Below are 43,395 nucleotides of genomic sequence, written 5' to 3' on the forward strand. Positions count from 1 at the left end.
CGAAACCCCAATTGCGAAAGCAGTTGGGGTTTTGTTTTGCCTGCGAGAAAGTTTTCGGCCTGCCATCGGGGAAATTCATCCTGAAGTGGATGGCGAGTTTTGGTATGGTGCAGCTCGTTTTTTAACGGACTGATGTCCTGCCCACGGATCGGCACTCATTTATGTCAAAGAGTTGCTGTAGAAATGCCTGAACCAATCCCGATCAAGGATCATGAAAAAGAGACGCGGCTGGTCAACAAACGATTGATCGCCTGCGCTCTGTTTGTCTTCGCCATCAGCTGCGCTCTGGTGGTGCGCCTGTACATCCTCCAGGTCGTGGAATTCGACTATCATTCGACCATCTCCGAAAACAATCGCGTCCATGTCCTCCCGATACCGCCGACGCGTGGATTGATCTACGACCGCAACGGTGTGTTGCTCGCCGACAATCGCCCCAGCTACAACCTGACCATCACCCGTGAGCGTGCCACCGACGTCAATCAAGAATTGGACGAAGTCATCAACTTGCTGCACTTGCCTGCTGAAGACCGCACGGTGTTCGAGAAGGCGATGAAGCAATCCCGGCATCCGTTCACACCGGTCACCCTGTTTTATGAGCTGACGGAAGAGCAGATTGCCGTCCTGGCGGTTAACGAGTTTCGCTTGCCGGGCATTGATGTCGAGCCGCAGTTTGTCCGGCACTATCCCCTGGGCGCACATTTCGCCCATTCGATCGGTTATGTCGGTCGGATCAACGAAAAAGAATCGAAAACTCTCGACTCCGTGGAATACCGAGGTACGCAGTCCATTGGTAAAACCGGTATCGAGCGTTTTTATGAAGCGCAGTTGCACGGCCATGTCGGTTACGAAGAAGTCGAAACCAATGCTCAAGGCCGTGTGCTACGGGTACTCAAGCACACCGATCCGGTGCCAGGCAAGAACATCGTCCTGAGCCTCGATGTCAAGCTGCAAGAAGCTGCCGAAGCCGCTTTGGGCGACCGTCGTGGTTCAGTGGTAGCTCTCGACCCGTCCACTGGAGAAGTGCTGGCGATGGTCAGCAATCCGAGTTTCGATCCGAATCTGTTCGTCACCGGGATCAGTTCGAAGGAATATTCAGCGCTGCGAGATTCCATCGATCGGCCATTGTTCAACCGCGTATTGCGTGGCCTGTACGCCCCAGGCTCGACGATCAAACCGGAAGTCGCCATCGCCGGTCTGGACGCCGGCGTCGTGACCCCGCAGACCCGCGTATACGATCCCGGCTACTACCAATTACCGGACTTCGATCACAAGTATCGCAACTGGAACCACAGTGGTGATGGTTGGGTGGACATGGACGCGGCGATCATGCGTTCCAACGACACCTACTTCTATGATCTGGCGCACAAGCTTGGCATTGATCGTCTGCACGACTACATGGCGATGTTCGGCCTTGGTGAAAAAGTCTCGCTGGACATGTTTGAAGAGTCGCCTGGTCTGATGCCATCGCAAGCGTGGAAACGCGCTACTCGGCGACAGGCCTGGTATCCCGGCGAGACAGTTATTCTCGGCATCGGCCAGGGCTACATGCAGGTCACACCACTGCAATTGGCCCAAGCCACGGCACTGATTGCCAACAAAGGGATATGGAATCGGCCGCACCTGGCCAAGTCGGTCGACGGTGTAGCGCCGGTTGACGAGCACCCGATGCCGAACATTCTGCTCAAGGATCCGCGGGATTGGGAGCAGGTCAACCACGGTATGCAGATGGTCATGCACGATGCTCGAGGCATCGCACGAGCGGCGGCTGCGGGGGCGCAATACCGCATCGCTGGCAAGAGTGGTACGGCGCAAGTGGTGGCGATCAAGCAGGGTGAGCGCTACAACCGTGAGAAAACCCTCGAGCGCCACCGTGACAACGCCCTGTTTGTAGGATTTGCACCGGCCGAGCATCCGAAGATCGCCATCTCGGTAATGATCGAAAACGGCGAGGCGGGTGGTCGTGTTGCCGGTCCAGTAGTGCGGCAGATCATGGACGCCTGGTTACTCGATCAGGATGGCCACCTCAAGCCGCAATACGCAGCGCCGAGCAAAGCGCCGGGCGATCCTCACGTCTGAGGCGTAACGGTTCACAGCACAGGCTCCGTAAGCGGAGCCTGTGATTACGCACCGGGTACCGGGCAACTCATATCACCTTCCTCACATTTCAAATACTGCTTGAGGGTTTCTACTCTGGCCTTGGTTACGGCTGTGAGACAACTACTGTAAACCAATGGATAAACACTGCCGCCGTCCACCCCAGAAGCCGAAAACTTGCACTCGGCATCCCGGAAGCTGACCCACGCCCGCTGCGCGTTGACCAACAGCTTCTTTCCGTCCGGGTTGTCCTTCAGGCGTCCGGTGATCTGCTGATAGAGCGTATTCAGTTCCTTGTCTGCCGCTTTGAACGCTTGCCCCGCGCATTGATTCATCGTCGCCTGATCGCTGGCGTTGGTGCAATCAACGGCGGCATGGGCGAAAGGGGCAAACAAAAAAGGCACAGAGGCCAGAAGCAAACGCACTGACATAAGGTTCTCGCTATCTCGAGTGGAAAGGGTGTATCGATTGTTATGTACGTAGCCGGGACGCCTCAAGCAAGCGATCCGCAGTGGCCGTGATTTCCTCGCCTTCATGCAACTGCTCCAGCCAGTGTTCGGGGATCGCCCGAGCGCTGTAGTAAGCACCTGCCAACTGACCCACGATAGCAGCCGTTGTATCCGCATCATCACCGAGATTGGCTGCTTTCAACACCGCTTCGGCGAATGTCTGCGTATGGTGAAAGCACCACAAAGCGGCTTCCAGCGATTGGACGCTATAGCCACTGCCTTTTATTTCAGTTTCCGCTTTGTGAAGGTACTCACCCTGAGCAATCGCAACCACCTTGGGCTGGGAAAGCTTGAGCAGTGGCGCCCGGCGAAGCTGTGTTTTTTCCGCACCCTCAAGCGCTCGTGCAATCAGATCAGCCAGCAATTGGCAGCACTCGATTGCCTCCGGCGCCGCATGGGTTGTGCGCGAACTGCCGGCAGCGTGGATCTGGATCTGTCCAGCGTCCGGAAAATAAAACAGCACGACTGGTGCCAACCGCATCAGCGACCCGTTACCAGCAGTCAACGGGTCAGTCGACCCTGCGAAAGGCTCCCCGGTTCGCTGATACTGTTCCAGCGCCTGGCTGACGGTCATGCCAATGTCGAAACATTCGCCGGTGGAGCTCAGGTATCCCCACTTCCACCAATTGAGATAGCGGCCCATCTGATCAGCCGCGTCGAAGCCGTTTTTGCGCAGCAGGCTCTCGGCCAAGCACAGTGCCATTGAAGTGTCATCGGTCCATTGCCCTGGCTTGAGCTGGAACGGGCCACCGCCGACCATGTCGCTCAGCGGCTGGAATGATCCTCGCGGCTGGAACTCAACTGTTGTGCCGACCGCATCGCCGCAAGCCAGGCCGAGGAGGGCGCCGCGATACCGATCGGCGAGAGAAGGCTGCATGATTCGTCCTTGTTTCTGCGGATTCGCTGGCAAGATAACAGGTCATGCGGCGCCGATCACAGAGCGCAAACTACCGCAGAATGTGTCCGCTCGAATCGGTGGCTGCAGCGCTTCGATACAACTTCGCATTGGACATGTGGTCATACAAGCCTAGTGTTCAGAACAGGAGGTGACGTATGAAACCAGTACCTAACAGTTTCGAACGCAAGATCACGCTCAAGGCGTCGCGTTCCCATGTCTGGCGTGCATTGGTCGATGCGGAGGCGTTTGGCCAGTGGTTTGGCGTGGCGCTCGAGGGCCGGCGTTTCATTGCCGGCGAGTGGACGCAGGGTCAGGTCACTTACCCCGGTTATGAACACGTATTGTGGAATGTGCTGATCGAGCGGGTCGAGCCGCAGCAGTTGTTTTCTTTCCGCTGGCACCCGTATGCGGTCAACCCGAAGATCGACTACTCACAAGAGCCGACCACGCTGGTCAAGTTCGAATTGCAGGACTTCGAAGACGGCACTCTACTCAAGGTCTCGGAATCCGGCTTCGCGCACATCCCTGATACCCGTCAGAAAGAGGCGTATTACATGGACAGTCGCGGCTGGGAGGAGCAGTTGAGCAGGCTTGAACAGTTTCTCGCCGAAAGCGCCAGGGCTCGTGAAAGCGGCGGTGCCTGACGGGTCTAAGGGTTTTCGGAAGTGTTTGTATGGCGAATGTCTTACACGTGTTGGTAGCTTTTACGACTATTGCTGATTGGATCCACTGGGTAATCTACACACATCAACTGAGACACAGGGAGTGTTTCAGGATCATGGACGATCGACCATCGCAAGGATCGCTGCCGACAGGGAGTCGATAATGGTCTTGGGAAAAACCCGCTTCGGCGGGTTTTTTTTCGCCTGAATGCAGGAGCCGCCGAAGGCTGCGATCTTTTGATCCTGCTTTTGAAAGCCAAGTCAAAAAGATCACAGCCTGGGCGAATGTCACCCCGTCACGAAGCAATCAACTGCCGCAACACATAATGCAGAATCCCGCCGGATTTGAAGTACTCGACCTCATTCAGCGTATCAATCCGGCACAAGACTTCGATTCTCTCCTGACGCCCATCCTCGCGAGTGATAACCAGCGGCAGGTTCATCCGCGGCCTTAGCTCGACGCCGGTCAATCCCAGAATCTCGAACGTCTCTTTGCCGGTCAGATTGAGGCTCTTACGGTTCTGATCAAGCTTGAACTGCAACGGCAGCACACCCATCCCGACCAGATTCGAGCGGTGAATACGTTCGAAACTCTCCGCAATCACCGCTTTGACGCCCAGCAGATTGGTGCCTTTCGCCGCCCAGTCACGGCTCGACCCGGTGCCGTACTCCTGACCGGCAATCACCACCAGCGGCGTACCCGAAGCCTGATATTGCATCGCCGCATCATAGATCGCCATTTTTTCCCCGGTGGGAATGTAAATGGTGTTCCCGCCTTCCTCGCCCCCAAGCATCTCGTTGCGAATACGGATGTTGGCAAACGTGCCCCGCATCATCACTTCATGATTGCCGCGACGGGAACCGTAGGAGTTGAAGTCGCGCGGCTCGACGCCTTTTTCCTGCAGATACCGCCCGGCCGGGCTGTCGATCTTGATGTTGCCGGCGGGGGAGATATGGTCGGTGGTCACTGAATCGCCGAGCAAAGCCAAGACCCGCGCACCTTTGACGTCTTTCACTTCCGGCAGAGGTCCGGAAATGTCGTCGAAGAAAGGTGGATGCTGAATGTAGGTCGAATCGTCCTGCCAGACGTAAGTGGCCGCTTGCGGCACCTCGATGGCCTGCCATTGCTCATCACCGGCAAACACTTCGGCGTATTCCTTGTGGAACATCGCCGTATTGACCTGATTCACCGCCTCGGCGATTTCCCGGCTGCTCGGCCAGATATCACGCAGGTACACCGGATTGCCCTGCTGATCCTCGCCCAACGGTTCGCTGCTGATATCGGTGCGCACGCTGCCCGCCAATGCGTAAGCGACGACCAGCGGAGGCGAGGCCAGCCAGTTGGTTTTCACCAGTGGGTGCACACGGCCTTCGAAATTGCGGTTGCCGGACAAGACCGACGCGACGGTCAGATCGGCTTTCTGAATGGCTTTCTCGATCGGCTCCGGCAGTGGCCCGGAGTTGCCGATGCAGGTGGTGCAACCGTAACCGACCAACGAAAACCCGAGCTGATCGAGGTACTGAGTCAGCCCGGCAGCCTTGTAGTAGTCGGTGACGACTTTCGAACCGGGGGCCAGTGAGCTTTTGACCCAGGGCTTGCGCGTCAGACCTTTCTCGACGGCTTTCTTCGCCAGCAACCCGGCCGCCATCATCACGCTCGGGTTGGAAGTGTTGGTGCAGGAAGTGATCGCGGCGATGACCACTGCACCGTTTTTCAGGCGATAGGTCTTGCCCTCGTATTCGTAGTCCGCTTCACCGACCAGATCGGCGTTGCCCACCGCCACGCCGCCACCGCCCTCGCTTTCCAGGCGTCCTTCTTCCTTGCTGGTGGGTTTGAATTGCAGGTCGATGAAATCACTGAAGGCCTGCGCGACGTTGGGCAGCGAGACCCGATCCTGCGGGCGTTTCGGCCCGGCCAGGCTGGCCTCGACGCTGCCCATGTCCAAGGCCAGGCTGTCGGTGAACACCGGCTCCTGGCCCGGCAAACGCCACAGGCCTTGAGCCTTGGTGTAGGCCTCGACCAGCTTCACCACTTCCGGCGGCCGGCCGGACAAGCGCAGGTATTCCAGCGTGACATCGTCGACCGGGAAGAAGCCGCATGTCGCACCGTATTCCGGGGCCATGTTGGCGATGGTCGCGCGGTCGGCCAATGGCAGGTCGGCGAGACCGTCGCCATAGAATTCGACGAATTTGCCGACCACCCCTTTCTTGCGCAGCATCTGCGTCACGGTCAGCACCAGGTCGGTGGCGGTGATGCCTTCCTTGAGTTTGCCGGTGAGCTTGAAGCCGATCACCTCCGGAATCAGCATCGACACCGGTTGCCCAAGCATCGCCGCTTCCGCCTCGATCCCGCCAACGCCCCAGCCGAGCACGCCGAGACCGTTGATCATGGTGGTGTGGGAGTCGGTGCCGACCAGGGTGTCGGGGAAGGCGTAGGTGCGGCCATCCTCGTCTTTGGTCCAGACGGTGCGGCCGAGGTACTCAAGGTTGACCTGGTGGCAGATGCCGGTGCCCGGCGGGACCACGCTGAAGTTATCGAACGCACTCTGGCCCCAGCGCAGGAAGGCATAGCGCTCGCCGTTGCGTTGCATTTCGATGTCGACGTTCTGTTCAAACGCACTGGCGCTGGCAAACTTGTCGACCATCACCGAGTGGTCGATCACCAGATCCACCGGCGACAACGGATTGATCCGCTGCGGATCGCCGCCGGCCTTGGCCATTGCCGCACGCATGGCGGCGAGATCGACCACGGCGGGGACGCCGGTAAAATCCTGCATCAATACACGGGCAGGGCGGTACTGGATTTCGCGATCGGAGCGGCGCTCCTTGAGCCAGGCGGCGATGGCTTTGAGGTCAGCGCCGGTGACGGTTTTTTCGTCTTCCCAGCGCAGAAGATTTTCCAGCAGGACCTTCAGTGACATCGGCAGCTTGTCGAGATCGCCCAGGCTTTTGGCGGCTTCCGGCAGGCTGAAATAGTGGTAGGTCGTGGCGTCGATTTGTAGGGTTTTCAGTGACTTCAGACTATCGAGGGACGGCATTACGATCACTCCTTTGAGTCCGCACGGCTACGGACTGAGGGGACGGGCAGAGCATTAAACCTAGCCCTGTTTTGAGTAGCTGGCTAATAACTGGACTCTATCGGCGCAACCATGGTTCCGACTTCAGCTATCATGCGCCGGTTTTCGTGACAGGCATTGCGGCAACGCAAGGCTTGAGCATCGCGCAGCGGCCGAATGATCGACCGCTGCCCAGGAGTAAGAATGAACACCCTATTCATGCATTGCCGGCCCGGCTTCGAAGGCGAAGTCTGTTCGGAGATTTCCGATCTCGCCGCCCGTCTCAATGTCGCCGGTTACGCCAAAGCCAAAACCGCCACGGCCTGCGCCGAGTTTGTCTGCACCGAAGCCGACGGCGCCGAACGCCTGATGCGCGGTCAGCGTTTCGCCGAATTGATCTTCCCTCGGCAGTGGGCGCGCGGCTTTTTCATCGATCTGCCGGAAAACGATCGGATCAGCGTAATCCTCGCGCACATGGCCGATTTTCCGGTGTTTGGCAGTCTGTGGCTGGAAGTGGTCGATACCAATGACGGCAAGGAACTGTCGAATTTCTGCAAAAAGTTCGAAGGCCCGCTGCGCAAGGCGCTGACCGCCGCTGGCAAACTGGTGGAAGACGCCAGCAAGCCGCGTTTGTTGCTGACCTTCAAAAGTGGTCGCGAAGTGTTTCTCGGCATGGCCGATGCCGGCAATTCGGCGATGTGGCCGATGGGCATCCCGCGCCTGAAGTTTCCTCGCGAGGCACCCAGCCGTTCGACCTTGAAGCTGGAGGAGGCGTGGCATCACTTCATTCCACGTGATCAGTGGGAAGACCGCCTGCACAGCGACATGACCGGCGTTGACCTCGGCGCCGCGCCGGGCGGCTGGACCTGGCAACTGGTCAACCGTGGCATGCTGGTGACGGCTATCGACAACGGCCCGATGGCTGAAAGCCTGATGGAAACCGGGCTGGTCCAGCATCTGATGGCAGACGGTTTCACCTTCAAGCCGAAGCAGCCGGTGGACTGGATGGTTTGCGACATTGTCGAGAAACCTGCGCGCAACGCGGCGATGCTGGAAGAGTGGATCGGCGAAGGACATTGCCGCGAAGCAGTGGTCAACCTGAAGCTGCCGATGAAGCAGCGTTATGCCGAAGTGAAACGTCTGCTCGAGCGCATTGCCGACGGTTTCAAGGCGCGTGGGATCAAGGTTGATATCGGCTGCAAGCAGCTGTATCACGACCGCGAGGAAGTGACTTGCCATCTGCGCCGGCACGACACCAGAAAACCCAAATCGCGCTGACACAACACTGAACCTGTGGGAGCGAGGCTGCTCGCGGAAGCGGTGGGGCTGACGGATTGCCTTCGCGAGCAGGCTCGCTCCCACATGGGTTGGACGATATCCCAAGCAATGCGCGACAATGCCGGCCAGTTTTGGAGTAAACCATGAGCGAAATGATCAACACCCCAGTCGACGGCACCCTCGACGCCACCGGTCTGAATTGCCCGGAACCGGTAATGATGTTGCATCAGCACATCCGCGATCTGGTGCCCGGCGGCCTGCTCAAGGTGATCGCCACCGATCCCTCGACCAAGCGCGATATCCCCAAGTTCTGCGTGTTTCTTGACCATGAGCTAGTCAGCCAGCACGAACAGGCCGGCACCTATCTGTACTGGATTCGCAAGAAGTCCTGACTCAGGGCAAAAAAAGACCTGCAAATGCAGGTCTTTTTTTTGGGCGATCAACCCGCCGAACGACTGATTCGAATTCGCTTGCGCGCACTGCGTGTCAGACGAATCGACAGCATCAACGCTGCGCAGCTCAAACCGACGATCAAACCCTGCCACAAACCGCTCGGACCGCGTGGCTCGCCGAGCCAATCGGTCAGGCCCAGCGCATAACCGACCGGTAAACCAATCCCCCAGTAGGCGAAGAGAGTCAGGATCATCGTCACCCGAGTATCCTGATAGCCACGCAGTGCGCCTGCTGCGGTCACTTGGATTGCATCGGAAAACTGGAATAGCGCCGAATAGACAATCAGCATCGCCGCAATGTGAATCACTGTTGGATCAGCGGTATAGATCGCCGCAATCGGCTCGCGCAGCGCCAGCATCAGGCTCGCTGACAGGCAGGCGTAGGCCAGCGCCGTGCCCATGCCGACTCCAGCGGCAAAACGTGCCTCTCGCGGTTCCTCGCGGCCCAGCGCCTGGCCGACACGCACGGTGACCGCCATGCCCAGCGAATAGGGAATCATGAACACCAGCGAGCTGACGTTCAGCGCGATCTGATGCCCGGCCACCACCGTCGCGCCGAGGCTGCCGATCAGCAGGGCGATCACAGCGAAGATGCTCGACTCGGCAAACACCGCGATGCCGATCGGCAAACCAATCGACAGCAGACGTTTGATCACCGCCCACTGCGGCCAGTCGAAGCGGCTGAACAGTTCGCTTGAGCGATAGGCTGGTGCCCAGCGTTCATACCCGGCCAGGCCCAGCGCCATCACCCACATCACGATTGCCGTGGCCCAGCCGCAGCCAACGCCGCCCATGGCCGGAACGCCAAAGTGGCCATAGATGAAGATGTAGTTCAGCGGGATGTTCAGCGCCAGACCACAGAGGCCCAACACCATGGCCGGGCGGGTGCGGCCGATGCCGTCGCTGGTGCAGCGCAGCACGTGATAGAAGGCCACCGCCGGCAAGCCGCTGGCGATGCCGTGCAGATATTGCATGCACGGGCTGATCAGCTCCGGATCGACTTTCATCAGATGTAGCACCGGCTCGGCAGCGATCAGCATCGAGGTGGCGATCAATCCGACTACCAATGCCAGCCACAACGCCTGACGCACGATCGGGCCGATCTCGCTGTGCTTGCCCGCGCCGAAACGCTGCGCGACCTTTGGCGTGGTGGCCAGCAGGGTGCCGGTCATCAATAGAAACACCGGGACCCAGATCGAGTTGCCCAATGCCACTGCCGCCAGGTCCTTGGGCCCGACGCGCCCGGCCATCACCGCATCGACGAAGCCCATCGCCGTGGTCGCCAGTTGCGCGATGATGATCGGCAGGGCGAGGGCGAGCAGGTTTTTCAACTCCAGGCGAATCCGCGCAGGGCGGCTCAGCGAGACGGCGACAGGTTGGTCAGTTACAGGGTTCACAGGCAAAGCGTCCAGAAAGTATTGATGCGCAGAGCGGCGCATTCTACGCCGCTGACGCCTCGGTCAGGAAAAATCCTCTGTTGCGTATTTGTAAGCGCAAACCCTGCTGGCTGATCGACGCGTCAGCACCTAAACTGCCGATCCGCCCAAGGAGCCCGCCATGCTGATTGTTGCCGACGAAAATATCCCGCTGCTCGATGCCTTTTTTGCCGGTTTCGGTGACATCCGCCGAGTGCCGGGCCGCTCCATTGACCGCGCGACGGTCGAGCACGCCGATGTGTTGCTGGTGCGTTCGGTGACCAACGTCAATCGCGCGCTGCTTGAAGGCAGCAAGGTGCGCTTTGTCGGCACCTGCACCATCGGCACCGATCATCTGGATCTCGATTACTTCAACGAGGCCGGGATCTGCTGGTCGAGCGCGCCGGGGTGTAATGCCCGTGGCGTGGTCGATTACGTACTGGGCAGTCTGATGACACTGGCCGAAATCGAAGGGGTTGATCTGACGCAGCGTACTTACGGCGTCGTCGGCGCCGGTGAAGTGGGGGGGCGCTTGATCAAGGTCCTGAAAGGCCTGGGCTGGAACGTCAAGGTTTGCGACCCGCCGCGTCAGGCTGCCGAGGGCGGCGATTATGTCAGCCTTGAGCAGATCATCGAGCAGTGCGACGTGATCAGTCTGCATACGCCATTGACCCGCAGCGGCGACTCTGCAACCTGGCACCTGTTCGATCAACAGCGTTTGCAGCAACTCAAGCAGGGTGCATGGCTGATCAACGCGGCGCGTGGCCCTGTAGTGGACAATGCAGCGCTGCGTGAGGTGCTGCTGGAGCGCGAGGACCTGCAAGCGGTGCTCGACGTCTGGGAAAAAGAGCCGGAAGTCGACCCTGCGCTGGCCGAACTCTGCGTATTGGCCACGCCACATATTGCCGGTTACAGCCTCGATGGCAAGCAACGCGGGACCGCGCAGATTTATCAGGCCTACTGCGCTTTCAGCGGCCAACCTGCAGCTATCCAGCTCAGCGATCTGCTGCCAGCAACCTGGTTGTCGGAAGTTTCCCTGCACGGTGACAGCGATCCGGCATGGGCGCTGGCGATGTTGTGCCGGGGCGTGTACGACCCGCGCCGCGATGATGCGGATTTCCGCCGCAGTCTCGTGGGAAATGTCGCCGAGCAGCGAGCGGCGTTTGACGTGTTGCGCAAGCAGTATCCGGTGCGCCGCGAGATCGAAGGGCTGAAGGTGCGAATCGAAGGTGATGCGCCGGGGTTGCGGCAGATTGTGGCGGCGCTGGGGGCGGTGGCTGTCTGAATCAGCGCTGGCCTTTTCGCGAGCAGGCTCGCTCCCACAGGGGATCTACAGTGCAGCAAAGTTAAAGGTGGGAGCGAGCCTGCTCGCGAAAGCCACACCACCAATCCCGAATTGCAGATATAAAAAACCCGGCCAGTCAGGGCCGGGTCAGGAAGACGGTGGCTACATCACTCTTGTTCGGCAGGCTTGATCAATCGCTTCTCCAGTTCGCGGCAAGCGTCCTGGATCATGTCTTCAGTGATCGGTACTTCGCGGCCCTGCTCATCGATAATCGAGCAACCCAGAGACTGGTCGGGTTTGGTGCGGATCACTTCAATCTTGTCTTCGCTGCTGTGTTGCAAGGACATGGCCTGTCTCCTCATCAGGTTGTGTGCCTAAGTTAAAACCGCCACGTGACCAGGCTGTGACAAATCCCTGCGGTCTGTCGGCGGGCGGCATCTCTACTCAAACAGAAATGACCGCTCGTCTCAACCGCAACCTTAGACCAATCGTTTCTAGCATCCGGACATCCCGGGCATATTTAACCTGACTCATTGTGATTTACAGAGTTCCACCCCATCTGAGTCTCTAGGCTGGCCCGATCCATCTGCGCAGACGTGAACTCCATGATCTCCATGCTCTCTTCCCGACACCGGCGCGCCCTGCGCTTGACCAGTCATTTTCTCCTGCCGTACCGCTGGCATGCCTTCGGCGCTCTACTCGCGCTGATCGTCACCGCCGGCATTACCCTGTCGATGGGGCAGGGCATCAAGTTGTTGGTAGACCAGGGTTTCATGACCCGTTCGCCGCATCTGCTCAATCAGTCCATCGGCATTTTCATGTTGCTGGTGCTCGGGCTGGCGCTGGGCACCTTTGCCCGTTTCTATCTGGTGTCGTGGATAGGCGAGCGCGTGGTCGCCGACATTCGCCGTCAGGTGTTCAATCACCTGGTGTATTTGCATCCGGGCTTTTATGAGGACAACCGCAGCTCGGAAATCCAGTCGCGCCTGACCGCTGACACCACGCTGCTGCAATCGGTGATCGGCTCGTCGCTCTCGCTGTTCCTGCGCAATCTGCTGATGGTGATCGGCGGTGTAGTGCTGCTGTTCATCACCAATCCGAAGTTGACCAGCATTGTCGTGATTGCACTGCCGCTGGTGATCGCGCCAATCCTGATTTTCGGCCGCCGTGTGCGCAATCTGTCGCGCCAGAGCCAGGACCGTATCGCCGACATTGGCAGCTATGTGTCGGAAACCCTCGGCCAGATCAAAACCGTGCAAGCCTACAACCACCAGGTTCAGGACGAGCAGCGTTTCGCTTCGACCGTCGAGCAGGCGTTCGAAACCGCGCGCAAACGGATCTTCCAGCGAGCGTGGCTGATCACTTTGGTGATCGTGCTGGTGCTTGGCGCGGTGGCGGTGATGTTGTGGGTCGGCGGCATGGACGTAATGGCCGGGCGTATCTCGGCCGGCGAGCTGGCGGCATTCGTTTTCTACAGCCTGATTGTCGGCAGCGCGTTCGGCACGCTGAGCGAAGTGATCGGCGAACTGCAACGCGCTGCGGGTGCCGCTGAACGCATCGCGGAATTGCTGCGCTCGGAAAACATCATCCAGCCACCGTCGACCGGACTGGTCGCTTTGCCAGCGCGAGTCAAAGGAGAACTTGAACTGCGCGACGTGCGTTTTTCCTACCCGTCGCGTCCGCAAAGCTACGCCGTCGATGGCTTGAATCTGACGGTGAGGGCAGGCGAAACCCTAGCATTGGTGGGGCCGTCCGGCGCCGGTAAGTCCACGGTTTACGACTTGTTGCTGCGCTTCTACGATCCACGCGAGGGGCAGATTCTCCTCGATGGCGTGCCCCTGACCAGCCTTGACCCGCTGGATCTGCGCCGCTGTTTCGCCCTGGTCTCGCAAACCCCTGCATTGTTCTTCGGCAGTGTGGAGGACAACATCCGCTACGGCTGCCCGACGGCCACGCTTGAACAGGTCAAGGAAGCTGCGCGAATTGCCCACGCCCACGACTTCATCGAACAAATGCCGGACGGCTATCAGACTCATCTCGGCGACGGCGGCCTCGGGTTGTCCGGCGGTCAGCGCCAACGTCTGGCCATTGCCCGCGCCTTGCTGGTAGACGCGCCGATCCTGCTCTTGGACGAAGCTACCAGCGCCCTCGACGCACAGAGCGAGCATCTGATCCAGCAGGCCCTGCCAACGCTGATGGAAAACCGCACCACGTTGGTCATCGCGCACCGACTGGCCACGGTGAAGAACGCTGACCGCATTGCAGTGATGGATCAAGGCAAGCTGGTAGCGGTGGGGACACATCAGCAATTGATCGCCAGCAATCCGCTGTACGCACGGCTGGCGGCGTTGCAGTTTAATGATGGTTATGAGGCGACTAAACAGAACTGATGCATGGCGCCAACATCGGGCATCATTACGAACTGCATGATTTCAGGATGAGGATATGAGTCGTTATCAGCCGCCGCTGACCTTGACTGCACGAATGATTACGCTGATCGCCGAAATCAGCGAACAGATAGGTCAGCTCTTGGCTGTGGACGATAGTCGGCAGACGCCTCAGCTGCGTCGAAGCAATCGAATCCGTACGATTCAGGCTTCGCTGGCTATCGAAAACAATACATTGAGTGTTGAACAGGTCACTGCGGTCATTGCCGGGCGTCGAGTCCTGGGGTTGCCCAAGGATATACAGGAAGTTCACAACGCTTTTGCGGCGTATGAGTCGATGCCGACCTGGAATCCGGGCAGCAAGCCTGATCTGTTGCGAGCCCATGAGTTATTGATGCACGGTTTGATAAAAGATAGTGGGCAATTACGCCGTACGGGCGTTGGCATCTATCGAGGCGATCAGTTGGTGCATATGGCGCCCCCCCCGGGCCGGATTACGCATCTGGTCGATGACCTCTTGGCATGGCTTGGCTCATCTGATTGGCATCCGTTGATCATCAGTTGTGTCTTCCATTACGAATTCGAGTTTATTCATCCTTTCGCGGATGGAAATGGGAGGATGGGGCGTCTCTGGCAAACTCTGATTCTCAGTCAGTGGCGACCGGTACTTGCCTACTTGCCAGTTGAGGCGGTTATCCGGGATCAACAGGACGCCTATTACGCTGCGCTCTCGACGGCGGACCGGATGGCAGAATCGACGCCGTTTGTTGAATTCATGCTCCACGCGTTGAGTCTTGCACTGCGCGAAGCCGTCGAAAGCGAGTCTTTGACCGACCCAGTAACCGACCCAGTTACCGACCCAGTAAAGAGGCTTTTGCTAACGTTGCAAAACCGGGCGCTGAAAACCAGTGAGCTAATGGGCGAATTGGGTCTTACACATAAGGCGACATTTAGATCCAACTACCTTAAACCGGCACTGGCAGCGGGATTGGTCGAAATGACGGATCCTCAAAGTCCGAACAGTCCCGTTCAGAAATACCTGCTCACAGAGGAGGGCAAGCTCAAGGTCGTGCAGGCGAAAAGATAGATCTGCTGCGCTAAAAAAATGCCCGCATTGCAGTGCGGGCATTTTTGTTGAGCCAGATCAAAAGATCGCTGTCTTCGGTGGCTTCTACGTAACCGGCATTACCCGTTACTGATCATCAAAATACCGCTCATGCCAATCCACCAGCGGTTGCGGCGAGTTGAGCTTTTGCCCGTAGATCACCGAGTAGGACAACACGTTCTGCACGTATTGACGGGTTTCGTCGAACGGGATGCTTTCCACCCAGACGTCGAAACTCAGGTGATCAGCGCCGCGCAGCCACTGACGCACGCGGCCCGGCCCGGCGTTGTAAGCGGCGGAGGCGAGTACGCGGTTGCCGTTGAACTGGCTGTGAACCTGGCTGAGATAAGCGGCGCCGAGCTGGATGTTCTTGTCTGGATTGAGCACTTGCTGGGGCGAGGCCAGTGGAATGCTGAACTTGCGCGCGGTTTCCTTGGCCGTGCCGGGCATCAATTGCATCAGGCCGCTGGCGCCGACGCTGGAGCGCGCGTCGTCCATGAAGGCGCTTTCCTGGCGGGTGATGGCGAACACCCAGCTCGAATGCAGGCCGCGCACCTTGGCCTCACGCACGAGGGTATCGCGGTGCGCCATCGGGAAGCGGATGTCCAGATCGTCCCAGTACTGCGCCTGACTGATGGTGCGGATCGCCGGGAAGTACCATTTCAGGTCGTAGGCCAGTTTGGCCTGGGCGACCATTTCATCGCGGTTGAAATGACGGCTGACGTGATACCACTCGCGACGCCCATCGACGATCTGCCCGCGTGCATGAAACTCCAGCGCGCGACGTACGCCGGGGGTGTTGCGAACCTTGTTGATCAGCGCCTGGCTGAGCACCAGCGGTTTGTTGTTCAGCGAGTAAGGCGATTGTGAACGGTCTGCGGCGAGGAAGCCGTAGAAGTCTCGTTCCCGCGCCAGATTCTTGTACAGGGTCAGCGCTTGCGGGTTTTGTGGCTCGGCCAGTTCCAGGCTGCGCGCCTGCCAGTAGCGCCAACGGTTGGTGGTGGCCAGGTCTTGCGGCAGACGTTTGGTCAATTCGTAGGCATCGTTCCAGCGTGCCAGACGCAGCAGCAGGCGCAGGCGCCATTCCGAGACGGTGTTGTCGCGCAGCTCCGGATCGTATTTGCTCATGACATCCAGCGCGCGGCTGTCGAAGCGGCGCGCAAGGGTCAGGCCGATCTCGCGAGCAATCGCGACTTTTTCATCACGAGAGAAATGCATGCTGCTGGCGTAACCGTCGAGCAAAGCCATGGCCTTGTCCGGATCCTGCCGAGCGAGGCGGCGCAGGCCGAGGCTGACGACGTCTGACATCGGCTCGTCGGCCGGGGTGAAGCGCGACGGCTGGTTGAGCAGTTCGGGTTTCTGCGCCACGTCGACCAGCAAGCGACCGCGCGGGGCGAGGGTGGTCAGGCCGTTGATCAGGCTGTTGGCCAGCGGATAGTTGCGTGCCTGCGCGGCAAGTTTGGTGCGCTCCCAGCGTTTCTGCTCGGTGAGTTGGCCATCGGCGGCCCAGATGCCGAACAACGCGTCACACGCAGCCGGTTGCGATTTGCCGGTCAGCCAGAGTTTTTCCGCACTGGCATACCCTTCGGCTTTCTTGTCGTGGCTGATCTGGTACTGCGCGTTGAGGCAGTCCAGTTCGGTGAAATTCAGCTTCGGATCGTAATACTTGACGAACGTCGCCCAGTCGCCACGGTCGGCGAGCCAGCGCAACCAGCGCAGTTTCATCCAATTGGCCTGCGGCAAATCACCGTGTTCGGCGAGGAATTTTTCGATCTCGGCGTTGCTCGCCGTCTTCAGGCGCGCGGTCAGTTCGTCGTAGGCCAGATACGGTTCCAGCGGATAATCGGCCAGAGCCTGGCTGTAACGGAAATACGGGCCGGTATCACCCTTGGCCAAGGCGCGCTTGGCTTCATCGTAAAACTGGCGTTGGGTGGACAGGTCCACCGCCTGGACGGATTGAGCGGCAGTGGCGGTAAGAAACAAGCAGGACAAAACACTGAAAAGGCGACTGCGCATGAGACATCCGGGCAGAGAAATCATGACAAGTGCCGATCGAAATCCGCACTGAATTGCCTGTAGCTTAGCCTTTTGCCAGCAAGCGGCGAAAGCTTTGCGAGCCTCGCTGCACAAGTTCGCAACAAATGTTGTGCAGAGTGCTTCGACAGACAAATTGCCGGCCTGCTCAAGCCTCAAGTCAGGTAGAATGCGCGCCCGGTTTTTGGAGAAGCTCATGACCCTGCTCAAATTCAGCGATGTGTCCCTTGCGTTCGGCGCTATGCCGTTGTTGGACAAGGTGTCCTGGCAGATCGCCCGTGGTGAGCGGGTGTGCATCATCGGTCGCAACGGCACTGGCAAGTCCAGCATGATGAAGCTGGTCAAGGGCGACCAGAAGCCCGATGACGGCTCGGTGTGGCGTGCCCCCGGTCTGAAAATCGGCGAACTGCCGCAAGAATTGCCAGTTGCCGACGACCGGACGGTATTCGACGTGGTGGCTGAAGGCCTCGACGGTGTTGGCGCCTTGCTCGCCGAATACCATCACCTGAGCCAGAACATCGTCACCGACGCTGATCTGGACAAGCTGATGCATGTTCAGCACGACCTCGAAGCCCGTGATGGCTGGCGCCTGCAGACGCTGGTCGACAGCACCCTGAGCCGCCTGCAACTGCCGGCCGACAAGACCCTCGCCGAGTTGTCCGGCGGCTGGCGTCGTCGCGTGCTGCTGGCGCAGGCGCTCGTGTCCGAACCGGACCTGCTGCTGCTCGACGAACCGACCAACCACCTGGACATCGGTGCGATTGCCTGGCTCGAAGAAGCGCTGAAAGATTTCCAGGGCGCCGTGCTGTTCATCACGCACGACCGTTCCTTCCTGCAAAACCTCGCCACGCGCATCCTCGAACTGGATCGCGGCGGCCTGATCGACTGGAACGGCGACTACGCCAGTTTCCTCGTGCACAAAGAAGCCGCGCTGGCCGCTGAAGAAACTGCCAACGCGCTGTTCGACAAGCGTCTGGCTCAGGAAGAGGTGTGGATCCGTCAGGGCATCAAGGCCCGCCGCACTCGTAACGAAGGTCGCGTGCGCGCTCTGAAAGCCCTGCGCGTTGAGCGCAGTGAGCGTCGCGAGCGTACCGGCAAGGCCAACATCCAGCTGGAAACCGCGGACAAATCGGGCAAGCAGGTGATGGTCCTCGAGAACGTGAGCTTCGCGCATCCGGGCGGGCCGTTCCTGATCAAGGATTTCTCCATGGTCCTGCAGCGCGGCGACCGTATCGGTCTGCTCGGCGCCAACGGTACCGGCAAGACCACACTGTTGAAACTGATGCTCAGCGGTCTGCAACCGACCAGCGGCAAAGTGGAAGAGGGCACGCGTATCGACGTCGCCTACTTCGACCAGTTGCGCCATCAGCTGGATCTGGAAAAAACCGTGATCGACAACGTCGCCGAAGGTCGCGACTTCATCGACATCGACGGGCAGAGCCGCCATGTGCTGAGCTATCTCGGCGACTTCCTGTTCAGCCCGCAGCGTGCACGCACGCCGGTCAAGGCGTTGTCCGGTGGCGAGCGTGCGCGTCTGTTGCTGGCGAAGCTGTTCAGCAAGCCGGCGAACCTGCTGGTACTCGACGAACCGACCAACGACCTCGATGTGGAAACCCTCGAGCTGCTCGAAGAAGTGCTGCTGACCTTCAACGGCACCGTGCTGATGGTCAGCCACGACCGGGCATTCCTCGATAACGTGGTGACCAGCACCCTGGTCTTCGAAGGTGAAGGCAAGGTTCGTGAATATGTCGGCGGCTATCAGGACTGGATCCGTCAGGGCGGCTCGCCGCGTCTGTTGGGCGTGACTGAAAGCAAGTCGGGCAAGGCTGACCTGAACTCGGCGGTGGTTACCGCTGAGCCGGCTCCGGTGGCTGCGCCTGCCGCTGCTGCTCCGGTTGCCAAGAAGAAACTGAGCTACAAGTTGCAGCGCGAGCTGGAAGCCTTGCCGGGCGACATCGACGCCAAGGAGCAGCAGATCGCCGCGGTTGAAGCGGAAATGGCTGAAGCCGGTTTCTACCAGCGTCCGCCGGCGGAAACGGCCAAAGTGATTGCTTCGCTGGAGCAATTGCAGGCCGAGCTGGATGCGTTGGTGGAGCGTTGGGCCGAGCTGGATGCCTGATTGCTGCTGATGTGAAAAAGCCCGGCGCTCAGTGATGAGCGCCGGGCTTTTCATATGTAACGCGATCTGCAGGCTGGAACAGGTCACCTGTGGGAGCGAGCCAGATCAGCGTTTGACCAGGTGCACCGCCAGTACATCGCATGGCGCACCGTGCAGCACATCATTCGCGGTCGAGCCGAGCAGCAGTGCCAGGCCATGACGGCCGTGACTGCCGACCACGATCAGATCGCACGCTTGTTCCTTGGCAAAATGATGGATTTCCTGGCGGGGCTGGCCGTAGGTCAGATGGCAATTGGCGCCTTCAAGCTCTGGATATTTCGATTTGAGTTTTTCAAGACGCTCCTTGGCCTGATCGAACTGCTGTTGTTGCAGTTGTGACAGGTCCATCGGCACGTCGCCACCGAAGGCCATGGCCATTGGTTCAACGATATGCACCAGCGACAACTTGGCAGCGTTGCTCACCGACAGCTCGCGGGCGCGGTGGATCACAGGGTCGCACTCTTCGGTCAGATCTACGGCGACCAGTATGTGGTGGTAGGGCATGAGGTGCTCCTCCTGAGGGTTCGATATTGGTAAGTATGGCTGGTTTCAAGCGCATTGGTTCGCAAGTGACACAATGGGCTCATCAAAAATCGGGAGTACAGATATGACGGTCTGGCTGGTGGTGTCAATCCTGCTGGTAGTTTTAAGTCCACTGGCATGGTTGCGCCCATCGCGCACGCAGAGCGGGCGCATGGCCTTGCGCATGGAGGCGCGACGCATCGGCCTGGCGATGCAGCTGGCGCCGCAGGAGTGGCCGCACTGGCTGCTGCCGGAGCCGCCGAATCCCTGCGCCCAGTACCACCGACCCCGACGTGGCAGTCAACCGGCGTGCTGGACCTATTGGCAGAAAACCCCGGGCGTGTGGGTCAATCAATGGCAGGAAGTCTGCGATGACCGGACCCTGCTCGATTATTTCGAAAAATTGCCGGGGAATGTTTTCAAGATCGAAGCGGACAAGCAGATGATCGCCTTGTACTGGGGCGAGAAGGGCGAGGCGACGGTTCTGCAGGATATCGACGCGACGCTGAAAGCGCTGGCGTGAAACGGCGACTTTTCTCACTGCAACGGTGTGGAAGGTCTGGCAGACGAGCAATAAAAAGCCCGACATGATTCGTCGGGCGGGTTGGCCAGGCAGGCCGGTAATCTTTTTTTGCGGCAGGCGCTTCGATCGCCCCGGCAAATTTCCTCGCAGTCCCCCCAGCGTAGCCTTCTGAACAGGGCTCGGCGGAAATTAGGGCGACTTTTCTAACTATTGATTCTATGAATGGCTCAACATCGAGACGGGTGTTGCTGCTCATCATGGTGCAGAAATGACTGCAAAGTCGCATTTCAGCCCGAATTTAGGGCGATTGACAATTGTCAGAAATTCCGTGAAGGTGACGTACCCGAATCAAACGGGCGTATGAATTGAGCGTTTGTCTTACAGACTGCTCCTACAGAATCCCGACTATCGCGTTGGCGGGTGTGCCAGGCGGACGGTGTCAGTATCGACGAGCAAAGCGTCCTTCTGAGCCATAAGCCTGCGTCCGACGTGTACTGTTCAGCTTCCATATCGTGGAGATCAGTTGATGATTTACGAAGGTAAAGCCATCACGGTTAAAGCTCTTGAAAGTGGCATCGTCGAATTGAAATTCGACCTCAAGGGTGAGTCCGTCAACAAGTTCAACCGTCTAACCCTGAACGAACTGCGTCAGGCCGTAGACACCATCAAGGCAGATGCTTCGATCAAGGGCGTGATCGTCAGCAGCGGCAAGGACGTATTCATCGTCGGCGCCGACATCACCGAATTTGTCGACAACTTCAAGCTGCCGGATGCCGAGCTGGTTGCTGGCAATCTCGAAGCCAACAAGATCTTCAGCGATTTCGAAGACCTCAACGTGCCAACCGTCGCGGCCATCAACGGCATCGCCCTCGGTGGCGGTCTGGAAATGTGCTTGGCGGCTGACTATCGCGTCATGTCCACCAAGGCCAAGATTGGTCTGCCGGAAGTCAAACTGGGCATCTACCCGGGCTTCGGCGGTACCGTACGTCTGCCGCGTCTGATCGGTGTCGACAATGCCATCGAGTGGATTGCCGCCGGCAAGGAAAACCGTCCTGAAGACGCCCTGAAAGTCAGCGCCGTCGACGCCGTGGTTGCTCCAGAGAAGCTGCAGGAAGCTGCCCTTGAGCTTATCAAGCGCGCCATCTCCGGCGAGTTCGATCACAAGGCCAAGCGTCAGCCGAAACTTGAAAAACTCAAGTTGAACGCCATTGAACAAATGATGGCTTTCGAAACCGCCAAAGGTTTCGTGGCTGGCCAGGCCGGCCCGAACTACCCGGCGCCGGTTGAAGCGATCAAGACCATCCAGAAAGCCGCGAACTTCGGTCGCGACAAGGCACTGGAAGTGGAAGCTGCAGGCTTCGTCAAACTGGCCAAGACCTCTGCTGCGCAGAGCCTGATCGGCCTGTTCCTGAACGATCAGGCACTGAAGAAGAAGGCCAAGGCCTACGACGAAATCGCCAAAGACGTGAAGCAGGCTGCCGTACTGGGCGCCGGCATCATGGGTGGCGGTATCGCTTATCAGTCGGCCTCCAAAGGCACGCCGATCCTGATGAAGGACATCAACGAGCACGGTATCGAGCAGGGTCTGGCCGAAGCCGCCAAGCTGCTGGTCGGCCGCGTTGACAAGGGTCGCATGACCGCGGCGAAGATGGCTGAAGTGCTCAACGGCATTCGTCCGACGCTGTCGTACGGCGACTTCGGTCACGTCGATCTGGTCGTCGAAGCTGTGGTCGAGAATCCGAAGGTCAAGCAAGCGGTGCTGGCTGAAGTCGAAGACAAGGTCAAAGAGGACACCATCCTCGCGTCCAACACCTCGACCATTTCCATCAGCCTGCTGGCCAAAGCCCTCAAGCGTCCGGAAAACTTCGTCGGCATGCACTTCTTCAACCCGGTGCACATGATGCCGCTGGTGGAAGTGATCCGTGGCGAGAAGTCCAGTGAACTGGCCATCGCCACTACCGTTGCCTACGCGAAGAAAATGGGCAAGAACCCGATTGTCGTCAATGACTGCCCGGGCTTTTTGGTCAACCGCGTGCTGTTCCCTTACTTCGGCGGTTTCGCCAAGCTGGTCAGTGCCGGTGTCGACTTCGTCCGTATCGACAAGGTTATGGAAAAATTCGGCTGGCCAATGGGCCCTGCGTACCTGATGGACGTGGTCGGCATTGACACCGGTCACCACGGTCGCGACGTTATGGCTGAAGGTTTCCCGGATCGCATGAAGGATGACCGTCGTTCGGCCATCGACGTGCTGTACGAAGCCAAGCGCCTGGGCCAGAAGAACGGCAAGGGCTTCTACGCCTACGAGGCCGACAAGAAAGGCAAGCAGAAGAAAGTCGCCGATCCGTCGGTACTCGAAGTGCTCAAGCCGATCGTTTACGAGCAGCGCGAAGTCACTGACGAAGACATCATCAACTGGATGATGATCCCGCTGTGCCTGGAAACCGTGCGTTGCCTGGAAGACGGCATCGTTGAAACCGCCGCCGAAGCCGACATGGGTCTGGTCTACGGTATCGGTTTCCCTCCATTCCGTGGCGGTGCGCTGCGCTACATCGATTCGATCGGTGTTGCCGAGTTCGTTGCCCTGGCTGACCAGTACGCTGATTTGGGCGCGCTGTACCACCCGACCGCGAAGCTGCGCGAAATGGCCAAGAACGGCCAGAGCTTCTTCGGTTAAGCGCCCCCAACTAGAGTGAGAGTGAACTTATGAGCTTGAATCCTAGAGACGTCGTGATTGTCGACTTCGGTCGTACTCCGATGGGCCGCTCCAAGGGCGGCATGCACCGCAACACCCGCGCCGAAGATATGTCGGCGCACCTGATCAGCAAACTGCTGGAACGCAACAGCAAGGTCGACCCGGCGGAAGTCGAGGACGTGATCTGGGGCTGCGTCAACCAGACCCTGGAGCAGGGCTGGAACATCGCGCGCATGGCGTCGCTGATGACCCAGATCCCGCACACTTCTGCTGGCCAGACCGTCAGTCGCCTGTGCGGTTCGTCGATGAGCGCGCTGCACACCGCTGCGCAAGCGATCATGACCGGCAACGGTGACGTGTTCGTGGTCGGCGGCGTCGAGCACATGGGGCACGTGAGCATGATGCACGGTGTCGATCCGAACCCGCACATGTCGCTGTACGCGGCGAAAGCCTCGGGCATGATGGGCCTGACCGCTGAAATGCTTGGCAAGATGCACGGCATCACTCGTGAGCAGCAGGATGCCTTTGGCGTGCGTTCCCACCAGTTGGCCCACAAGGCGACCGTGGAAGGCAAGTTCAAAGACGAAATCATCCCGATGCAGGGTTACGACGAAAACGGTTTCCTGAAACTGTACGACTACGACGAAACCATTCGTCCGGAAACCACCCTGGAAAGTCTGGCGGCGCTCAAGCCGGCATTTAATCCGAAGGGCGGCACCGTGACTGCCGGTACTTCGTCGCAGATCACTGACGGTGCTTCGTGCATGATCGTGATGTCGGCGCAGCGTGCCCAGGACCTGGGTATCCAGCCTATGGCGGTGATCCGTTCGATGGCAGTGGCAGGTGTGGATCCGGCAATCATGGGATATGGTCCAGTGCCTGCGACACAAAAAGCCCTGAAGCGTGCGGGCCTTGGCATCAATGATATCGACTTCTTCGAGCTCAACGAAGCTTTCGCCGCACAGGCCTTGCCAGTGCTGAAAGATCTGAAAGTGCTCGACAAGATGAACGAGAAGGTTAACCTGCACGGCGGCGCGATCGCCCTGGGTCACCCGTTCGGTTGCTCCGGTGCACGTATTTCCGGCACCCTGTTGAACGTGATGAAGCAGAATAGCGGCACCTTCGGGGTTGCCACTATGTGCATTGGTCTCGGCCAAGGCATCTCCACCGTCTTCGAACGCGTTTAAGCGTCTCGTCGATGGAAGCCGGGGCCCAGTGCCCCGGTTTTTGTTTTTGGGTTTTTTATTTATTTTTGAAAAGATTTCAGTGAGGGCCGAAGCATGCCGATACAACCTGGGCTCTACCAACATTACAAGGGTCCGCAATACCGTGTATTCAGTATTGCGCGCCATTCCGAAACCGAAGAAGAAGTGGTCTTTTACCAAGCCCTGTATGGCGATTACGGCTTTTGGGTGCGCCCGTTGAGCATGTTCGTCGAGTCGGTCGAGGTTGACGGCGAGCAGGTGCCGCGCTTTGCTTTGGTGCAAGCCGAACCGAGCCTTTTTGACAAGGTTTGAGGCGACTGCGCAGACAACCCTGCGCTTGACCTCACCTTGTATCAACTATATATAGCGGTGCCGCGTCAGGCGCCAACCGCCTTTCACTTCTAGAATTCAGGAATTTTCTGATCCATGGGCAAATCGCTGGTCATTGTGGAATCCCCGGCTAAGGCCAAGACCATCAACAAGTATCTGGGTAACCAATACGTGGTGAAGTCGAGTATCGGCCATATCCGAGACCTGCCCACCAGCGGTTCGGCTAGCGCCAGCAAAGAGCCAGCCGCCAAGCGCGGCAAGGCTGCTGCGGGCGAAGGTCCGGTGCTCTCGCCGAAAGAGAAAGCGCGCAAGCAGCTGGTCTCGCGCATGGGCGTCGATCCCGAACACGGCTGGAAAGCCCAGTACGAGATCCTCCCGGGCAAAGAAAAGGTCATCGAAGAGCTGCGCCGGCTCGCCAAGGATGCTGACACCATCTATCTCGCAACCGACTTGGATCGCGAGGGGGAAGCCATTGCCTGGCACCTGCGCGAAGCCATCGGTGGTGATGACAGCCGTTACAAGCGCGTGGTGTTCAACGAGATCACCAAGAAGGCGATTCAGGAAGCCTTCTCCGAGCCGGGCGAGCTGGACATTGATCGTGTCAACGCTCAGCAGGCGCGTCGTTTCCTCGACCGCGTCGTCGGCTACATGGTCTCGCCGCTGCTGTGGGCCAAGATCGCCCGTGGTCTGTCCGCCGGTCGCGTGCAATCGGTTGCCGTGAAACTGGTGGTCGAGCGTGAGCGCGAAATCCGTGCGTTCAATCCCGAAGAATACTGGGAAGTGCATGCCGATCTCGGCACTGCCAAAGGCTCGACCGTGCGTTTCGAAGTGGCTCGCGAAAAAGGCGAAGCCTTCAAGCCGCTGAACGAAGCCCAGGCCATGGCTGCGTTGGAAAAGCTCAAGTCCTCCAGCTACAGCATCGTCAAGCGCGAAGACAAACCGACCAGCAGCAAGCCGTCGGCGCCGTTCATCACGTCGACCTTGCAGCAGGCTGCGAGCAACCGCCTTGGTTTCGGCGTGAAGAAAACCATGATGATGGCCCAGCGTCTTTACGAAGCCGGCTACATCACTTACATGCGTACCGACTCGACCAATCTCTCGGCCGACGCCGTGGCGATGGCGCGCACTTACATCGAGGACGAATTCGGCAAGAAGTACCTGCCGGAAACGCCGAACGTCTACAGCAGCAAGGAAGGCGCGCAAGAGGCTCACGAAGCGATTCGTCCGTCCGACGCTAACACCACGCCGAGCAAGCTGGCGGGTATGGAGCGTGATGCCGAGCGTCTGTACGAGCTGATCTGGCGCCAGTTCCTCGCCTGCCAGATGCTGCCGGCGCAGTACCTGTCGACCACCGTCAGCGTCGGCGCTGGCGACTTCGAACTGCGCGCCAAGGGCCGTATCCTCAAGTTCGACGGTTACACCCGGGTGATGCCGCAGATTGCCAAGCCTGGCGATGATGACGTGCTGCCGGACATGGCCCAGGGCGATGTGATGAAGCTGATCAAGCTCGATCCGTCGCAGCATTTCACCAAGCCACCGGCGCGTTACTCCGAGGCCAGTCTGGTCAAGGAAATGGAAAAGCGCGGCATCGGTCGTCCTTCGACCTACGCTGCGATCATTTCGACCATTCAGGATCGCGGTTATGTGACCCTGCACAACCGTCGTTTCTACTCGGAAAAGATGGGCGACATCGTCACCGAACGTCTGTCCGAGAGCTTCTCCAATCTCATGGACTACGGCTTCACCGCGGGCATGGAAGAGAACCTCGATGACGTGGCGCAGGGCGAACGCGACTGGAAAAACGTGCTCGACGAGTTCTACGGCGACTTCAAGAAGAAACTCGAAGTTGCGGAAAACCCGGACAGCGGCATGCGCGCCAACCAGCCGGTCATGACTGACATTCCGTGCACCACCTGCGGTCGTCCGATGCAGATTCGTACCGCATCGACTGGCGTGTTCCTCGGCTGCTCGGGCTACAGCCTGCCGCCGAAGGAGCGCTGCAAGGCCACTGTCAACCTGGTGCCGGGCGATGAAATCGCAGCGGACGACGAGGGCGAATCGGAATCGCTGGTACTGCGCGGCAAGCATCGCTGCCCGATCTGCAGCACGGCGATGGACGCCTACCTGCTGGACGAAAAGCGCAAGCTGCACATCTGCGGCAACAACCCGGATTGCGCCGGTTACGAAATTGAAGAAGGCAGCTATCGCATCAAGGGCTATGAAGGTCCGAGTCTGGAATGCGATAAGTGCGGCAGTGAGATGCAGCTCAAGACGGGCCGTTTCGGCAAGTTCTTCGGTTGCACCAACCCGGAGTGCAAGAACACCCGCAAACTGCTGAAAAGCGGTGATGCAGCGCCGCCGAAGATGGATCCGGTGAAGATGCCTGAGCTGAAATGCGAAAAGGTCAACGACACCTACATCCTGCGCGATGGTGCGTCCGGTCTGTTCCTGGCCGCCAGTCAGTTCCCGAAAAACCGCGAGACCCGCGCTCCGTTGGTGATCGAGATTCTGCCGCACAAGGACGAGATCGATCCGAAGTACCACTTCCTGTGCGAGGCTCCGCAAAAGGATCCTGACGGTCTGCCAGCGGTCATCCGCTACAGCCGCAAGACCAAGGAGCAATACGTACAGACAGAAGTCGATGGCAAACCGACAGGCTGGAAGGCGTATTACGACGGTGGCAAGTGGACTGTTGAAGACAAGCGCAGCGCAAAGGCCAAGGCTGAGTAAGCGCTAGTCTGAACAGCGAAAAGGCCGCATGAAACCTTGGGGGTTTCATGCGGCCTTTTTGTTTTGTGCTTGCGCTGGCATTGGTTGATCCATGACACTGCCGGGCCTGTGTGAAGCAATTATTTCGTTGTGGAGGCTGCCGTCATGGCCCACGAACTCTATACCCGCACCAACCAGAAGATCTATTTCGCTGGGCTGTCACTCGAAGCTCTGGCTCGTGCTGAAGAAGGGCGGGCGATGAATTCTCTGGCGCTGATCCAGGCCGGGCGTGAGTCGGCGTTGTTCCACCTATACGGCGCGCTGCTGGGCTTGTGTCATGAGATCGCTGGCTTTTATCGTCTGCCGCAGGCCAATTCGCCGAGGGCGGAGGAGTTGCTGAGGCGCGAAGTGCTGGAATCGATAGCGATCCCGGAGCTGGCGGAAATGGTCGAGCTGGCCGGTAATCCGGAAACCTGGCTGGCGAAACTGCTGGCGGCGCACGCAGCACTGTTTCAGCCACCGAGGGCGCCACGCAAGCCGAAAGGCGACGTGACGCAGCCGCTGATCCAAGCGATTAATCTTGATGAAGAAGAGTCGCCACAAGAGCTCAGTCGAGATGAGCTGGAGAGCTGGCGGCAGAACCTCAAGGGCCTGGCCCTGCGTTTCCGGGAAGGCTTGAACGAGTGCTGAGGTAGTTTGGCGCAGTGGCAATCTGAAACATGCTGCTGGTCAAGATCCTGAGCGAAGCTCGAATGATGTCTATATAATCGCTGCCTTTCGTGGAGAACAGACCTATATGCCAACGTCCTTTCTAGAAATTGTCGAGTTACCAGACGGCCGAATCGAACTGCGCAGGGCTGAGGACGAAGGTTCTCTGGTGACGCTGGATTTCTCCGAGGATGCCAAAGCGTTCCTGCAGGGCCAGCACGTTGAAATCGCCAAAGCGATGTTGAGCGTTGGCGTGCAGATGGCGGGTCGTATGGTTGAAGGCGAGTTTGATAAGGAAGAGGGGCCGCGGGTTCTTCATTGATTCACGCTTTGGCCTTTTCTCGGTCGCTTGCGCTTCAGATCGGCTTCTCTGTCCCTGGAGAAGCCCTGCGCTTCACACAGCGCGCATTACCATCAATCAACCCAAACGAATGTTCAGGCTCTGCGCTTCGCCCGTACGCGCGGCGCTGATCAGTTGTTGCCGCGAATTGGCATTCAACGGGTTTAGCCATGTCACCACGGTGTGGCTGCGACCCAGTCGCAACGCTTCGCACGCCAGTTGCTGAGCACTTTGAGTGCCGCGCGGTTGCAGCAGAAGAATGCGTTCGCGATTCAGGCCGGCATCGCGCAGCCAGGTTTGCGTCAGACTGGCGGGTGGGGCGATCAGCGTCAGCCAGCGAGCATCCTGATCCTCGCTGAGCTCACGCAGGATCGGGGCGAGCAGGTTCAGGCAGTTCCCGGCCGCACCGCGCAGTGATAGCTCACTGAAGGCGTCAGGTTTGGCGTTCCAGTCACGCTCGACCACGTCTTTGAGGATCGGCGCTAGCGGCTGCGCCAGAAACGCTTCAAACAAAGGCAGTTGTGTTTGCTGAGGTGTGTGTGGGAACTGCATGGAGCCTCCTTTAGCGGCGAATGACGCCGACACTCAAGCCTTCGATCACCAGTTCCTGATCTTTCAGGTCGACTTCGATAGGGGCGAACTCGGGGTTTTCAGCGATCAGCCAGACCTTGCTGCCTTCACGCTTGAAGCGTTTGACCGTCACTTCGTCGCCGATACGCGCAACCACAACCTGGCCGTTACGCGCTTCGCGGGTGGTATGTACTGCCAGCAGGTCGCCGTCGAAGATGCCGATATCCTTCATGCTCATGCCGTGCACACGCAACAGGTAGTCGGCGCGAGGATGGAAGAAGGTCGGGTTGATGTTGCAGGATTCTTCGATGTGCTGCTGGGCGAGGATCGGCGCGCCGGCAGCCACTCGGCCAATGATCGGCAGGGTGGAATCATCGGCCTTGGCTTCGAAGCCGGGAATACGGATGCCGCGAGAAGCACCTGGGGTCATCTCGATCGCGCCCTTGCGGGCGAGGGCCTTGAGATGTTCTTCCGCCGCATTTGGCGATTTGAAACCCAGTTCCTGAGCGATTTCCGCACGGGTGGGCGGATAGCCGTTGTCTTCGAGGCAACGTTTGATGAAGGCCAGAATCTCGGCTTGGCGTGGCGTCAGCTTTAGCATATTGATCGCTCTGTCTTTTTATACAGTGACTGGGATTATATACAGTGAAGCAGTCTTGGCAATGGGCGTTTTTTTGCCGCCCGCCGAGCGGTCGCGAAGGGCGCTTATTAATGCTGGCGCCTTGTGTGGTTAAATAGCTGACCGACCATTCCCAAAACGAACCGGCAGGCTTGACAAGGCACAGGCTGAAACGTATGTTTCAAACAAGTGTTTGTCAGGCGGAGTAGCCATGGCCCAGTCGGAAACCGTTGAACGCATTCTTGATGCTGCCGAGCAGTTGTTCGCGGAGAAAGGATTCGCTGAAACTTCATTGCGTTTGATCACCAGCAAGGCTGGCGTCAATCTGGCTGCGGTGAATTATCACTTCGGCTCGAAAAAGGCGTTGATTCAAGCTGTGTTCTCGCGCTTCCTCGGTCCGTTCTGCGTGAGCCTCGATAAAGAGCTGGAGCGCCGTCAGGCCAAGCCTGAGAACAAGCCGACCCTCGAAGAGTTGCTGGAAATTCTCGTCGAGCAGGCGCTCGTCGTGCAGCCCCGCAGCGGTAACGATCTGTCGATCTTCATGCGTTTGCTCGGCCTCGCGTTCAGCCAGAGCCAGGGCCACTTGCGGCGTTATCTGGAAGACATGTACGGCAAGGTGTTTCGCCGCTACATGCTGCTGGTCAATGAAGCGGCGCCACGCATTCCGCCGATCGAACTGTTCTGGCGCGTGCACTTCATGCTTGGCGCCGCTGCGTTCAGCATGTCCGGGATCAAGGCCTTGCGCGCGATTGCCGAGACCGATTTCGGCGTCAATACCTCCATCGAACAAGTGATGCGCCTGATGGTGCCGTTCCTCGCTGCCGGCATGCGCGCCGAAACCGGCGTCACCGATACAGCCATGGCCAGCGCGCAATTGCGTCCGCGCAGCAAATCCATGCCGGTCGCCGCCAAGGTTTGACCGCGCACGGGTGGGCGCGGCAGCTGGTATCCGCTAAGCTAGCCGGCCATGCCGACTCTCGTACTGAACCCGATCTGCATGAATTCTGCTGACCGTCCGGGCATTGCCCACGGTAGCGATTGCGCGCAGATCGGGTTTTTCGTTTTCAAGGAATCTCTATGACTGCTGGCCTGCAAGGCTCGTTGATGGTGGACGTCGCCGGTACCTGGCTGACGGCCGAAGATCGCCAATTGTTGCGTCAGCCCGAAGTGGGCGGCCTGATCATTTTCGCCCGCAACATCGAGCATCCACGCCAGGTACGCGAACTGAGCGCCGCGATCCGCGCGATTCGCCCGGATCTGCTGCTGGCGGTGGATCAAGAGGGCGGGCGCGTGCAGCGTCTGCGTCAGGGTTTCGTCCGTCTGCCAGCGATGCGCGCCATCGCCGATAACCCGAATGCAGAGTATCTCGCCGAGCAATGCGGCTGGATTATGGCCACCGAAGTGCTGGCGGTCGGGCTCGATCTGAGTTTCGCCCCTGTATTGGACCTGGACTATCAGCGCAGCGCTGTGGTCGGTACCCGTTCCTTCGAAGGCGATCCCGAGCGCGCAGCCTTGCTCGCTGGTGCATTCATTCGCGGCATGAACAGCGCCGGCATGGCCGCCACTGGCAAACATTTCCCGGGCCACGGCTGGGCCGAAGCAGACTCCCACGTGGCGATTCCGAACGACGAGCGCAGTCTCGACGAAATCCGCGCCAATGATCTGGTGCCCTTCGCCCGTTTGAGCAAGCAGCTGGCCGCCGTCATGCCGGCCCACGTCATCTATCCGCAAGTCGACTCGCAGCCCGCCGGTTTCTCCCGACGCTGGCTGCAGGAGATCCTGCGCGGCGAGTTGCAGTTCGACGGCGTGATCTTCAGCGATGATCTGTCGATGGCCGGCGCCCACGTGGTCGGCGACGCTGCCAGCCGCATCGAAGCCGCGCTGAGTGCCGGTTGCGACATGGGTCTGGTGTGCAACGACCGCGCGGCAGCCGAGCTGGCGTTGAGTGCCGCCCAGCGTATGAAGGTCAAGCCTTCCGCGCGCATCGCGAAGATGCGCGGGCAGGCCTTCGCCAGCACCGATTATCGTCAGGACCCGCGTTGGCTCACCGCCCTCGGCGCGCTCAAAGACGCTCAACTGATCGATTAAGGATTTCTCGTTATGACCGTTTACGCAATCATCGGTGGCACTGGCCTGACTCAGCTCGAAGGTCTGAGCATTCGCCAGTCGCTGGCAGTCGACACCCCGTACGGCGCGCCTTCGGCCGAGGTGCAGATTGGTGAGTACGCCGGCAAGGAAGTGTTGTTCCTCGCCCGTCACGGTCACCCGCATCGTTTCCCGCCGCACAAGGTCAACTACCGCGCCAACCTGTGGGCGCTGAAGCAGGCGGGTGCCGAAGCGATCATCGCCGTGAATGCAGTGGGCGGGATTCATCCGGCCATGGGCACCGGGCATTTCTGCGTGCCGCACCAGATCGTCGACTACACCAGTGGGCGCGAGCACACCTATTTCGCCGATGATCTGGAACACGTCACCCACATCGATTTCAGCTTTCCCTACAGCGAGCCGTTGCGTCAGCAACTGATTGCCGCGGTCGCCGCCGAAGGCTGCGAATACAGCGATCAAGGCGTGTACGCCTGCACCCAGGGTCCGCGTCTGGAAACGGTCGCCGAGATCGTGCGACTGGAGCGTGACGGCTGCGACATCGTCGGCATGACCGGCATGCCGGAAGCGGCGCTTGCCCGTGAGCTGGAACTGGATTACGCCTGTCTGGCGCTGGTGGTGAATCCTGCAGCCGGCAAGACCACCGAAGTCATCACCATGGCTGAAATCGAGCAGGCCCTGCACGATGGCATGGGCAAGGTGAAATCAACGTTGGCCCGAGTGCTGGCCAGCTAAGGACTGTCCATGAGCATTTTCATCGAGCGGCTCAAAGGGCTGACATGGACCCACGCATTCAGTAGCAAGGCGTTGGCCAAGGCCCGCGCTTATGCCGCCGATGACCGGGTCGAGATCCTCGAGATCGATGACAGGAAGATAGAGGCGTTCTGCGTCGGATCGCAACTTCAGGCGTATGAGCAAACCATTTACCTGTCAGAAGATCGGTTGGGATCGGTTAGCTTGCGATGCCTGTGCAGCTGTCCGGTTGCACTGGACTGCAAGCACAGCGCGGCGGTGATCTATCACCTGCTGGGCACGGGTGAGGATGCGTCTGGAAGTGACGCGCAGACCCCGTTGGGACGAGCGCTGGAGCATTGGCTTTCAACAATTCCCGTGCCGGCCAAGCCCGCTGAAGAAAGTGCGCAAACCGCAGGTACGCGTCTGTTTTACAAGCTCAAGCCGACGTCTGCGAACGGCAAGTGGCTGCTGGATATTTTCAAGGTCTACCAGCTCAAGAGCGGCGAGTTACGCGAAGTCAAACCGATGTACTCGCTCGCGGAAATGCTCATGCGCCAGCCCGGCTACCTGTCCGAGCTGGATCTGCGCATCGCCCGGCTGTTGGTCGCCATGCATTCCCATCACGCCTATTACAGCGGCTATCCGCTGGAAGGCAGCAGTGGCGCCGAATTGCTGGAAATGCTCCTGCGCACCTCGCGGCTGTTCCTCGATTTCGAAGACCTGCGAGCGCTGACACCGGGGGCGAAACGCGTGGGTCAGTTCTCTTGGGCTGAGCAGGCTGACGGCGGATTCCGCGCGCAGTGGAACAGTGCCGAAGCCGCGCAGGAAACCGTGCTGGCGCTGGAGCCGCTTTATTACCTTGATCGTGAGCAGCGCCAGGTTGGCCCGCTGTTCACTGAGCTGGAAGAAAAGCTCGCCTGCCATTTGACCCTGGCGCCAGACATTCCGGCGCGTCAGGCCATGCAGTTCAGCCATCGCATGAGCGCGGCGACCCAAATTGCGCCACCGCACAAGCTCACCGAACGGATCATCGATGACGTGCTGCCGCAGCCGCAATTGACCCTGGTCAGCGGTCGAGAACGCTCGCGCTGGGAATATGTGCTGGAGCACCGCGCCGCTCTGCTGTTTACCTACAACGGTCATCCGGCGTTGGATCGCAACCCGGAAGTGATGATCCTCAACGGCAGCGAAACCCAGCGCATTCAGCGTCAACCGGCGCTGGAAAAGAAGCTGCGCCAGAACCTGCAAAAACATGGCTTCAAGAAAGCCACGCGCAAGAGTGCAATGGATCGTCCTGGCGAGATGTTTACCTTGCCGGATGATTCCGCCTGGCTCGGGTTCATGCACGAAGGGCTGGCCACACTGCGCGCCGCAGACTGGAAAATCGAGATCAGTCCCGGTTTCCATTTCGATGTACAACCGGTTGAGCAGTGGTACGCCGAGGTCGAAGAAGAGGCCACGCATCAGTGGTTTGATCTGCAGTTGGGTATCGTCGTCAACGGCGAGCGCTACAGCTTGCTGCCGATTCTTCTGCACCTGTTGCGGACCCAGCCGCGCTTGCTCGACCCGGTCAATCTGGCGCAGCGCAGCGATGATGAAAAAATCCTGATCGAGCTCAAGCCCAGCGGTTTTGGCGAGCCGGCGGGCGCCAAGGTCGCGTTGCCGCTGAGTCGGGTCAAACCGTTGATGGCGACGCTGGGCGAGTTGTACCTGGGCGGCCATCAGGGTGATGCGCTGCGCTTGACCGCTCCAGACGCCGCGCGTCTGAGTATGCTCGATGGCGTGCCGCTGGATTGGCAGGGCGGCGAACGTCTGCGCACTTTTGCCAAGCGTCTGCAGAATTCCAGCCACGCCCAGGTTGCTGCGCCGGCCGGCCTCAATGCGCAACTGCGCCCGTATCAGCTCGAAGGCCTGAACTGGATGCAGACCCTGCGCGAGCTGGAGGTCGGCGGCATTCTGGGCGATGACATGGGCTTGGGCAAAACTTTGCAGACCCTGGCGCATCTGCTCACGGAGAAACACGCCGGGCGTCTGGACTGTCCGGCACTGGCGGTGATGCCCACCAGCCTGATTCCCAACTGGCTCGACGAAGCCGAGCGCTTCACGCCGCAGTTGAAAGTCCTGGCCCTGCACGGCACCGGGCGGCAAAAGGACTTTGCCAATCTGGGCGAATACGACTTGGTGCTGACCACTTACGCATTGCTGCCCAGGGATCTGGAAATCTTGCAGCCGCAGTCGTGGAGCGTGCTGATTCTCGACGAAGCGCAGAACATCAAGAACCCGCTGAGCAAAGCCGCCCAGGCCGCGCGTGACTTGCAGGCCCGTCAGCGCTTGTGTCTGAGCGGTACGCCGCTGGAAAACCACCTCGGTGAGCTGTGGTCGCAGTTCCATTTCCTCATGCCCGGCTGGCTCGGCGACAGCAAATCCTTTAACCGCGATTACCGCACACCGATCGAGAAGCACGGCAATGTGCAGCGCATGCAGCACCTGACCGCGCGCATCAAGCCGTTTTTGCTGCGACGCAAGAAGGATCAGGTCGCCACCGAGTTGCCGCCGAAAACCGAGATCATCCACTGGGTCGAACTCAGCGATGGTCAGCGCGACGTCTATGAGACGGTGCGTGTGGCGATGGACAAAAAGGTCCGCGACGAAATCGCCCGCAGTGGCGTGGCGCGCAGTCAGATCATCATCCTCGATGCGCTGCTCAAACTGCGCCAGGTCTGCTGCGATCTGCGCCTGGTCAATATGCCGCTGACGGCGAAGGCGTTGCGCTCGGGCAGCGGCAAGCTGATCAGCGTGATGGAGATGCTTGAAGAATTGCTCGGCGAAGGTCGGCGCATTCTGCTGTTCTCGCAGTTCACCTCGATGCTGGCGCTGATCGAGCAGGAATTGCAGCAACGCGGGCTTGGCTACTCGTTGCTGACCGGCGACACCACCGATCGGCGCACGCCGGTGAGGGATTTCCAGGGCGGCAAGGTGCCGTTGTTCCTGATCAGCCTCAAGGCCGGGGGCACTGGTCTGAACCTGACGGCGGCGGACACGGTGATTCACTTCGATCCGTGGTGGAACCCGGCGGTGGAGAATCAGGCGACTGATCGGGCGTATCGCATCGGGCAGAACAATCCGGTGTTCGTCTACAAGTTGATTGCCAAAGGCACCGTCGAAGAGAAGATCCAGGCGTTGCAGCAGGAGAAAGCGGCGCTGGCCGGGGCGGTACTGGAGGGTGGCACGACGGGCGGATTCAAACTGGAACAGAGTGATATCGAGGCGCTGTTTGCGCCGTTGCCGGCTTCCAGAGATTGAAGGGTTTGAATCGCGGTGTGGCCATTCGCGAGCAGGCTCGCTCCCACATTTGATCTTCAGTGAATCTGGATCGTGTGGGAGCGAGCCTGCTCGCGAAAAGCTATCTAACCAGCAACGCCGCTTTCAGCGCTTGTCGATCTTGTCCGGCAACGGCGCAAACAGCGCTTCAATATCATCGCTCTGCAATTTCCAGTCCCCGGCCTTGCGCCCATCGAGCACGCCCGCTGCCAGGTCGGACTTTTCCTTCTGCAGGTGCTGAATCTTCTCTTCCACCGTGCCCCGGGCAATCATCTTGTAGACGAACACCGGTTTCTCTTGGCCGATTCGATAGGCCCGGTCCGTCGCCTGATTCTCGGTTGCCGGGTTCCACCACGGGTCGTAGTGAATCACCGTATCGGCTTCGGTGAGGTTCAAACCGACGCCACCGGCCTTCAGGCTGATCAGGAAGATCTGACGCGTACCGCTCTGGAATTCCTTCACCGGTGTGCGCCGGTCACGGGTCTGGCCAGTGAGAAGGGCGTAAGCGATCTTGCGTTTTTTCAATTCCTCTTCGATCAATGTCAGCATCGAAGTGAATTGCGAGAACAGCAGAATCCGCCGGCCTTCTTCGAACAGTTCCTCAAGCATTTCCATCAGGCTGTCGAGTTTGCCCGAGGTGCTGCCGCGTGCGGGCAGGGTGGCGTCGTTGACCAGGCGCAGATCGCAGCAGACCTGGCGCAGCTTGAGCAATGCTTCGAGAATGATGATCTGGCTGCGTGCCACGCCTTTGCGAGTGATCTCGTCACGGACTTTCTTGTCCATCGCCAGGCGCATGGTTTCGTACACGTCGCGCTGCGCTTCGTTGAGTTCGACCCAATGGATGATCTCGGTTTTCGGCGGCAGCTCGGTGGCGACCTGCTCTTTGGTGCGGCGCAGCAGAAACGGTTTTATCCGACCGTTGAGGTGTTGCAGTCTGACTTCACTGCCGCGCTTTTCGATCGGCACACGGTAATCGGCATTGAAGCTTTTCACGTCGCCAAGCCAGCCCGGCAACAGGAAGTGGAACAGCGACCACAGCTCGCCCAAGTGGTTTTCCAGCGGCGTGCCGCTGAGGCACAGGCGCTGGCGCGCGTTCAGCTCGCGGGCGGCCTGCGCGGCTTTGCTGTTGGGGTTCTTGATGTATTGCGCTTCGTCCAGCACCAGCACGTGCAGCGGCTGTTTGGCCAGGCGCTCGAGGTCCTTGGGCAACAGGGCGTAAGTGGTGAGGATCAGGTCGAAGTCGGCCAGATTGTCGAAGTGTTTCTTGCGCGTGGCGCCATACAGGGCGAGCACTTTCAGCTGCGGAGTGAAGTGCGCCGCCTCATCGAGCCAGTTCGGAATCAGGCTGGTCGGCATCACCACCATGCACGGACGATCGAGGCGTCCGGCGTTCTTCTCGCTGAGAATATGCGCCAGGGTCTGTAGGGTTTTGCCCAGGCCCATGTCGTCCGCGAGAATGCCGCCGACTTCGAGTTGTCGCAGCGATTGCATCCAGCTCAAGCCTTCAAGCTGATACGGGCGCAGCGTTGCGTTCAAGCCTTGCGGCGCTTGGGCGCTGAAATCGCGGATGTCGCGCAGGCGCTGGGCGAAGGTGCGCATCTGCTCGCCGCCTTCCCACAACAGCGGCAGGCCTTCCAGCGAATTGAGCCGGGTGGCGTCAGCCTTGCTCAGGCGCAGGGTGGTTTCGCCCGGCTCCTGCAAATAGAACTCGCCCAGCGTCATCAATACCGGCTTCAAGCGACCGAGCGGCAGCGCCACTTGCAACGGCCCATGCTCGCTGGTGCGTTGCGGAATGTTCACCAGAATCAGCTCGTCATCGCGACGACGGGCGAGGCGTTCCGGGTTGAGGATCTCGGTGTGCGAGCGCATCAGATTCAGCAGGATCGGCAGCAGGCTCAGGCGCTCGCCGTTGACGATGATGCCCAGTTCCAGATCGAACCAGTCGCGCTCCGGCGCCTGTTCGACGGTGGCGTACCAGTCGTCGACGGCGGTCAGGTCGAAACCGAATTCCTCATCGATCTGCAACTCCCAACCCTGGCTGCGCAATTTCGGCAAGTCATTGAGCGTGAAGGTCAGCCAGGCGCTGTCGTTGACCATCTCGTAGAGTTCGCCGGCGCTTTCCGGCAGGGCTTTGCTCTGCCGGGTGGCGATGCGGAAACCGAGGATGCGCAACTGTTCGCGGTAGGACTGTTCGACATCCGGGTGGCGTTTTATCCGCAGGGTCTGCGCTTCCTGACGGATCAGGATATCGCTGTGTTTTTGCCCGCTGACGTATTCGTCCAAATAGCTGAACGACAGCGCCGCGCGGTGCTGAATGTAGCGCTGCATCTTGCCGTTGCGCGGCTCGAAGGCGCTGAACTCGACGCTCGCCAGCCACAGGCGCGGCACCGGCTGCACGTTGTCCACCAGCACTTGCGGTGGCGCTTTCGGGCTGCGGTTTTCCAGTACGGCCTGGAGTTTTTCCAGCAGCTCGGCATCTTTCGCGGCGGCGGGATAGTCGAGGGTTTCCTGGATTTTCAGCAGCACCGCCGCGCAGTGTTTGCAGTTGCTGCGCACCGGACAGGTGCAGGTGGCGTCGACCAGCAACAGCGTCGCTTTGGCTGACTCGCGCAGATGGATGGTCTGCCGGTAGACACTGCCGCCGGAGCCTTCGCAACTGGCGGTGATGGTCGCATCGCCGACCTGGGCGATGCGCACCCGATTCTCCAAAGCGTAGCGGCGGCCGCGCTCCAGACTCTGTTCTTTGAATCGGCTGACCCACGACGGGGCCAGCGGTTTGCTCAGGGGCGGCGGCATAAGGACTTCGATCAGTCCGGCACGACTTCAGGCGCTTCGCGAGGCGCTGGCGCGGTCAGGGAAGTGATCTTGATCAGCAGGGCCAGATGACCGTTGTCGAGGTAATTGAGCTGGCCGTTCTTGGTGTGGCTGTCCTGACGCAGGCGCTCACTGGCGGTGACCAAGCCATTGGCGTCGATCTGATTGACCCAGAAATCGGCGGTCACGTCGGTGAAGCGGCCGAGTTTCATTTCCAGCGTGCCCTCGATCGGGAACTGGCCGAACTGCTCCTGACCTTCGCTCACCGCGACTTTCGCCGGCGCTTCGCCGAGGCTCTGCTGCCAGGCCTTGTGCATCAGCACGGTGTACTCGCCGCTGGCGGTGAGTTTGCTCACCACATCATTCAGCGCTGGGGTGCGCTGGCTGTCGCTGCCCAGACGCTGGGCGCCTGCGGCCCAGTCTTCCGGGGCGGCGCGGCTGACGATGGTCGGGACAGCATTCTGGCGCACCAGGATCATTTCGACCTGATACGTGTCATCGGCAAACGCCGTCGGTGCTGCAAGTGCAAGCAACAAAGTCAGAGAGCGGAACAGGCGCATCGGGCGTCCTTCAAGCGGATTTCGGGATGAGACGCTCAAACAGCGCCTCGACAGTATTGAAACGTTCTTCCGGGCGCTCCATCGGCACCTGGAATTTAAACATCGTCGCGCCTTCGAACTTGTAGCGCTTGGGCTGCGTCTGGATCAGCTTGATCAGGGTCATCGGGTCAACCGGCGTCTGCGCTTCGAACTCGATACGTCCGCCTTGCGGCCCGCCGTCGACTTTCTTGATGCCGAGCTTTTCCGCCTGCAATTTCAGCGCGGTGATCCGCACCAGGTTCTTGGTCGGCTCCGGCAACAGGCCGAAGCGGTCGATCATCTCCACCTGCAGATCCTTGAGGCCTTCCTCGTCGGTGGCCGAGGCGATGCGTTTATACAGAATCAACCGCGCATGCACATCCGGCAGATAATCTTCCGGAATCAGCGCCGGCACCCGCAGATTGACTTCCGGGCCGCCGCCCAGCGGTTGATCGAGGTTCGGCTGCTCGCCCTTGCGGATCGACTTCACCGCGCGCTCGAGCATTTCCATGTACAGGGTGAAACCGACGGCCTGAATCTGCCCGCTCTGACCATCGCCGAGCAGTTCGCCGGCGCCACGGATTTCCAGGTCGTTGGTCGCCAGGACGAAACCGGCGCCGAGGTCCTGGGTATTGGCGATCGCTTCCAGACGCTTTTCCGCGTCGGAAGTGATCTGCTGGCGCGGCGGCGTCAGCAGGTAGGCGTAAGCCTGGTGGTGACTGCGGCCGACACGACCACGCAACTGGTGCAGCTGGGCCAGACCGAACTTGTCGGCGCGTTCGATGATGATGGTGTTGGCGCTCGGCACGTCGATGCCGGTCTCGATGATGGTCGAGGCGATCAGCACGTTGAAGCGCTTGTGGTAGAAGTCGCTCATCACCTGTTCGAGTTCACGTTCGCGCATCTGCCCGTGGCCGATACCGATGCGCGCTTCCGGCACCAGTTCGGCGAGGTCGGCGGCGCATTTTTCGATGGTCTTCACATCGTTGTGCAGGTAGTAAACCTGACCGCCACGCAGCAGTTCACGCAGCAGGGCCTCTTTGACCGTGCTCTTGTTCTGTTCCATGACGAAGGTGCGCACCGACAGGCGACGCGCTGGCGGCGTGGCGATGATCGACAGATCGCGCATGCCCGACACCGCCATGTTCAGCGTGCGCGGAATCGGCGTCGCAGTCAGGGTGAGGATGTCGACTTCGCTGCGCAGGGCCTTGAGCTGTTCTTTCTGGCGTACGCCAAAACGGTGTTCTTCGTCGATGATCACCAGCCCGAGGTTTTTGATCTTCACGTCGTCGGACAGCAGCTTGTGCGTGCCGATGACAATGTCGATCTTGCCTTCCGCAAGATCGGCGATCGCCGCGTTGACTTCCTTGGCCGATTTGAATCGACTCATCACTTCGACCGTCACCGGCCAGTCGGCGAAGCGGTCGCGGAAACTGTTGTAGTGCTGCTGGGCGAGCAGGGTGGTCGGCACCAGAATCGCCACCTGACGACCGCCGTGCACGGCGATGAACGCGGCGCGCATGGCCACTTCGGTCTTGCCGAAGCCAACGTCGCCGCAGACCAGCCGGTCCATCGGTTTCGGCGCGAGCATGTCTTCGCGTACCGCCTCGATGGTCGCTTGCTGATCGGGTGTTTCTTCGAACGGGAAACCGGCGCTGAAGGTGGCGTAATCGGCCTTCGGGTCGGCGAAGGCGTAACCTTCACGGGCGGCACGACGGGCGTAAATGTCGAGCAATTCGGCGGCGACGTCACGCACCTGCTCGGCGGCTTTGCGCTTGGCTTTCTGCCAGGTTTCCGAACCGAGGCGGTGCAGCGGCGCGAGCGAGTCGTCGCTGCCGGTGTAACGTGCGATCAGGTGCAGGTTGGCTACCGGCACGTAGAGCTTGGCGTTCTCGGCGTATTCGAGGGTGAGGAATTCGGCGGCCTGATTGTCGATTTCCAGAATCGTCAGGCCCAGATAACGCCCGACGCCGTGATCGATATGCACCACCGGCGCGCCTTCACGCAGTTCGGTGAGGTTCTTGATTACCGCATCGTTGCTGACGTCGCTGCGCTTCTCGCGGCGGCGACGTTGCATGACCCGTTGGCCGAACAGCGGGCTTTCCGCCACCAGTGCCAGCGCCGGGTCGTCGAGCAGCAGACCTTCGTCGAGCGGGGCAATGGTGATCGCCAGACGATCCTTGCTGGCAACGAAGTCTGGCCAGCTGTCGACGGTTTTAGGCCGCAACTTCAGGCGTTCCAACAGTTCCAGCAGGACTTCGCGACGACCCGCCGATTCGGCGGTGAACAGCACGCGACCGGGGAATTCTTCGAGGAAGCCGGCCAGCGCCGCCAGCGGTTGCGTGGCCTTGGCTTCGATGGCCAGGTCCGGCAGCGCATGGGCCGGGAAGCGCTCACGGCCGACGCCGCTTTCAACGTCTTGCTGACTGGCGACGACTCGCGGCCAATTCTTCAGGCGCGCGAAGCAATCTTCCACCGGCAGGAACAGTTCGGCCGGTGGCAATAAAGGACGCGAAGGATCGACGCGGCGTTCTTCGTAACGATTGCGCACGTCGTTCCAGAAGTTTTCCGCCGCTTGCTCGATGCCCGGCAGCGAAAACACTTGTGTGTCCTGAGGCAGGTAATCGAACAGCGTCGAAGTTTCGTCGAAGAACAGCGGCAGGTAGTACTCGATGCCGGCCGGGGTGATACCGCTGCTTAAATCTTGAAAGATCGGGCAGCGGCGAAAATCGACGTCAAAGCGCTCACGGAAACGCGCCTTGAAACGGGTGACTGCGTCTTTCTGCAACGGAAACTCGCGGGCCGGCAGCAGCTTCACCGACTCGACCTTGTCGATCGAACGCTGGGTTTCCGGATCGAAGGTGCGCAGGGTTTCGATTTCGTCATCGAACAGGTCGATGCGATACGGCAGTTTGCTGCCCATGGGGAACAGGTCGATCAGCGCGCCGCGTACGGTGAACTCGCCGTGCTCGTACACCGTGTCGACATAGCGATAGCCGCTGGCTTCGAGCCGCGCGCGCATCTGTTCGACGTCGAGCTTCTGGCCGATGTCCAGCACCAGGCTGCTGCCGAGGAGGAATTTGGTCGGCGCCAAGCGATGCAAAGCGGTGGTGATCGGAACCACCAGCACGCCGTGGGCCAGTTCCGGCAGGCGATACAGGCTGGCGATGCGCTGGGAGATGATGTCCTGGTGCGGCGAGAACAGGTCGTAGGGCAGGGTTTCCCAGTCGGGGAAATGCAGTACGGGCAAATCCGGGGCGAAGAAACTCAGCTCCTGTTCCAGCCGTTCGGCGCTTTGGCTGTCGGCGGTCAGCAGCAGGGTAAAGCGCTTGGCAGCGCTGGCAGCCTCGGCAATCGCCAGGCTGAGGGCGGCACCGGGCAGATTGCCCCAGTGCTGTTTACCTGCTTCGGCAGGGAGTAGCGGTAGACGCAGAACAGGCACGGAAGGTTGAGCTCCAGGCGTTGCGACAAAGTCGGTAATTGTAGCGGCCTCCGGTGCCGCCTGTCAGTTGTAGACTGCGTCTATCTTCACGGTTTGGACGAAATGTAGTGGTAACCATAAAAACGAGCACTTTTTTCATGGTTATGTAGTGCCGAAACCGGGTGGTGTTACGGAGGGTTACAGACATCGTCTAACAGTCGTCGAAAAATTGACTGCGCTGAAAGCCCCGGTTTTACTGGGCTGGAGAAAGGCGTAAATTTTTTGAACGGGAATTTGTTACCGATTGCGCGACAAGCGCGCATTGCTGAAAGGGCTTGTCGGCGGCATAATGTAGCCCCTTTTTTCTGCCCCTACATGTGGAAGGTTACCGTGACTCAGAAGCCCGACCAGTGTCTTGGTGAATGGATCGACCGTGAAGCACTCGCAGAAGCGATGATCCCGCTTATCGGTCAGCTCTACCGCAATAACAACGTGGTTAGCTCGATCTATGGCCGCAGCCTGATCAACCAGTCTGTCATCGCGATTCTCAAAGCTCACCGCTTTGCTCGCCACCGTTCTTCGGACGACAGCGAACTCTCCGTCCACGAAACATTCCCACTGCTCAAGGCCATGAGCGAGCTCAAGCTCGGCGCGGCGTCGGTGGATCTGGGCAAGCTGGCGTTCAAATTCCGCAATGAAGGCAACGGCCGCAGCGCCGAGCAGTTCGTGCGTGAAGAGATGGCTGACGTGGTTGGCCAGCAGAACGCTTCGGCCCGCAAAGGCACCGACGTTGTTCTTTACGGCTTCGGTCGTATCGGCCGTCTGCTGGCGCGCATCCTGATCGAGAAAACCGGTGGTGGCGACGGCCTGCG

At 59.6% G+C, this 43,395-nt stretch carries 31 protein-coding genes and 1 pseudogene; 20 read left to right on the forward strand and 12 right to left on the reverse strand.

All coding sequences use genetic code 11. The annotated features are described in order from the left end of the window. Window positions 1-183: 183 nt before the first annotated feature. Window positions 184-2,076 (forward strand): penicillin-binding protein 2, encoded by a 1,893-nt coding sequence (gene mrdA, locus D8U71_RS20065; protein WP_130888516.1) that lies wholly within the window; start codon window positions 184-186, stop codon window positions 2,074-2,076. 44 nt (window positions 2,077-2,120) lie between these two features. Here mrdA and D8U71_RS20070 read toward each other — a convergent pair whose 3' ends face one another. Both D8U71_RS20070 and D8U71_RS20075 read right to left on the reverse strand, forming a co-directional pair. Next, a complete protein-coding gene (locus D8U71_RS20070) occupies window positions 2,121-2,525 on the reverse strand; it encodes a lysozyme inhibitor LprI family protein (protein WP_024013653.1) in 405 nt (134 codons plus the stop codon). A 40-nt stretch (window positions 2,526-2,565) separates the two neighbouring features. Next, complete coding sequence (locus tag D8U71_RS20075) at window positions 2,566-3,480, reverse strand: ADP-ribosylglycohydrolase family protein (protein WP_130888517.1); 915 nt, start codon at window positions 3,478-3,480, stop codon at window positions 2,566-2,568. A 176-nt stretch (window positions 3,481-3,656) separates the two neighbouring features. Between D8U71_RS20075 and D8U71_RS20080 the strand changes: the two genes are divergently transcribed. Continuing rightward, entirely contained in the window at window positions 3,657-4,145 is a 489-nt protein-coding gene (locus D8U71_RS20080; protein WP_130888518.1) for an SRPBCC family protein, read from the forward strand. A gap of 314 nt (window positions 4,146-4,459) precedes the next feature. On the opposite strand, the gene acnA is transcribed toward D8U71_RS20080, so the two are convergent. Then, complete coding sequence (gene acnA / locus D8U71_RS20085) at window positions 4,460-7,201, reverse strand: aconitate hydratase AcnA (RefSeq protein WP_130888519.1); 2,742 nt, start codon at window positions 7,199-7,201, stop codon at window positions 4,460-4,462. Between the two features lie 222 nt (window positions 7,202-7,423). Here acnA and rlmM point away from each other — a divergent pair, with 222 nt between their 5' ends. Next, window positions 7,424-8,497 carry a 23S rRNA (cytidine(2498)-2'-O)-methyltransferase RlmM gene (rlmM, locus tag D8U71_RS20090; protein WP_130888520.1) on the forward strand — a complete coding sequence of 358 codons (1,074 nt, stop codon included), beginning with the start codon at window positions 7,424-7,426 and terminating at the stop codon, window positions 8,495-8,497. Between the two features lie 143 nt (window positions 8,498-8,640). Continuing rightward, window positions 8,641-8,889 (forward strand): sulfurtransferase TusA, encoded by a 249-nt coding sequence (tusA, locus tag D8U71_RS20095; RefSeq protein ID WP_130888521.1) that lies wholly within the window; start codon window positions 8,641-8,643, stop codon window positions 8,887-8,889. Window positions 8,890-8,936: 47 nt separating this feature from the next. Here tusA and D8U71_RS20100 read toward each other — a convergent pair whose 3' ends face one another. Further along, a complete protein-coding gene (locus tag D8U71_RS20100) occupies window positions 8,937-10,346 on the reverse strand; it encodes an MATE family efflux transporter (RefSeq protein WP_071173109.1) in 1,410 nt (469 codons plus the stop codon). 160 nt (window positions 10,347-10,506) lie between these two features. Between D8U71_RS20100 and pdxB the strand changes: the two genes are divergently transcribed. Continuing rightward, the gene (gene pdxB, locus D8U71_RS20105; RefSeq protein WP_130888522.1) at window positions 10,507-11,649 is read left to right on the forward strand and encodes a 4-phosphoerythronate dehydrogenase PdxB; all 1,143 of its coding nucleotides are present in this window, start codon (window positions 10,507-10,509) and stop codon (window positions 11,647-11,649) included. Window positions 11,650-11,816: 167 nt separating this feature from the next. Here the strand turns inward: pdxB and D8U71_RS20110 are convergent, their stop codons facing one another. Beyond that, the gene (locus tag D8U71_RS20110) at window positions 11,817-11,996 is read right to left on the reverse strand and encodes a PA1571 family protein (protein WP_130888523.1); all 180 of its coding nucleotides are present in this window, start codon (window positions 11,994-11,996) and stop codon (window positions 11,817-11,819) included. A gap of 258 nt (window positions 11,997-12,254) precedes the next feature. On the opposite strand from D8U71_RS20110, the gene D8U71_RS20115 reads away from it, so the two are divergent. Beyond that, the gene (locus tag D8U71_RS20115) at window positions 12,255-14,039 is read left to right on the forward strand and encodes an ABC transporter transmembrane domain-containing protein (RefSeq protein ID WP_177433347.1); all 1,785 of its coding nucleotides are present in this window, start codon (window positions 12,255-12,257) and stop codon (window positions 14,037-14,039) included. A gap of 55 nt (window positions 14,040-14,094) precedes the next feature. Then, entirely contained in the window at window positions 14,095-15,123 is a 1,029-nt protein-coding gene (locus D8U71_RS20120; RefSeq protein WP_130888525.1) for a Fic family protein, read from the forward strand. 105 nt (window positions 15,124-15,228) lie between these two features. Here D8U71_RS20120 and D8U71_RS20125 read toward each other — a convergent pair whose 3' ends face one another. Next, window positions 15,229-17,157 carry a transglycosylase SLT domain-containing protein gene (locus D8U71_RS20125; protein WP_130888526.1) on the reverse strand — a complete coding sequence of 643 codons (1,929 nt, stop codon included), beginning with the start codon at window positions 17,155-17,157 and terminating at the stop codon, window positions 15,229-15,231. Window positions 17,158-17,371: 214 nt separating this feature from the next. Between D8U71_RS20125 and D8U71_RS20130 the strand changes: the two genes are divergently transcribed. After that, on the forward strand, window positions 17,372-19,294 hold the full coding sequence (locus D8U71_RS20130; RefSeq protein WP_039760799.1) for an ATP-binding cassette domain-containing protein: 1,923 nt from the start codon (window positions 17,372-17,374) through the stop codon (window positions 19,292-19,294). A gap of 105 nt (window positions 19,295-19,399) precedes the next feature. Here D8U71_RS20130 and D8U71_RS20135 read toward each other — a convergent pair whose 3' ends face one another. Then, complete coding sequence (locus D8U71_RS20135) at window positions 19,400-19,837, reverse strand: universal stress protein (protein ID WP_016775498.1); 438 nt, start codon at window positions 19,835-19,837, stop codon at window positions 19,400-19,402. A 103-nt stretch (window positions 19,838-19,940) separates the two neighbouring features. On the opposite strand from D8U71_RS20135, the gene D8U71_RS20140 reads away from it, so the two are divergent. From D8U71_RS20140 to D8U71_RS20170, 7 genes are all read left to right on the forward strand, one after another. Then, a complete protein-coding gene (locus D8U71_RS20140) occupies window positions 19,941-20,378 on the forward strand; it encodes a hypothetical protein (protein ID WP_071173062.1) in 438 nt (145 codons plus the stop codon). A 526-nt stretch (window positions 20,379-20,904) separates the two neighbouring features. Continuing rightward, on the forward strand, window positions 20,905-23,052 hold the full coding sequence (gene fadB / locus D8U71_RS20145) for a fatty acid oxidation complex subunit alpha FadB (protein ID WP_130888527.1): 2,148 nt from the start codon (window positions 20,905-20,907) through the stop codon (window positions 23,050-23,052). Between the two features lie 29 nt (window positions 23,053-23,081). After that, window positions 23,082-24,257, forward strand: a complete 1,176-nt coding sequence (gene fadA / locus D8U71_RS20150; RefSeq protein WP_016775495.1) for an acetyl-CoA C-acyltransferase FadA — start codon at window positions 23,082-23,084, stop codon at window positions 24,255-24,257. A 93-nt stretch (window positions 24,258-24,350) separates the two neighbouring features. Continuing rightward, window positions 24,351-24,587 carry a DUF1653 domain-containing protein gene (locus tag D8U71_RS20155; RefSeq protein WP_125927776.1) on the forward strand — a complete coding sequence of 79 codons (237 nt, stop codon included), beginning with the start codon at window positions 24,351-24,353 and terminating at the stop codon, window positions 24,585-24,587. Between the two features lie 114 nt (window positions 24,588-24,701). Beyond that, window positions 24,702-27,335: a type I DNA topoisomerase gene (gene topA, locus D8U71_RS20160; protein ID WP_016775493.1), complete on the forward strand. Its 2,634-nt coding sequence runs from the start codon at window positions 24,702-24,704 to the stop codon at window positions 27,333-27,335. A gap of 144 nt (window positions 27,336-27,479) precedes the next feature. Beyond that, on the forward strand, window positions 27,480-28,004 hold the full coding sequence (locus tag D8U71_RS20165) for a DUF6586 family protein (protein ID WP_125927773.1): 525 nt from the start codon (window positions 27,480-27,482) through the stop codon (window positions 28,002-28,004). 106 nt (window positions 28,005-28,110) lie between these two features. Further along, window positions 28,111-28,344: a hypothetical protein gene (locus D8U71_RS20170; RefSeq protein ID WP_003226592.1), complete on the forward strand. Its 234-nt coding sequence runs from the start codon at window positions 28,111-28,113 to the stop codon at window positions 28,342-28,344. Window positions 28,345-28,440: 96 nt separating this feature from the next. Here D8U71_RS20170 and sulA read toward each other — a convergent pair whose 3' ends face one another. Next, the gene (gene sulA / locus D8U71_RS20175; RefSeq protein WP_024013637.1) at window positions 28,441-28,914 is read right to left on the reverse strand and encodes an SOS-induced cell division inhibitor SulA; all 474 of its coding nucleotides are present in this window, start codon (window positions 28,912-28,914) and stop codon (window positions 28,441-28,443) included. Between the two features lie 10 nt (window positions 28,915-28,924). After that, window positions 28,925-29,533: a transcriptional repressor LexA gene (gene lexA, locus D8U71_RS20180; protein WP_016775490.1), complete on the reverse strand. Its 609-nt coding sequence runs from the start codon at window positions 29,531-29,533 to the stop codon at window positions 28,925-28,927. Between the two features lie 229 nt (window positions 29,534-29,762). On the opposite strand from lexA, the gene D8U71_RS20185 reads away from it, so the two are divergent. The 4 genes from D8U71_RS20185 to D8U71_RS20200 all read left to right on the forward strand — a co-directional run bounded on the left by D8U71_RS20185 (window position 29,763) and on the right by D8U71_RS20200 (window position 35,692). Further along, a complete protein-coding gene (locus D8U71_RS20185; RefSeq protein WP_016775489.1) occupies window positions 29,763-30,470 on the forward strand; it encodes a TetR/AcrR family transcriptional regulator in 708 nt (235 codons plus the stop codon). A gap of 170 nt (window positions 30,471-30,640) precedes the next feature. Beyond that, window positions 30,641-31,639, forward strand: coding sequence for a beta-N-acetylhexosaminidase (gene nagZ / locus D8U71_RS20190; RefSeq protein WP_177434164.1), 999 nt, complete (start codon window positions 30,641-30,643; stop codon window positions 31,637-31,639). Window positions 31,640-31,651: 12 nt separating this feature from the next. Then, window positions 31,652-32,389, forward strand: coding sequence for an S-methyl-5'-thioinosine phosphorylase (locus tag D8U71_RS20195; protein WP_130888528.1), 738 nt, complete (start codon window positions 31,652-31,654; stop codon window positions 32,387-32,389). 9 nt (window positions 32,390-32,398) lie between these two features. After that, window positions 32,399-35,692 (forward strand): DEAD/DEAH box helicase, encoded by a 3,294-nt coding sequence (locus D8U71_RS20200; RefSeq protein ID WP_130888529.1) that lies wholly within the window; start codon window positions 32,399-32,401, stop codon window positions 35,690-35,692. A 123-nt stretch (window positions 35,693-35,815) separates the two neighbouring features. Here the strand turns inward: D8U71_RS20200 and D8U71_RS20205 are convergent, their stop codons facing one another. The 3 genes from D8U71_RS20205 to mfd are packed head-to-tail and all read right to left on the reverse strand — an operon-like array spanning window position 35,816 to window position 42,544. Beyond that, window positions 35,816-38,506, reverse strand: coding sequence for a DEAD/DEAH box helicase (locus tag D8U71_RS20205; RefSeq protein ID WP_130888530.1), 2,691 nt, complete (start codon window positions 38,504-38,506; stop codon window positions 35,816-35,818). A gap of 11 nt (window positions 38,507-38,517) precedes the next feature. Beyond that, window positions 38,518-39,084: a CsiV family protein gene (locus D8U71_RS20210; protein WP_130888531.1), complete on the reverse strand. Its 567-nt coding sequence runs from the start codon at window positions 39,082-39,084 to the stop codon at window positions 38,518-38,520. Between the two features lie 10 nt (window positions 39,085-39,094). Beyond that, the gene (gene mfd / locus D8U71_RS20215) at window positions 39,095-42,544 is read right to left on the reverse strand and encodes a transcription-repair coupling factor (protein WP_024013632.1); all 3,450 of its coding nucleotides are present in this window, start codon (window positions 42,542-42,544) and stop codon (window positions 39,095-39,097) included. 354 nt (window positions 42,545-42,898) lie between these two features. On the opposite strand from mfd, the pseudogene D8U71_RS20220 reads away from it, so the two are divergent. Next, window positions 42,899-43,395 (forward strand): annotated as a pseudogene (locus tag D8U71_RS20220) (glyceraldehyde-3-phosphate dehydrogenase); the annotation flags it as partial.

The organism is Pseudomonas sp. Sample_21 (genome assembly GCF_004307525.1).
Classification (GTDB): Bacteria; Pseudomonadota; Gammaproteobacteria; order Pseudomonadales; family Pseudomonadaceae; genus Aquipseudomonas; species Aquipseudomonas atacamensis.

What these genes read in the sequence shown, in the direction of transcription:
- mrdA (WP_130888516.1), top strand. Translation starts at nt 184, where the DNA reads ATGCCTGAACCAATCCCGATCAAGGATCATGAAAAAGAGACGCGGCTG.
- D8U71_RS20070 (WP_024013653.1), bottom strand. Translation starts at nt 2,525, where the DNA reads ATGTCAGTGCGTTTGCTTCTGGCCTCTGTGCCTTTTTTGTTTGCCCCT.
- D8U71_RS20075 (WP_130888517.1), bottom strand. Translation starts at nt 3,480, where the DNA reads ATGCAGCCTTCTCTCGCCGATCGGTATCGCGGCGCCCTCCTCGGCCTG.
- D8U71_RS20080 (WP_130888518.1), top strand. Translation starts at nt 3,657, where the DNA reads ATGAAACCAGTACCTAACAGTTTCGAACGCAAGATCACGCTCAAGGCG.
- acnA (WP_130888519.1), bottom strand. Translation starts at nt 7,201, where the DNA reads ATGCCGTCCCTCGATAGTCTGAAGTCACTGAAAACCCTACAAATCGAC.
- rlmM (WP_130888520.1), top strand. Translation starts at nt 7,424, where the DNA reads ATGAACACCCTATTCATGCATTGCCGGCCCGGCTTCGAAGGCGAAGTC.
- tusA (WP_130888521.1), top strand. Translation starts at nt 8,641, where the DNA reads ATGAGCGAAATGATCAACACCCCAGTCGACGGCACCCTCGACGCCACC.
- pdxB (WP_130888522.1), top strand. Translation starts at nt 10,507, where the DNA reads ATGCTGATTGTTGCCGACGAAAATATCCCGCTGCTCGATGCCTTTTTT.
- D8U71_RS20110 (WP_130888523.1), bottom strand. Translation starts at nt 11,996, where the DNA reads ATGTCCTTGCAACACAGCAGCGAAGACAAGATTGAAGTGATCCGCACC.
- D8U71_RS20115 (WP_177433347.1), top strand. Translation starts at nt 12,255, where the DNA reads ATGATCTCCATGCTCTCTTCCCGACACCGGCGCGCCCTGCGCTTGACC.
- D8U71_RS20120 (WP_130888525.1), top strand. Translation starts at nt 14,095, where the DNA reads ATGAGTCGTTATCAGCCGCCGCTGACCTTGACTGCACGAATGATTACG.
- D8U71_RS20125 (WP_130888526.1), bottom strand. Translation starts at nt 17,157, where the DNA reads ATGCGCAGTCGCCTTTTCAGTGTTTTGTCCTGCTTGTTTCTTACCGCC.
- D8U71_RS20130 (WP_039760799.1), top strand. Translation starts at nt 17,372, where the DNA reads ATGACCCTGCTCAAATTCAGCGATGTGTCCCTTGCGTTCGGCGCTATG.
- D8U71_RS20135 (WP_016775498.1), bottom strand. Translation starts at nt 19,837, where the DNA reads ATGCCCTACCACCACATACTGGTCGCCGTAGATCTGACCGAAGAGTGC.
- D8U71_RS20140 (WP_071173062.1), top strand. Translation starts at nt 19,941, where the DNA reads ATGACGGTCTGGCTGGTGGTGTCAATCCTGCTGGTAGTTTTAAGTCCA.
- fadB (WP_130888527.1), top strand. Translation starts at nt 20,905, where the DNA reads ATGATTTACGAAGGTAAAGCCATCACGGTTAAAGCTCTTGAAAGTGGC.
- fadA (WP_016775495.1), top strand. Translation starts at nt 23,082, where the DNA reads ATGAGCTTGAATCCTAGAGACGTCGTGATTGTCGACTTCGGTCGTACT.
- D8U71_RS20155 (WP_125927776.1), top strand. Translation starts at nt 24,351, where the DNA reads ATGCCGATACAACCTGGGCTCTACCAACATTACAAGGGTCCGCAATAC.
- topA (WP_016775493.1), top strand. Translation starts at nt 24,702, where the DNA reads ATGGGCAAATCGCTGGTCATTGTGGAATCCCCGGCTAAGGCCAAGACC.
- D8U71_RS20165 (WP_125927773.1), top strand. Translation starts at nt 27,480, where the DNA reads ATGGCCCACGAACTCTATACCCGCACCAACCAGAAGATCTATTTCGCT.
- D8U71_RS20170 (WP_003226592.1), top strand. Translation starts at nt 28,111, where the DNA reads ATGCCAACGTCCTTTCTAGAAATTGTCGAGTTACCAGACGGCCGAATC.
- sulA (WP_024013637.1), bottom strand. Translation starts at nt 28,914, where the DNA reads ATGCAGTTCCCACACACACCTCAGCAAACACAACTGCCTTTGTTTGAA.
- lexA (WP_016775490.1), bottom strand. Translation starts at nt 29,533, where the DNA reads ATGCTAAAGCTGACGCCACGCCAAGCCGAGATTCTGGCCTTCATCAAA.
- D8U71_RS20185 (WP_016775489.1), top strand. Translation starts at nt 29,763, where the DNA reads ATGGCCCAGTCGGAAACCGTTGAACGCATTCTTGATGCTGCCGAGCAG.
- D8U71_RS20195 (WP_130888528.1), top strand. Translation starts at nt 31,652, where the DNA reads ATGACCGTTTACGCAATCATCGGTGGCACTGGCCTGACTCAGCTCGAA.
- D8U71_RS20200 (WP_130888529.1), top strand. Translation starts at nt 32,399, where the DNA reads ATGAGCATTTTCATCGAGCGGCTCAAAGGGCTGACATGGACCCACGCA.
- D8U71_RS20205 (WP_130888530.1), bottom strand. Translation starts at nt 38,506, where the DNA reads ATGCCGCCGCCCCTGAGCAAACCGCTGGCCCCGTCGTGGGTCAGCCGA.
- D8U71_RS20210 (WP_130888531.1), bottom strand. Translation starts at nt 39,084, where the DNA reads ATGCGCCTGTTCCGCTCTCTGACTTTGTTGCTTGCACTTGCAGCACCG.